Origin of the sequence: Vibrio fluminensis, from assembly GCF_015278125.1 — a bacterium.
Lineage (GTDB): Bacteria > Pseudomonadota > Gammaproteobacteria > Enterobacterales > Vibrionaceae > Vibrio > Vibrio fluminensis.
This window is the reverse complement of the sequence record NZ_JADILO010000034.1, coordinates 1-57671: the sequence shown is the minus strand read 5'-3', so window position 1 is coordinate 57671 and position 57671 is coordinate 1. Positions and strand designations below refer to the sequence as shown.

Below are 57671 nucleotides of genomic sequence, written 5' to 3'. Positions count from 1 at the left end.
TAGCGTATTGTTAGAGTATAGCTGAAGGTGTTTTTTGCTTAAAAAGCAAAGTGTTAAATATGTGCCAAGAAATAAATGAGATTTTTTCTCATTTAGGTGTTGACGAGTTAAATGAGAATCATTATTATTAATCTCGTCTTAGGGAATGAGGAAAGTTCACAAGGACGTTGATTTACCAGATTCAACCGATTGGATTTAGTGATGAAACAGAATTTAACGGACTTACACAAGTTCTTTTTGACACGACATTGCTCACATTGCTTCCAGTGTAATTTATAGCTTTATGGCAAAGCGACATGTTCCAACATGAAAAGCTTTGACTCTTTTTTGCTAGGCGACATCGAAAGATGTCGCTTTTTTTATGCGTTTAATTTGCCTTTGAGCAAAAGGGCACCAGCACTCTTTTCCACAGTCAAGGATCGTTTTCAGATCGCTAAAAAAAGGATCGATCTTTTGATTTTTTCTTTATATACAATGTTTTATATTTTAATTTCATTAAAGTGTGACATTCGTCAATGTCGGTGGATAATTATTATAAACAGAGTTATCCACAGGTGACCACATCATGTGGTGGCTTATTCAACAAATCTCGCTAGAGACATCACAGAGTTTGCATAGCATCGCCGACCTAGTCGTGGCATCCTAAGCAGATCTAATTTGCATTCTCTTTGGAAACTATAAGACTATGGCTCGCATTCCAGATAATCCACTGATTCTGATCGACGGTTCTTCTTACCTCTATCGTGCATTCCATGCCTACCCGGGCACGATGAGTAATGGTGAAATTCCAACTAACGCTGTTTACGGTGTGGTAAATATGTTGCGCAGCATGATGCGACAGTTTGCTTCAGATCGTATTGCTGTTGTGTTTGATGCTAAAGGTAAGACTTTCCGTGATGATATGTATCCGGAATACAAAGCGAATCGCCCACCAATGCCGGATGATCTGCGTTGCCAAATTGAGCCACTGCACAATGTGATCCGTGCTATGGGGCTGCCATTGATCTCGATCTCGGGCGTTGAAGCGGATGACGTGATCGGCACGTTAGCTTCTCAAGCATCTCAGCAAGGCATTCCAGTGTTGATCAGTACTGGGGATAAAGATATGGCTCAGCTGGTGGATGAGAATGTTACTTTGATCAATACCATGACCAATGTGGTGTTGGATCGTGAAGGTGTGATTGAAAAATTTGGTATCCCGCCAGAGCTGATCATCGATTACCTCGCGTTGATGGGCGATAAAGTCGATAACATTCCAGGCGTACCGGGTGTGGGTGACAAAACCGCGACTGCATTGCTACAAGGCATTGGTGGTTTAGATAAGTTATTTGAAAACCTAGATGATATTGCACCACTGGGTTTCCGTGGTTCGAAAACCATGGCGAAGAAGTTGGTCGACAATAAAGACAATGCACGACTGTCTTACGAACTAGCGACAATTAAACTTGATGTTGAGATGGAGTTTAAACCGCAAGAGTTAGTAAAAGCAGAGCCAAATAAAGATGAGCTGATTAAACTATTTGGTCAGCTGGTGTTTAAGTCTTGGCTCAATGAGCTACTCGAAGGCGGCAGCGGTGTGGTTGAGGTAGATGAGAAATCTGGCGCAATTGCCGCTAGCACAACGACGAGCACGCAAGTAGAGATCAACACCGCTGCGGTAACTATCGATCGTAGCCAATATCAAACCATTCTGGACAAAGAGACCTTTGCTGAGTGGTTAGAGAAGTTGAAAGCGACAGACGTGTTTGCCTTTGATACCGAAACCGACAGCTTAGATTACATGGTGGCGAACCTCGTTGGTTTGTCATTTGCGGTGGAAGAGGGCGTTGCGGCTTATGTGCCGGTTGCGCACGATTATTTGGATGCGCCTGAACAGCTTGATCGCGATTGGGTGTTAGCGCAGTTAAAACCAATTCTTGAAGACGAGAATCAAGCCAAAGTCGGTCAAAACCTTAAGTACGATGCGAGCGTGCTGGCACGTTATGATATTGAGATGCGCGGCATCAAATACGACACCATGTTGGCGTCTTACGTTTACAACAGTGTAGGCGGCAAGCATGATATGGATAGCCTAGCACTACGTTTTCTTCAGCACAGCTGCATTTCTTTTGAGCAAATTGCTGGCAAAGGCAAAAATCAGCTGACGTTTAATCAAATTGATCTCGAACAGGCTGCCCCTTACGCTGCCGAAGATGCTGACGTGACTCTGCGTCTGCACAATCGTCTTAATGAGCACTTGCTACAAGACGAAAAGTTAAATGCCATTTATCAGCAGATTGAAGTGCCACTTGTACCCGTGCTTTCACGTATTGAACGCACCGGCGTACTGATCGACGACATGATGTTGGCGGCCCAATCTCAAGAGATTGCGGTACGTTTAGATGAGCTAGAACAAAGAGCGTATGAGTTAGCTGAGCAAGAGTTCAATATGAACTCACCGAAGCAACTGCAAGCGATTTTGTTTGAAAAAATGGGTCTGCCAGTGGTGAAGAAGACACCGTCAGGTACACCGTCGACCAATGAAGAAGTACTGCAAGAGCTGGCTTTGGACTACCCATTACCAAAATTGATTTTGGAATACCGTGGGTTAGCTAAACTGAAATCAACCTACACAGATAAGCTGCCGAAGATGATTAACCCTGAAACGGGTCGCGTGCATACTTCTTATCATCAAGCGGTGACGGCGACAGGACGTCTATCATCGACCGATCCAAACTTGCAGAATATTCCTATTCGTAACGAAGAAGGTCGTCGTATTCGCCAAGCTTTTGTGGCACCGCACGGCTACAAAATTATGGCGGTCGACTACTCACAAATCGAATTGCGTATTATGGCGCACCTCTCTGGTGACCAAGCACTATTGGATGCTTTCCGTGAAGGCAAAGATATTCACGCGGCAACGGCGGCAGAAATCATGGGCACCACGATTGAGAACGTCACCTCAGAGCAGCGTCGTCGTGCTAAAGCAGTTAACTTCGGTCTAATTTACGGCATGAGTGCATTTGGTCTGGCGAAGCAACTTGGTATTCCTCGCGGTGAAGCACAAGAGTACATGAACAAGTACTTTGAACGTTACCCTGGTGTGATGCAGTACATGGAAGACACTCGCAGTTCTGCGGCAGAAAAAGGTTATGTTGAGACGATTTACGGTCGTCGTTTGCATCTACCTGAGATCCAATCGCGTAATGGTATGCGTCGTAAAGCGGCTGAGCGAGCGGCAATTAACGCTCCAATGCAAGGTACTGCGGCTGACATCATCAAAAAAGCGATGCTGTTGGTTGATGAGTGGATCGAAAAAGAAGGCGATGGTCGTGTGAAATTGCTGATGCAGGTGCACGATGAATTGGTATTTGAAGTTCAAGAGTCAGCTTTAGCCGAAATTGAAACAAAAGTACAAAAACTGATGGAATCTGCCGCTCAGTTAAAAGTGCCTCTTATTGCTGAAGCTGGTCATGGTGATAACTGGGAACAGGCTCACTAGACAAAAAATGAACAATATTTAACATTTATCATGAGCCAGCGCACAAATGCTGGCTTTTTTTTATCATTAAAAAAGCTAGGCAGCAAAAGGGCTTTGTGTTGTTTTAACTAAAAATGCTGAAAAAAACTTACAAAATGACTTTGAATTTCTGACCAATTGTTGTACATTATTCGACGTAGGGTACAGAGGTAAGATGTTCTATCTTTCAGACCTTTTGTTTCACGTTATTGGATTAGGCTGATTCAGCCGCCCCAGCCAGTGTTTGGCTGGGGCGTTTTTTCTTGTGGCAAAGAAAATTTCTCTACACACTTCCAAACTGTTCCACCGCACACTATTTTTCCTCTCTTAGTTAATTTTTCTCAGCACTGTTACGCGACAGAAACGTCTGATTACAAAAAGCTGTAATATTCCTTCATCACACTTTTGTTATTTCGTATAAAAAATAAATCGGCATAATTTAACTAATTGAAATGAAAGAATTTGCTCTATCCCTTAACCAGTAAGGTTTGCTGCTTGATGAAGGTTTTTTAAGTGGGATTTAGCTAGGGGTTGAAAATGACAGTGAGTTGCGGAAAGCTAGCAACATAACTATAACAATTTACAATTCTCTCCCGTTGCCCCATTGTTGATTGGGGCTTTTTCTTTGTCTGTAGATGCTTTGTTGGGGGATAAAAAAAGCCCCGCGAAATGCGAGGCTATCAATTGCGGTTCGGTTTATTCGCCGTCGTTATCCGATGCATTTTCAGCATCGAAATCTTCATCAATTAGATCGGCAAATGCAGGCGCAAACCATTCATCTAGTTTGTTGCGCAGTACATCAACACCTAAGCCTTTCAGTGACGAGAACGGGTCTACTTGCACTGTACCGCCAAAGCCTTTGGCATCTTCACGGATCTTCAGTACTGCAGCTTTACGCGCACCACTTTTCAGCTTATCTGCTTTAGTTAGCAGAACTTGCACTGGAATGCCGCTATCTACTGCCCAGAAGATCAACTGTTGGTCGAGGTCTTTCATTGGATGACGAATATCCATTAGTACCACTAAGCCTTTTAGACATTGGCGCTTTTGTAAATATTCACCCAGCGATTTTTGCCACTTTTTCTTCATCTCAAGCGGTACTTGAGCAAAGCCGTATCCAGGTAAGTCGACGATATGACAACCATCCGTCACCTTAAATAGGTTGATCAGCTGGGTACGACCAGGTGTTTTACTGGTTTTAGCGAGGCTCTTTTGGTTGGTCAAACGGTTAAGAGAGCTCGATTTCCCGGCATTAGAGCGTCCAGCGAACGCAATTTCAATGCCCTCATCTTCTGGCAAGTGGCGAATATCAGGCGCACTTGTGATGAAATGGGTGTTTTGGTAATTAATTTTTACGCTCACTGTTAACTCCATCTCGACTTTGTGTAGTCAATTGATTACTTTTTTGTGAAATTGTGTAAAATAACCGTACTCGGCATGAGGTCGCCTATTGTACCATGAGTGGCAATGCAGAGTGGTACTGGAAGCTTGATAATTATAATGGAATGTCATGAAGAAATTAGTGCTAATTGTGAGTCTTTTGGCCAGCTGCTCCGTATGGGCCCAAGGCAGCATAGAAGCTGGTAAAGCAAAATCTCAAACTTGTGTTGCGTGTCATGGAGCGGATGGCAACAGTTTACTTGGAATGTACCCTTCACTGGCCGGTCAGCATGCGAAGTATATTGAGAAGCAGCTGAAAGACCTAAAACTCGGAATGACGAGTGGCGGTAAACAAGGTCGTTATGACCCTGTAATGAGTGGTATGGCGATGCCACTGAATGAGCAAGATATGGCGGATCTCGCTGCTTATTATGCTTCATTACCGCTTGCTCATAACACCACACCAGAAAACGTGGTCGAGCAGGGCAAGAACCTTTACGCCGCAGGTGATGCTGAGCGCGGTATCGCTGCTTGTATTGCTTGTCATGGCCCTCGTGGTAATGGTACAGAGCTATCTGGATTCCCTAAAATTTCAGGTCAGCATGCAGATTACATCAAGCTGCAGCTAGAGAAATTCAGAGACGGTAACCGCAATAATGATATGAACGCGATGATGCGTGATGTTGCGAAGAAACTAACCGATGAGGATATCGACGTACTGTCTAAGTATGTGGGTGGTCTTCACTAAACGCTTATCTTCCAGTAAGACTCTCAAAGCCATGTCGAACGACATGGCTTTTTGTTTGCCTCCAATTTATTTGATCAATGTCACACACGTAATTTTGTCGCGTTTGACGATCTTGCTCAGCGTTTTGTAAGACATTTGCCATTCATTACTCAGCTAAATGAGTGAGCTGGTATAAAATAACCTTTAAATACATGATGTTGTGGTTTTGTGTTTTATTTGACCACAGTTTTTTAGTTTGACCTGTTGTCTGAAAAGGCTCAGAGAGTAAAGTATCTCCATCAACACGATGTTGAGCAGGATAAAAGACTAGGATGGTCTCCATGGATGCAAGTCAGGATGACTTGGCAGATGGAAAAGGATTTAAAGGTAAGCAGGATGTTTGCCTTAATAAGGATGGTTAACTCGTCTGATGGTACAGACAGGGGAAAGGATCAGGCTTAGGAAGAGCTCAGCTACAGGAAGTAATGGAACGCCAAAATTCATTAGGATGATGACAAACAACACCTTTTTGGCAAGGAAAGCTCGAAAAACAAATGGAAATTTGGAGTGCAATTTTTGCACAACCCAGTTTAGCCATCATGGCATTTAGAAAGCGATAGTCAATCTATCGCTTTTTTTATATCTATTTTTACCGATTTGATGATTTATTGCACAATAATACTCCACTCTAAGAGCAGTTTCTGGTATGTTTCGCATCCCCTGTAAGAAGGATGTATCAATGCACAACTGCCCGCTTTGTCAAAGCAATCAAACTCACCATTACTTTGAAGATAAGCACCGCCAGTATTCAGAGTGCTCACGCTGCGCATTGGTGTTTGTTAACCCAAACCAGCGTCTTGATGCAAAGACAGAGAAAGCTCACTATGATCTTCATGAGAATGATCCTAGTGACGAAGGCTATCGCCGTTTTCTATCGCGTATGGCGGATCCGATTTGCCAGCGAGTCGTACCTAATTCTCAAGGGTTAGATTTTGGCTGTGGTCCTGGTCCAACGTTATCATTAATGCTGGAAGAGCAGGGACACGCTATGAAGTTATATGACATCTACTATCACCCAGACAGTGCGGTGTTGGATGAGCAATATGACTTCGTGACTGCTACAGAAGTGATCGAACACTTATACCATCCTGACATGGTGTGGCAGCAATGGTTAAATTTAGTTAAGCCCGGTGGCTGGCTTGGTATTATGACCAAGATGGTGATCGATGTTGAAGCGTTTGCACCATGGCATTATAAAAACGATCTTACTCATGTGATCTTTTTTAGCCGTGCGACGTTTGAGTACTTGGCTGAGCGGGATAAGCTCGAACTTGAATTTATTGGAAAAGATGTAATTTTACTGAGGAAAACCCAGTAATGAGTCGTAGTAAGAAAGCTAGATCAGGCGGTAACACAGACGTTATCGTAGTTCGTAACCGTACCCAATCAGATGTTGAAGGACGTCTGCGCAAACGCGATAAAAAGCGTAAAGGCTTAAAGACTGGTAGCCGCAACTCAGAAGCGAAATCAAGCAAAGAGTTCACTAATGGTCAAAAGCGCGATCCACGTTTAGGCAGCAAAAAACCAATTCCATTGATTGTTGAAGCTGTTAAGAAGCCAACTAAAGTTGAGCGTCGTCTAAGCGCAGAGAAAGAGCTTGAAATGCTGGAGAATGATGCGCAATTGAACGTGTTGCTTGACCGTATCGATGAAGGCGAGAAGCTTGGCGCTGGTCTACAGAAATACGTAGATGAGAAACTAGCGCGTATTGAAGCATTGATGAAGCAACTAGGTATCTATGAAGATGACCTAGAAGCCGATGATTACTCGGAAGAAGAGTTCTTCGAAGATGAGACATATTCTGTTGCAAATAATGCAGAGAAAAAATCGTCATCTGATGATGATCTGTTGTCTCAATTTGAGTCACTAGATATCAATCAATACAAATAGGATAACGGTAAGATATGAATGTAACCTTGTTAGCCATTGCTGGTGGAATTATTGTTCTCGGCTTAGCGTCATACGCAGGTTACCTTCTTCTTCAACTGAAGAAGCAAAAGGAGTTGCAGCTTAGGCATCAGCAACTGGCGATTGAAAAGCGCAACGCGAATATTTTTGAAAACGTAAACACACTGTGTTTAGCGGGAATTCAAGGTCAGTGTGATCTGGCTGAGATCAGTATTCGTGTTTACTGCATTATGGACTACGTTCAAGGCGATGATCGCGTCGACTTTGACAAAGAGTTTCCAGCGACAGCTGAGCTATATCATGTTGTAAAAGACATGGCTCGCGGTGAAGATCGCCAAGCACTGAGCAAGAAAGAGCGCATGCAGGAAAACTTAACCCGCCATAAAGCAGAGTCGCGTCTACAGGATGCGATTGTTGAAGAGTTGAAAGTGCTGAAAGAGAAAGTGCAGCCACTGAATAATCAAATCAACATCCAAATGCTTTAGGCAGCATCGCCTTCTCTGATAAGTCTCAGGGAACGATAGCCGATCGCTAAGTCGGATAACTAAGCCTGATAACCGAGCGTCGATCACTTACACTTAATCGTGAGTGATCGATTTATCAGTTCTGTAATCAGTTCTGAGTATTTGTACTCAAAAAACGGTATGCCTTGGTACGTCAACTAGACACCTATGGCAAAATACTCCGTTATTGTAACCATGACCTTTCAGTCAAAGAATGGAAAGAGCACCATGTCGCAACAAGTCGTAGCAAGCCAACAAATCGAGTGGGATCAAACAGTTCTGGATAAGTATAACTATTCCGGTCCACGTTACACATCTTACCCAACTGCATTAGAGTTCCATGAAGCCTTTACGGTTGCGGACTTTGATATGGCGTGCACGGCATACCCAGAGCGACCATTGTCTCTTTATATCCACATTCCTTTTTGTCACAAGCTTTGCTACTACTGTGGTTGTAATAAAGTCATTACGCGCCATGCGCACAAGGCGGATGAATACCTTGATGCGTTGGAGTTAGAAATCCGCACTCGAGCAAGTTTGCTGCAAGAGCGTCGTGTGACACAGCTTCACTTTGGTGGTGGTACGCCAACCTTCCTAAACAAAGCGCAAATTAGCCGTATTATGGCGATTTTGCGTGGTGAGTTTGATTTTGAAGTTACCGCTGAAATCAGCATTGAAGTTGACCCACGTGAAATTGAACTGGATGTGCTTGATCACCTTCGTGAAGAAGGGTTTAACCGCCTGAGTATTGGTGTGCAAGACTTCAATAAAGAAGTTCAGAAGCTAGTTAACCGTGAACAAGATGAAGCGTTCATTGTTGCGATGGTTAAACGTGCGAAAGAGTTAGGTTTCCGTTCAACGAACTTAGACTTAATCTACGGCCTACCAAAACAGACTCAAGAATCCTTTGCTGAAACATTGAAGCAAGTGTTGGAGATGCAACCGGGTCGCCTATCGGTATTCAACTACGCACACATGCCGCAGCTATTTGCTGCACAGCGTAAGATTAAAGATGAAGATCTGCCGCAAGCGACTGAAAAAATGGCAATCCTACAGCAAACCATTGGCACGTTAACCGGAGCGGGTTATCAGTTTATCGGTATGGACCACTTTGCTCTGCCTGATGATGAATTGGCGGTTGCTCAGCGAAATGGCATTCTGCACCGTAACTTCCAAGGCTACACCACTCAAGGTGAGTGTGACCTAATGGGCTTTGGTGTCTCGGCTATTTCGATGATTGGTGATGCGTACGCGCAAAACCAGAAAGAGCTTAAAAAGTACTACGCGCAAGTGAATGAACAACGCCACGCATTGTGGAAAGGCGTATCACTGGATAGCGATGATCTGATTCGCCGCGAAGTCATCAAGCAACTGATTTGTAACTTCAAACTGGATAAAGTATTTATCGAGCGCGAATTTAAGCTCAATTTTAATCAATACTTTGCGCAAGATTTAGAGCTTTTACAGACCTTTATCAATGATGGGTTAGTGGAAGTGGATGAGAGCGAAATCCGTGTGACTCTGCGTGGTCGCCTACTGATTCGTAATATCTGTATGTGTTTTGATAAATACCTACGTGATCGCGCTCGTCAGCAGCAGTTTTCTCGCGTTATCTAAGCGATAGTATTAGTGAATTTGAATTGAAAGCCACGCCTAGCGTGGCTTTTTTACGTTTGGGCATGGCTTAAAGAGTAATGTATTTCTCTTGTGCCACTTTCCACAACGCTTTAATTAGTGGGTTATCAAGTTGTGAGCGTTTGCAGCACACGCCAAGCTCAAAAGGTGCAATAGGCGCGACTTTTAAGCGTTCAATTTTATCTCTTACTGGGCTGTTATTGATGACCACATCTGGCGCAATGCCTACACCGCAGCCGAGCGCGACCATGCTTACAATCGCTTCATGTCCGGATACCTGCGCATAAATATTCGGTTTGATCTTCATCGTCTTAAACCAAGTGTTGGCGCGTTCACGGGCAGTCCCGGCTTCGGGCACGATAAATGGAATTGAATTCCAGTTGGGTTTGTCGCTTTGCAGCTCTTGAGCGAAATTACTCACACCAGCGGGGGCTATAACGGAGAGAGGAATCTCGCTGATGGTTTCAAACTCAATTCGTGATGGCAGTTGCTCTGGCATCGCTGAAATAGCGATATCTGCTTCGTCATTGAGTATTTTCTCAATCGCTTGAGCGGGGTCACCTGTTGAGAGTTTGAACTCAATAAAAGGGTGTTGCAGGCGAAACTCAGACAGCAGTTCCGGTAAATGGCTATAGCTGGCAGTCACTGAGCAAAAGAGATGAATTTCACCTTTCAGTTCGCTATCAGAATCAGCAAACAACGCATGGTAGTTTTGCCACTCACCTAAGATATTCAGTGCGACAGGCAGGAGTTTCTTGCCTGCGGGTGTGAGTTCAACGCTGCGGTTATCACGCAGAAACAATCCTTGTCCGGTTTCTTGCTCAAGTTTTTGAATTTGGCGACTGAGCGCCGAAGGGCTAATGTGCATCGCTTCGGCAGTTTTGGCGAAGCTTTTACTCTCACATAAATGAATAAAGAGTTGCAGGCTCTTAATGTTCATAGCTTGTCACATCCATGTTGCATTTTTTGCAATAACTAATTGTGAATATATCACTTTAAGCAACTTTTTGTCTGTTTTAGTATCAGGTTATTCGGTAAGCAAAATTACCGACCTCATGGACATTATTCTTAAAGGAGAGCCCTACAATGGCTAACTATTTCAATACCCTAAACTTGCGTGAGCAATTGGACCAACTAGGTCGTTGTCGTTTTATGGATCGTAGTGAGTTTGCAACAGAAGCAGATTACCTAAAAGGTAAGAAGGTTGTCATTGTAGGTTGTGGTGCTCAAGGTCTAAACCAAGGTCTGAACATGCGTGATTCAGGTCTAGACGTTGCATACGCATTGCGCCAAGCGGCGATTGATGAGCAGCGTCAGTCATACAAAAATGCCAAAGAGAATGGGTTTGAAGTCGCCAGCTACGAAGCGCTAATTCCTCAAGCAGACCTAGTGGTAAACCTAACGCCAGATAAGCAGCATACCAACGTAGTTGAAACGGTAATGCCACTGATGAAACAAGGCGCTGCACTGGGTTACTCACATGGCTTCAACATTGTTGAAGAAGGCATGCAAATCCGTAAAGACCTAACCGTTGTAATGGTGGCGCCTAAGTGTCCTGGTACGGAAGTACGTGAAGAGTACAAGCGTGGCTTTGGTGTACCAACGCTAATCGCGGTTCACCCAGAGAACGATCCGCAAGGAGAAGGTTGGGATATCGCGAAAGCATGGGCAGCAGCAACAGGTGGTCACCGTGCAGGTTGCCTAGAGTCATCATTCGTCGCAGAAGTGAAGTCTGACCTAATGGGTGAGCAAACTATTCTGTGTGGCATGCTACAAGCGGGTTCTATCGTATGTTACGAGAAGATGGTTGCTGATGGTATCGACCCAGGCTACGCAGGTAAACTATTGCAATTCGGTTGGGAAACAGTAACTGAAGCATTGAAGTTTGGTGGCATCACTCACATGATGGATCGCCTATCAAACCCTGCGAAAATCAAAGCGTTTGACCTATCTGAAGAGCTAAAAGATCTAATGCGTCCGCTATACAACAAGCACATGGATGACATCATTCAAGGTGAGTTCTCAAGCACTATGATGGCTGACTGGGCGAATGATGATGTGAATCTATTAGGCTGGCGTGCAGAAACGGGTGAAACCGCCTTTGAAAACTACCCATCGACTGACGTTCAAATCTCAGAGCAAGAGTACTTCGATAACGGTATTCTAATGATCGCTATGGTTCGTGCAGGGGTAGAGCTGGCATTTGAAGCGATGACAGCATCAGGCATCATCGATGAGTCTGCATACTACGAATCACTACACGAACTACCGCTAATCGCCAACACAGTAGCACGTAAGCGTCTATACGAAATGAACGTAGTAATCTCAGATACGGCAGAATATGGTAACTACCTATTCGCTAACGTAGCGACACCGCTACTGCGTGAGAAGTTCATGCCTTCAGTAAATACAGATGTGATTGGTAAAGGTCTGCAAGTTGAGTCAAACCAAGTTGATAACCAGCGTCTAATTGAAGTGAACGAAGCGATTCGTAACCACCCAGTTGAGTACATTGGTGAAGAGCTGCGCGGGTATATGACTGATATGAAGCACATCGCCGTGGGCGGCTAATTTCTTTGCTCTAGAGCTGAATCTCTTTGTCGGGAATGCTCATTTGCAGGTGCAAACTGTGCGTTCCCTTCGCGAGCTTAAGCGCTATAGCTTTGAAATAAATCGGGGGGATAACCTCGTTGTCTGATGTGCGCATTTACTCACGTAAACTGTGCGCATCATCCTAGAATTTATCGCCCTATCCCTGCGAGATGGCTTTATTTGTACTAGGTTTAAAGAACTCTGTTAGGCAGAGTCATAAAATACAAAGTACAGACACAACATTAATGCTTCTCGCTTCTCGCTTCTCGCTTCTCGCTTCTCGCTTCTCGCTTCTCGCTTCTCGCTTCTCGCTTCTCGCTTCTCGCTTCTCGCTTCTCGCTTCTCGCTTCTCGCTTCTCGCTTCTCGCTTCTCGCTTATTTATCCGCAAGCTTCGCTTCTAGATCCGCCAGTTTCTTTTCCATTTCGGTAAGTTTTTGGCGAGTGCGCAGTAGAACTTGAGTTTGTACATCAAACTCTTCGCGGCTTACTACGTCTAGCTTGTTAAGCTGACCTTGGATTACTTGACGAACTTTCTGATCAACGTCTGCACCTAGGTCTTTCACTGGTTGCGGCATTGACTCATGAATTTGCTTAGCGATTTGCTCTAATTTCTTTGGGTCAAACATGGTGTGAACACTCCTGTATCTTTGGCGTCATTTTATGTAATTGATACGCAAATGTCGCTAGTTGTAGGGCAAAAAAGCGACTTTTGCGCTTGGCTTATCACCATTGCAGCATCAAATTGTTGGAAATAAAAAAGGTCACCGAGGTGACCTTTTAAGAGTGAATGTTGCGACTAATGATTAGCTTTTCTTGGCGAGTTCACGACAAGCCGCTTTCGCTTCGTCAACTCTGGCTAACTTTTCTAAGTCTTTATCTTCAACAAACACAGGCAGTGGCTTATGTTTCTCTGCTAGGTAGCTGTAAATCACTGGCAGTACAAACAGTGTAAACAGCGTACCAATCGCAAGACCCGCTACGATTACGATACCGATACTAAAGCGCTGTGCAGCACCCGCACCGGTGGCATACATCAGTGGGATTAGACCCGCAATCATTGCCGCGGTCGTCATCAGGATAGGGCGTAGACGAACTTTCGCCGCTTCCATCACTGCATCCATCTTGCTGAGTTTGTTATGCAGCTGCTCTTCTTTGGCTACCTCACAAATCAAGATACCGTGCTTGGTGATAAGACCGACTAACGTGATCAGACCTACTTGAGAGTAGATGTTCATCGTTGCCGCACCCCAAGCCAGAGCAATCAATGCGCCACAGATCGCCAGCGGTACTGATACCATGATGACGATTGGGTCTTTGATTGACTCAAACTGAATCGCCAGTACCAAGAAGATGATCGCCAAAGCGAGACCGAAGGTGGCATACAGCGCACTACCTTCCGTTACGTATTGGCGCGCTTCACCCATATAGTCGTGGTTGTAGCCACTTGGTAGAGTATTCGCTGCGACATCTTCAAACCATGTGATGGCATCACCCATTGCAGTGCCTGGTGCAGGTACCGCACCAACCGTTGCTGAGTTTAGCTGGTTGAAGTGTGGTAGTGAGCGAGGCTCTGCGATGACATCAATAGTAATTAAGCTACCTAGAGGTACCGCTTTGCCATCAGCTGCGCGCACGTAGTAGTTATTCATTGACTCTGGGTTCAGACGCCACTTACGTTCAACCTGAGGGATCACTTCGTATGAGCGACCATTTAGGTCGATGCGGTTAACGTAGCCATCGGCCATCATGGTACTGAGCGTAATACCGATGTCCTGCATCGTCACGCCGTAAGCACCGGCTTTGTCTTTGTCGATGTTGATTTTCATCGTTGCTGAATCGTAGTTTAGATCCAGATCCGAGTAGACAAACATCGGGCTAGACTTCACTTGCGTTAACACTTCAGTAGCAATCGCAAACAAGCTTTCAAAGGCATTGGGCGTGGTAATCACGAACTGCAATGGTAGACCTGAACCTGCACCTGGCAGTTCTGGCATCTGGAATGCCGTTACCGCCATTCCCGGTACGTTAGCAACTAGACCACCAACACGGTTCGCCACTTCTGCTTGGCTCGCTTCACGCTCGCTCCACGGTACCATTGAGGCAATACCAAATGCTTGGTTTGAGTTAGGCACACCAGTAAACACCTGAGCAAACGCCACTTCTGGCTGATCAGACAGAATCTTGTTTACGTCGTTCATGGTGTTTTGCATGTAGTCCAAGTTCGCATTTGATGGGGCAGTACCCATCAACATCACTACGCCTTTGTCTTCGGAAGGGGCAAGTTCGCTTGGAATAAACTTAAACAGCACTGGGAGTGTGGCAAACACGATAACTGCGAACGCGAGTACCACTGGACGGTGGTCCATAACGGCTCTGAGCATCTTCGCATAGCGTTCGGTCATGCCATCAAGAATATGATGCACTTTTTGTTCAAACTTGCTTGGCTCTTCATTGGCTTTGAGCATTTTTGAACACATCATTGGCGACAGGGTAAGTGCCACGATACCCGAGACAAAAACCGCACCCGCCAAGGTGAGAGCAAACTCTTTAAATAGCGAACCTGTAATACCACCCATGAGTGCGATCGGCGCGTATACTGCACCGAGCGTTAATGTCATTGCAATAACCGGTACCGCAATTTCACGTGTACCAATAATCGCGGCGCGGAAAGGCGATTCCCCCAGTTTGATGTGACGGTCAACGTTCTCAAGTACTACGATCGCGTCATCCACCACCAGACCGATCGCCAGTACCATCGCCAGTAGGGTCATCAAGTTCCAAGAGAAGCCCATTGCCTGCATCACCATTGCTACACCGATCAGTGAAAGCGGAATAGTAACGATAGGAATGATTACCGCACGGAAAGAACCCAAGAACAGCGTGATAACAACCAGTACGATCACCGCCGCTTCAAGGATGGTTTTCACCACTTCATGAATGGATTCGTTAATCGCGATAGTTGAGTCATACATCACGTTCATTTTGATCGTGCTAGGTAAGTTACGCTCAAGTTGAGGTAGCAGTTCTAACACATCGGCAGCAATGTTGATGGGGTTAGCACTTGGTGCGGCGTTAATTGCAGCGACCACTGCCTCTTGGCCATTGGCACTCGCGCGGTAAACGTCATGGCTTTTCGCCAGAGTGACTTTGGCGATATCACCAAGGCGAATAACCTCACCTTCGTCAGACTTCACTACCAAGTTGGATAGTTCTTCGACGTTGGAGACTTGAGTATCCGCGCTACCGTTGTAGAGCACGAACTCACCGACTGCTTGACCGGTTGCGGACTGATAGTTGTTGGCGTTAAGCACGCTCATCACATCTGTCGCGGTCATCTTGATCGCTGCCATCTTAGCTGGGTCTAACCAAATACGTAGTGCGTATTTCATGCCACCATAAAGGTCGATCTTCGATACGCCGTTAACCGTAAATAGCTGCGGGTTGATTACACGCTCTAGATAGTCAGTGATTTGGCTGGAATTAAGCTCGTCACTGGTAAAGCCGATGTACAGTACCGCGGTAGTCGAACCGGTCGACATGGTGACCGTTGGATCTTCTGCTTCTTTTGGTAGCTGCGAACGAACCGAGTTGGTTTTAGCCAGAATGTCCGATAAGGCGGCGTTCGGGTCGGTATTGAGCTTCATATTGACTGTGATGGTCGATTTACCCAACACAGATTGTGAAGTCATGTAATCAATATTATCTGCCTGCGCGACGGCTTGCTCCAAAGGCTGTGTTATAAAGCCTTGAATAAGGTCGGCACTGGCGCCGTAGTAACTGGTGGATACCGTCACTACTGTGTTCGTCATTTCAGGGTATTCGCGAACCTGCATCTTGAAGACCGCTTGCATACCAAGCAAGGCAATCAAGAAACTGATCGATACCGCTAAAACTGGACGTTTAATAAAAACATCAGTAAAGCGCATGAATCCTCCAATTACAGCATTGGTGTTTCAGCTGGTGGTGTGGTTGCGTCACTTTCCACGACGCGAACTTTCGCACCATTACTTAAACGTACTTGACCTGTGGTCACGACCACATCACCGGGCTTAACGCCTTCAAGAATATGGGCGATATCAGCCACACGCTCACCAACTTTTACTACGTGTTGTTGTACACGTTTCTCACCATCTTCTTCTGTCACGATGTAAACATTGTCACCGTATAAGGTGTAGGTGATGGCAGTTTGTGGCAGAGTCACTTGGTCAACGAGTTTAGGTAGGATGATGTTGGCACGGGCGAACATGCCACTGCGCAATTTACCATCGCTGTTAGGGATATCCGCTTGTACTTGGATAAGACCGCTTTGTACGTTAACTGCAGGCTCAATCGCTGAAATAGAACCTTTGAACGGTTTTTCTGGGTAAGCATCCACGTAGATTTCTACTTCTTGCTTAAGTTGGATACGCGAGATATCGGTTTGTGGCACGGTAAAGCGCAGGCGCATTACGGTGGTGTCTTCTAGACGGACGATATCGCTGCCAGCTTGTAGATACTGACCAAGATAAACATTACGAATACCCACTTCACCAGCAAATGGCGCTTTGATTTCGCGGCGGTCAATCGAGGCTTTTAGGCTCTCAATTTCAGCTTGTAGAGAAAAGTAGTTAGCGCCAGCTTCGTCGTAAGCCTCTTTAGAGATAGAGCCTTTTTTGTACAGACCTTGGTAGCGCTTATATTTGGCTTGCGCTGCTGGCAATTTTGCCTGAGCACTTTTTAAATTGGCTTTTTCTACTTCAGAATCAAGAGTGATAAGTAACTGACCTTCTTCAACCTTGGTTCCCGACTCAAAACTGATTTTATCAATTACACCACTGGTTTCATTGGCGACGGTGACACCTTGGTTAGGTTCGATAAAACCGATCGCTTCGATAACAGGTACCCAATCGACAGGTTTTACTTGCGTCACCGTCACAGGAAACTCTGGCTCAGGTCGGTTAGCGAGATATTCAGCTATTTTTTGTTGCTTGAATAGATTGAAACCAATCACGCTACCAAACAGTAGCAAGACGATGACAATCATAAAGAAAGTCCACTTTTTCATTCTTGTTAGAACTCCAAGTTAATGATTAATTACTGCGTCCCAGCTGGCATTGATGGCGGCTTCAATTGCCTCATCATCCAGATGGTAAAACCCCCACGCATGTTTACGAGCAAGCGCTACACACGCCTCAAATGTCAAACCAGACAAAACTTCATTAGCAATCGGCTTAAAAACCTTTTGTGCTTTGCCATCTTCGAATAACTTTTGCACTTGATGAAACATCAGCTTTTCTTGTGCACGAATCTCTATATCGGTAGTGCAAGGTAGTGAGTCATATTGCACTCGGTTACTTAGGGCGTTTTTGTTAGACACTGCTAAGTTCCAAGTGTTTAACCACATGGTGCGATAACGATCTTTAAGAGGCTCATCCCCGACGACCCCAGCTTGTACAGCATCGGCAATACGCTGGGTGACATTGAGCCGCACCTCGGCAAGAAGGTGCTCCTTATCAGAAAAGTAACAATAGATAGTTCCTGCAGCGACGCCAGCTTGTTTGGCGACTTTCTGCATGGATAAGCCATGAAATCCTGACTCCGCGAGAATCGCTTCTGCGGCATCCAGAATTTGCTGCTTTTTATCTACACTGAGTTTTTTGGTCATTTAATGAGACCGCTAATGAATGAACGTTCATTCATTATAGACCAAATTACAAACAGAAGTTCAATAAAGTATTGCATTAATTCAGTAAAAATCTTGTTGATGGCTTTAAGTGCGAGAGTGGCAATCGCACCTTGTGGGCACTTTACTTAAATATTAGCAATCGTCGTGTTGCACCATTATTATAGGCGCCATTAATTTTTCTGGATGAGACCATCATGAAGCTGAACCCCGGACAAGACCAAGCGGTTAAGTATGTGTCAGGCCCTTGCCTAGTATTGGCAGGTGCGGGCTCTGGTAAAACGCGAGTGATCACTAACAAAATTGCTTACTTGGTTCAGCAGTGTGGCTATAAAGCGCGCAATATCGCAGCGGTGACCTTTACCAATAAAGCGGCACGTGAGATGAAAGAGCGTGTTGGGCAGACATTAGGTAAACAAGAATCGAAAGGGTTGATGGTCTCAACTTTCCACACGCTTGGTCTGAATATTATTAAGCGTGAGCATAAGCATCTCGGTTTGAAGTCGGGTTTTTCTCTGTTTGATGACCAAGACCAGTTAGCACTTTTAAAAGAGCTGACTGAGAAACAGTTAGATGGTGACAAAGATCTGCTGCGTCAATTAATGAGTGCCATTTCGAACTGGAAAAATGACATGCTGTCACCAGACGAAGCCAAAGCGCGCGCCCAAGGAGAACAGCAGCAGTTATTTGCTTTCTGTTTTGAGATGTACCAAAAGCAGATGCGTGCCTATAACGCATTGGACTTTGATGATTTAATTTTGATGCCAGTATTGCTGTTGCGTGGTAACACAGAAGTGCGTGAGCGTTGGCAAAATAAAATTCGTTATCTGTTGGTGGACGAATACCAAGATACCAATACCAGTCAGTATGAGTTGGTGCGTTTGCTGGTGGGCGAGCGCGCACGCTTTACGGTGGTAGGTGATGATGATCAGTCAATCTATTCATGGCGTGGGGCAAAACCACAAAACCTGGTGTTGCTTGGTGAAGATTACCCAAGTCTTAAGCTGATTAAGCTGGAGCAGAACTATCGTTCGACCAATCGTATTTTGCGTTGCGCCAACATTCTGATTGCCAATAACCCGCATGTGTATGAGAAATCTCTGTTCTCGGAGCTGCCGGATGGCGAGCAACTCAAAGTATTGATGGCGAAAAATGAAGAACACGAAGCAGAGCGTGTTACGGGTGAGATCATTGCGCACAAATTTTTGAATCGCACTGACTATCGACACTATGCGATTTTATATCGTGGTAATCACCAATCGCGTTTGATCGAAAAATCCTTGATGCAAAACCGTGTGCCATACAAGTTATCTGGCGGCACGTCGTTTTTTGCTCGCGCTGAAATCAAAGACATCATGGCTTACCTAAAAGTCTTGGTGAACCCGGATGATGACAACGCTTTCCTACGTATCGTGAATACGCCAAAGCGTGAGATCGGACCGGTCACGTTAGAGAAGTTAGGTAGCTACGCTAACATGCGCGGCAAGAGCTTGTTTGAGGCAAGCTTTGAGTTAGGTCTAGAGCATCATCTCTCTGGACGAGGGTTGGAGAACCTGCGCCGTTTTACCACCTGGCTGGTGGCCATTTCTGACCAAGCCGAGCGTGGTGATACGGTGGAAGCGGTGCGCTCTCTTGTACGTGATATCAATTACGAAGATTGGCTGTATGAAACCTCTTCAAGCCCGAAAGCGGCTGAGATGAGGATGAAGAACGTCTCCGACCTCTATTCTTGGATAGTGTCAGACTTAGAAGGTGATAACTACGATCAAGAAGAGAAGACACTGCGTGAAGTGGTTCAACGTCTCACATTGCGTGACATGATGGAACGTGGCGAAGAAGATGAAGATAGCGACGCGGTGCAGTTAATGACTTTGCATGCATCAAAAGGTCTCGAGTTTCCGTACGTTTATTTAATTGGTACCGAAGAAGGCATTTTGCCACACCAAACTAGTATTGATGAAGACAACGTTGAAGAAGAACGCCGTTTGATGTACGTGGGCATTACTCGCGCGCAGAAAGAGCTAACATTCACTATGTGTCGTGAACGTCGTCAGTATGGTGAACTGATTAAGCCAACTCAGAGTCGTTTTCTCGATGAGTTGCCATTTGATGATGTGGAATGGGAACAAACCAAGAAGCCAGTGACACAAGAAGAGCGCATGGCGAAAGGACAGGCGCATATTGCTAATTTACGCGCGATGTTTAAGAAGTAACGTTGTGTAGAGCAAGAATCAAAAAAGGCTTGGGTTTCCCAAGCCTTTTGCTTTTTATCGCAGTGGTCTTACAGACCTTCAATCATATGGTCGATCGCGGCGATGATTTCATCGTCTGAACAATCCATACAAGAGCCTTTGGCTGGCATGGCATTAAAGCCGTTGATTGCGTGGTCGTTTAGAACACTACGTCCTTGAGCAATACGTGGCGACCAATCACCAGCATCACCTGTTTTTGGTGCGCCGCTAACGCCAGTCGAGTGACAAGCCGTACAGAAAGTGCCATAAACCGTCGCACCATCGCGAGGACCGGTTGGCACAACAGCTACAGGCTCACTGCCTGCAAGGTAAACATCACCAACAGGTTTAATTCTTTCTGCAATCGCATCATATTGTTCTTGGCTAACGTTTGCTGCAAAAGTAGCGCTAGAAAATGTTGCTGCAGCGACCAAAGCGGTTAATATTTTTCGAGACATATCCATTAAACTCACTATACATTCCTGAGGGTAAGTTCGTGCTTACCTTTTAATTAGAGTTTCATTTGACAAACAGGCGACTTGAGCTGTTAAATCAATGTAAACAGTGGGTGATTATATCTCGATAAGTTGTTGCAATAAACAATAACTTCCCAACGAGCGGGGTTACATCACACGCTGAACTGAGTTTTATTTGACCTTGGTTGCTGAAAAAGGCAGCAAACGATAAAAAAAGTAAAAAAAGTACTAGACGCAATAGTGTGATATCCGTATTATTCCTCTCCGCCGATGGGGCATGCGCCCGTAGCTCAGCTGGATAGAGCGTTGGCCTCCGGAGCCAAAGGTCGAAGGTTCGAATCCTTTCGGGCGCGCCATAAGCCTGGAGGAAAATCGGTGAAATACAATGGTGGCTATAGCTCAGTTGGTAGAGTCCCGGATTGTGATTCCGGTTGTCGCGGGTTCAAATCCCGTTAGCCACCCCATTTTCCCTTTCGAAAATGGTTTAGGTAGCGTAAGCTTCCATTCTCTTAGAGATAAAACATAAGTCGGTGAATCGTGTTACTTGTAGCGCATCTCGGCTCTTGGAATAAGCGGACCAGAGGGTTGACCCTCAACGCAAACCAAGTAAAAAAATAACTTGTCGGTGAATAGCGCAGCTTGGTAGCGCATCTGGTTTGGGACCAGAGGGTCGGGGGTTCGAATCCCTCTTCACCGACCACTATTTAGTTTAACGTTCTTGGACGGTAAACATAACAATTTGATGGTGGCTATAGCTCAGTTGGTAGAGTCCCGGATTGTGATTCCGGTTGTCGCGGGTTCAAATCCCGTTAGCCACCCCATTCTTTTCTAAAGAATACATGCTCGGTGAATAGCGCAGCTTGGTAGCGCATCTGGTTTGGGACCAGAGGGTCGGGGGTTCGAATCCCTCTTCACCGACCACCATTCAAGGCCTCGTCAGAAATGACGGGGCCTTTTTGCATTTACAGCATAAAGCTAAGTCTGCACATGCTGAGTCGGGGTCTGGAGTGCCAGTCCTCGGGAACCCGAATGTATCAAATCCTTCTTCACCGACCACTATACGAAGCCCTAGACTGGGCGTCCTGTCCTTACAAGTCATCAAGATCTACTGCTTTAAATGGGGTACTGAAAATTATTGGTTCAGCGACTCCTAACTGTAAAACCGCATCTTTAGCTAGCTTTTCATTTTTGCTCGGAATAAAAACATCAGAAGCTTTCGTTTTTATCTCTCTTTATCACCTTTTTATTACTCCATTAATTATCACTTTTAATGGTCGAATGGACTTTTAATTAGCTAGATACTGGTCTTTAGGGCTGTATTTTTATTTGTTACCCATTTATTGGCCTAATTTAATCCATTTTCATGGGGTTTTTGTTTTTAATTTGTTAAATACACCAATTGACTAATTAGTCACTATTGCTGCGTTAATTGTCACGATAGTATTGGCAGGTAAGGGTGTTTCATATTCTCGATAAATAGTTATGCATTGTGGGTGTTATATGTTGCTTAAAATATGAGCAAACACAACTTTTTATACTGCCTTTGTTGCAATTGTGTGAAATGTTTGCCAAATTGAAAGGCTTGTAAGTGCCAGAACATCATACTGGTATTTGAATGGATTCAATTTTTCAGACAGGGCAGGGAGCTGCCGAAGCAGTAGAGGTCTGGTAATGTCACTTTTAGAAGTTAAAAATCTTCGTATTGAGTATCCCTCACGCCATGGGGTACATGCCGCTGTAAAATCGTTGTCGTTTAATATTGAACGTGGTGAGATTGTTGGCGTAGTTGGTGAATCGGGGGCGGGTAAGTCCACTGTTGGTAATGCGGTTATCGATCTGCTGAGTCCTCCAGGAACTATTGCTGGTGGTGAAGTATTTCTTGATGGTGAAAAAATCTCAGGTCTCTCGCCGCAGAAAATGCGTCAAGTTCGTGGTTCTAAGATCGGTTTTATTTTTCAAGATCCGATGACCTCACTCAATCCTTTGTTTACTGTTGAGCAGCAATTGAAAGAGACAATTCATGCCAATATGAATGTGTCTGATGAAGAAGCTTATCAGCGCTCATTGTCGTTGATGCAGCAGGTGGGAATCCCACAACCTGAAAACCGCCTTAAACAGTACCCGCATCAATTTTCTGGTGGCATGCGTCAGCGTGTGGTTATCGCCATTGCACTCGCAGGTGAACCAGATCTAATTATTGCTGATGAACCGACGACAGCACTAGATGTATCGATTCAAGACCAAATCCTTAGTCTTATACGTGAGTTGTGTGTAAAGAATAATGTGGGTTGTATGTTGGTGACCCACGACATGGGTGTAGTTTCCAATGTGACAGATCGAGTGGCGGTAATGTATCGCGGGGATTTGGTTGAATTTGGTCCAACCGCAAAAGTGTTGGGCGATCCTGATCATTCTTATACTCGAAGTCTAATTTCGGCGGTGCCGCGTTCTGATGTCAAATTGAAGCGTTTTCCTCTAGTGAGTTACATTGAAGAAGCGAGTGAGATGCAGCCGCTTGATATTAAGAATCACTGGTTAGGGCAAAGCCAAGATCAGCGTGACTACACCGGTGCATTGCTTGAAGTTGAAAATGTTAACCTACGTTTTGTCACTAAAGATTCGTTATTTGAAAGTCGTCGAGAATATGTGCAAGCGTCAAACAATGTCAGCTTTGAAGTGCGAGAAGGTGAGACCTTTGGTCTCGTCGGTGAGTCGGGCTCTGGCAAGTCGACGATTGCTCGCGTAATCGCGGGTCTGTATCAGCCTAACTCAGGACGAGTGACCTTTGAAGGCATTGACCTCACTGCTTTGACTTCAGAGAAAGAGCGTCGCCCAATGCGTCGTCAAATGCAGATGGTGTTTCAAAACCCATATACATCGATGAATCCACGCATGAAAGTGTTCGATATCATCGCAGAACCGATTCGATTTCATAAACTTACGCGCAATGAAACAGAAACGCGACAGATCGTTAACGATCTTTTGGATCATGTTGGTTTGGGCGTTATGGCGGGAGTTAAGTACCCGCACGAGTTCTCTGGCGGTCAGCGCCAACGTATTTCGATAGCGCGTGCTCTAGCAACACGCCCACGTCTTTTGATTTGTGATGAGCCGACGTCAGCATTAGACGTGTCGGTACAAGCGCAAATTCTCAATCTACTCAAAGACCTGCAAGACGAATTAAATCTCACCATGTTGTTTATTAGTCATGACTTACCGGTGATTCGCCAGATGTGTGATCGCGTGGGAGTGATGCAGATGGGAACGCTGTTAGAAGTTGCGCCAACTGAGCAATTGTTTAATCACCCACAGCATGAGTACAGCAAGCAATTGATTTCCTTAATGCCAGAATTTACTGGTTTAAGAGAAGAAGTAAAAACGGCATAAGTCGTGTGTAAGCAGAGTATTGTTCATCAACGCTCTGGTTACTTGATAGATGCAAACACAACACAACGAGGGATTGAAATCCCGCATAAGGAGTTATGCAATGAAAACCATGAAGAGCAAAATCGCAGTCGCATTGATGGCTGCAGGCTTGAGCTTAAGTGCAGCCGCAGCTGATATTACAGTGGCTTATGACGCGGATCCGGTATCTCTTGATCCGCATGAGCAGCTATCAGGCGGTACTCTGCAAATGTCGCACATGGTATTTGACCCACTAGTTCGCTTTACCCAAGAGATGAAGTTTGAGCCGCGCTTGGCAGAGTCTTGGGAGCGTGTTGATAACGAGACAATGCGTTTCAATCTTCGTAAAGGGGTGAAGTTCCACTCGGGAAATGAACTGACAGCGGAAGATGTGGTTTGGACTTTCAACCGTTTGAAGAGCTCTCCAGACTTTAAAGGTATTTTTGGTCCGCTAGTGTCACTAACCAAAGTGGATGATTACACGGTAGAAGTTAAGACAGATGGTACCTACCCACTGATTGAAAACGTGGCAACCTACATCTTCCCTATGGACAGCAAGTTCTACACCGGTAAGACCGAAGATGGTAAAGATAAAGCAGAGCTAGTGAAGCACGGTAACTCGTTTGCATCGACTAACGTTTCTGGTACTGGTCCATTTGTGATCACTTCACGTGAGCAAGGCGTTAAGGTTGAATTTGAGCGTTTTGCGGATTACTGGGATAAGGATGCCGGTAACGTCGATAAGATTACATTAGTGCCAATCAAAGAAGACGCGACGCGCGTTGCGGCATTGCTTTCTGGTGATGTGGATATGATTGCTCCAGTTTCTCCAAATGATTACAAACGTATCAAGAGTGCAGACAGTGTTGATCTGTATACGATGCCGGGTACTCGCGTTATCACGTTCCAAATGAACCAAAACAGTAACCCTGCGCTGAAAGACGTCCGTGTTCGTCAAGCGATTACTTACGCAATCAACAACGAAGGTATCGTTAAAAAAATCATGAAGGGCGCAGCAACGGCGGCGGCTCAGCAGAGTCCAGTTGGTTATGCGGGTTACAACGAAGATCTGAAACCACGTTATGACTTGAAAAAAGCTAAGCAGCTGATGAAAGAAGCGGGTTATGAAGATGGCTTTACGCTTACGATGATGGCGCCAAACAACCGCTATGTGAACGATGACAAGATCGCACAAGCTTCGGCGGCAATGCTGTCGAAAATTGGCATCAAGGTTGACCTAAAAACTATGCCGAAAGCACAGTACTGGCCTGAATTTGATAAGTGTGCCGCTGACATGTTGATGATTGGCTGGCACCCAGATACGGAAGATTCAGGTAACTTTACTGAGTTCCTAGCAATGACGCGTAACGCTGAAACAGGCAAAGGTCAGTACAACTGTGGTTACTACTCAAATGCCGAAGTGGATAAGCTAGTTGAAGCATCGAATACGGAAACGGATCTGGTAAAACGTGGAGAGATGCTAAAACAAGTTGAAGCGACGCTCTATGATGAAGCGGCGTTTGTACCACTACACTGGCAAGATCCATCATGGGCAGCGAAAAGTAATGTGGATATTCAACCAATCATTAATGGTATGAACTTCCCATACTTTGGCGACTTAGTGGTTAAGTAAGCGTTGTGCAGTAATTTTGCTTAACGAGTTTGGCTAAGCTGTTTGATAGCTCTTATGGTTAGCCATTCTTGTCAGCTTTGAGGTACCTAGCTTTACTCAGTCGAGCTAGGTACCGAATTCTAGACTGATTATCTAATTGGCACAGGAGTGCGATTAGATTTCTATGGAAAGTTAAAGGGGCAAGGAATGTTTTCGTTTCTGGTCAAGCGCCTGTTTCAGGCACTGATAGTGATGTTTGTGATCAGTTTAGTGGCGTTTGCCATTCAAGATAACTTGGGTGATCCGCTACGTGAGCTTGTTGGTCAATCGGTTTCCGAATCCGAACGCCAAGCCTTACGTGACGAGCTCGGCTTGAACGATCCCTTCATTACAAAATACACCCGCTTTGTCGGTGATGCACTTCAAGGCGATTTAGGCACTTCTTATTTTTTCAAGCGTCCAGCAGCAGAAGTCATTCTGGATAAGTTAGTACCCACTCTCGAGTTAGTGTTTGGTGCGACGTTAATTATTATTGTTTTTTCTATTCCTTTAGGCGTTTACTCAGCGATTCATCCGAAAAGTGTATTTACCAAAATCATTATGGCGATGAGTAGTGTTGGTATTTCGATCCCGGTGTTCTTAACCGCGATTATGTTGATGTATGTCTTTTCTATTGAGCTCGGCTGGTTACCCTCCTATGGGCGAGGTGATACGGCCAATGTTCTTGGTTGGGAGTCAGGCTTTTTTACCCTCGATGGTCTCTCTCATTTAATACTGCCTTGTATCTCTTTGGCTTCGATTATGTTGCCGTTGTTTATTCGTCTGGTTCGCTCTGAAATGCTTGAGGTTTTGAGCTCGGAATACATTAAATTCGCGAAAGCAAAAGGGCTTAATCTGAAGAAGATTTACTACCAGCACGCATTGAAGAACACCATGTTACCGGTACTCACGGTGGGCGGTGTTCAAATCGGTACTATGGTGGCATATACCATTTTGACCGAAACGGTCTTCCAATGGCCGGGAATGGGCTTTTTGTTCCTCGAGGCGATCAACCGTGTTGATACACCGTTGATTACTGCTTATGTCATTTTTGTCGGGTTAATTTTCGTGGTCACCAATACTATCGTCGACCTTTTATATGGACTAATTAACCCAACAGTGGACCTAACAGGAAAAGGAGCATAACCATGGAACAAACAGTGACGGCTCCTTCTCGTTGGGAGCGATTTAAACAGTCAGATTTTCTGTACTATTTCTTACGTGACAAAGTGGCGATGTTTAGCTTCGCCGTGTTTATGATGTTTTTGGTACTCGCACTGGCGGCACCGATTATTTCACCGACTGACCCATACGATCTTAGCTCAATTGATATAATGGACTCAGAGCTACCACCGTCATGGATGGAAGAGGGGGATGAACGCTTCTTACTCGGTACGGATGAACAAGGGCGCGATATTCTTTCGACGATTCTTTATGGCTCACGTCTATCGCTGACTATTGGTTTTTTAGCGGTAGGTTTGCAGCTAATTTTAGGTATCGTGATTGGCTTATCTGCGGGTTACTTTGGCGGACGTATTGATAGTTTCTTGATGCGTTTTGCTGATGTACAGCTGTCTTTCTCTACTATGATGGTTGCGATTATTGTCTCCGCGATATTTAAAGCGAGCTTTGGCAGTGAGTTTTATAGTCAATATGCTGTTGTGATGCTGGTGGTGATTATTGGTATTGCCGAGTGGCCTCAGTATGCACGAACTATCCGAGCTTCGGTTTTGGCTGAGAAGAAGAAAGAGTACGTGGAAGCGGCTCGCGTAATGGGCTTTAAAGCGCCTCGCATTATGTTTCGCCATATTCTGCCAAATTGTTTATCGCCAATTTTGGTTATTTCAACGGTTCAGGTGGCAAATGCGATTATGTCTGAGGCGGCACTTTCTTTCCTCGGCTTGGGCTTGCCAGTCGATCAGCCATCACTGGGTGCGCTAATTAGCATTGGTTTTAACTACATCTTCTCTGGTGCATGGTGGATAACTGCCTTCCCAGGTATTGTGTTAGTGACGCTAGTTCTAGTGATTAACCTGTTAGGTGATTGGCTACGTGATGTATTTAACCCAAAACTTTATAAAGGTTAATGACTAACCATGATGAAAAAAACCGCGTTAATTCGCGGTTTTTTAATGCCTGTATTTTGCGTTTTAAATATGAAATCTTTGTTTTTGCCCGCTCTCATCAAAAATAGATGAAAATTGTTGTCTGAGATTCAGTTCGTCAATCTGTGCGATAGCACGAAAAGAGAGAAGTAGGTAGCAAGTGAAACCAGGAAAAATAGGTATAGCAAGAATCGTCGATGCGACAGGGTATTCGATAAAGGGACTTGGAGCGGCATGGAAACACGAAGCGGCGTTTCGTCAAGAGGTGGCTCTACTCGCTATTTTATCGATTGTGGCTTACTGCTTACCCGTCGGTGTGGTTGAGCGAGTACTGATGATTGGTAGTGTTGCCATTGTTGTTATCGTAGAGCTACTAAACTCTGCTATAGAGGCAGTGGTTGATAGAGTGGGTTCTGAGTGGCATGAACTCAGTGGTCGGGCTAAAGATATTGGTTCCGCGGCCGTGTTGGTGGCTCTGTTACTTGCACTGTTCACTTGGGGCTCGATTATTGTGGAGCAACTAGTATGATGCAATCTCGTCGTCGTTTTTCATTATCTTATCTATCGATTACCGCTCTGCTGGCGCTCTATTTTGCTTTGGTGCTCAACTTGCCAATTTATAAAGAGCTGGAACATATTTTTAGCCAAATGGAGACGGTGCACCTTGGTTTTATTATTTCGATCCCCTTTTTCTTCTGGGCAGCACTAAACTTTATTTTTAACCTGTTTAGCTGGCCGTATTTCACCAAACCTTTTTTTATCTTATTACTGGTTTCATCTGCTTTGGTGAGCTATGCCGGGTTTAATTACGGCACTATTTTTGATGCAGATATGATCACTAATATTATGCAAACCGATAGCGGCGAAGCGAACGCTTACTTGAGCACTTATTCGGTAGTATGGTTTGTCGCCTTAGGTCTTTTGCCAGCGCTCTTATTAGCGGTGGTTCCGATACGGTCACAATCTTGGCTGAAATTGTTGGGCTTTAAGTTCGCATCTATGGCGACCTCATTGTTGGTCATTGTACTGATTGCTGGCCTTTACTATCAGGATTATGCATCCGTTGGGCGTAATAATAGCTATTTGAAGCATGTTATCGTGCCCACTCAGTTTGTTGGCGCGACGGTTAAGTACATCAACAAAACCTATTTTTATACCCCTGTTCCATATAAAGAATTGGGAGTGGATGCTCATCAATCCACTGAAGCGTTAGCAATGGCGAAGACTAAGCCGACTTTATTGGTGCTGGTGGTTGGTGAAACCGCGCGCTCACAGAATTATCAGCTCAATGGTTACCCGCGTGAAACCAACCCTTACACAGAAAAATTAGATGTTGTCTCATTTCAAGATGTACGCTCATGCGGCACGGCAACGGCGGTTTCTCTGCCTTGTATGTTCTCTCTATTAACTCATGATAACTATGATCATGATGTGGCGGTGAACCAAGACAATGCGATTGATATTCTTAAGCGTGCTGACATTGGTATGGTATGGGAAGATGACGATGGTGGGGACAAGACGGTCGCCAAGCACATTGAGCGTCAAATGATGAATCGTCATCGCGTTGATGCGACCTGTGATGGCAATACTTGTTATGACATGGTGCTGTTGGAAAATTTTGAACAGAATGTGGAGAAGCTTTCAGGTAACCGCATGATCGCGCTGCACTTAATTGGCAGTCATGGTCCAACTTATTACAAGCGTTATCCTAAAGAGATGGCATTCTTCCAGCCTGATTGCCCAAGAGCGGATATTGAAAACTGCAGTGAGGAGCAAATTCGCAATAGCTATGACAATACGATTCGCTATACCGATTATGTATTAAGTCAGTTGATTGAGCGATTAACCAAACTGGAGGATAAGTACAATACCGCGCTAATTTACCTTTCAGATCATGGTGAGTCGTTAGGGGAAGATGGATTATTTTTGCATGGTGCTCCGTATGCAATTGCCCCTGACTATCAAAAAACCGTGCCCCTAATCGTTTGGATGTCACCAGGATTTCAAACCACAAAAAACATTGATATCGATTGTTTAAAACAGCAGGCTAAGCTGACGGAGACCCATTCACATGACAATTTATTTCACTCCTTATTGGGCGTGATGGACGTGAGTAGTAAGGTTTATCAGCCAAAACTCGATATTTTTGCTAGTTGCCGTATAAAAAATTAGTCGTTTAGCTTTTAAACAGTGATCGAAGCCTAAGAATTAGAACGGTGAGATTTCCTAAACTAAGAGTCGTTTTATTTACGGCTCTTTTTTTGCATTCACATTTTCTCAACGCTAATGATTTTACAATATAGTGACACGTGTTTTGCTGGTATAAGTGTCACTGGTGGGGGGAGTATGGTTTTTAAAAGGAACGTTTCTTATACAAGTTACTCTAATATGAGTAGTTTTCTTTTGCCCAAGAATCCGCGCCAACTTAATAACAACAAAGGTCGAATAACCAATATGGATATTAATTTGCTACCGAAATCTGCTGTACGCGCCAACTTACTGACGATGCTGGTGTTAGGTAGTGCTTACTTTGCTTTGCCTGTGAACGCTCAAGAGGTGCTATGTGATGCGACTCAAGCATCAACTCATGAGTTGCCCTTGTTAACCTCTTCTTGTCCAATAGGTAAGGGTTTATGGGGAAAACAGCAGCCGAGAGGGAGTGAATCAACTTTCTGGATTCAATGTGGCGTGTTGTCCAAACCCTTGTCTCTTGATGAAGCTAAAGTGATTTATCAGCATATTTCTACTGATGTTTGGGGGAAAATTGAAGGTAAAAACGCACGTTGTTTGATAGGCCCATATCAAGATTTTGCGACAGCGAGTAAAGAACTTCAGGCTGTCAAAAAACTAAAATCCTATGAGCAGGCATTTATTCGTGAAGTCGTAAAGGGAGCGCCTGCGGTCAAAAAGACGAATAAGACTCAAGCCGTAGAGCACACGCCAGTTGAGAAGACCGCGCCAGCGCGTCAAACAACCACTTTGATTCCACCTGTCAAACCTCAGAAGGTTACGGCGGTAAAAGCGACACCAGTACTTACACCGACTACGGAAAACAAGTTAGAGATATCGATTCGTCGCGAAATAAAGATTGGTGACTTATCTTTTAAAGTGCCTTATCTACCATTCGGTGATGATCAATTTTATATGGAATATGATAAACCGTGGACAAGACTCAATTTTGCTAAAGCGAGTCAGGTGTGTCATGCATTGAACATGGAAGTGCCAAGTAGAGAGCAATGGCAAACATTGTTGGATGCCGATGTAATGCAAAGTAATCAATGGCCAATGTATCTGCCATATTGGGGAGCAGAAAACTCAGCCTTGTTTACTAGTGGCAAGATGACAACGACATCAGGTAAGTCACTATTGAATGTAATGTGTGTAGGCTAGTTGTCTAAATTGCGCTTATAAAAAAGCCATGCACATTGAAATGGAGCATGGCTAATGTTGTTGATTAACTCAGCGATTAACGCATCGTAACGAATTCTTCTGAACCCGTTGGGTGGATAGCCACAACTGAGTCGAAATCTGCTTTGGTTGCGCCCATCTTCATCGCAACGCCAAAGCCTTGGATCATCTCATCGACTGCAAAGCCAATGCCGTGTAGACCGACAACTTTTTCATCTTCGCCAGCACACACAAGTTTCATTTTGCATGGTTGGCGGTGTTGGGTTACTGCTGTGTACATAGCGGTAAAGCCAGAAGTGTAAACCTTAACGTTCTCTTCGCCGTATTGAGTGATAGCTTCAGGTTCTGTTAGACCAATTGTGCCAATTGGCGGATGGCTAAATACCACTGTTGGAACGAGCGCGTAGTCCATCTTCGCATTTGGTTTATTGTTGAATAGACGCTCAGAAAGCTGACGACCCGCTTTAACCGCAACCGGTGTTAGTTCAATGCCGCCTTCCATGATGTCACCAACACAGTAGATACCAGCTACGTTAGTTGCTTGGTACTCATCTACTTTGATGTAGCCGCGTTCGTTGATTGCTACACCAGTCGCACTCAGGTTGATCGCATCGGTAGCAGGGTGACGACCGATAGCCCAAATGAGCTGGTCAACGTTTTGGCTCTCACCGTTTTCTAGGTGCAGTGTCAGGCTACCGTCCGCTTCTTTCACTACTTCTTTTGGTACAGAGTGTGTATGCAGAGTTGGGCCTTCTGCGTTCATCACTTCTACCAATGTTTCGATGATCATTGGATCAAAACTACGTAGTGGTGATTCTTTACGGCAGAATAGGTGTGTATCAGTGCCAAGTGCGCTCAGTACGCCAGCAATTTCAACTGCGATGTAACCTGCACCAACCACAGCAACACGTTTTGGTTGCTCTGCTAGGTCAAAGAAACCGTTTGAATCAATGCCGTATTCCGCGCCTGGAATGTTTGGAATAGTAGGGCGACCACCGACGGCGATAAGGATATGATCAGCGGTGTATAGTTCGCCATCAACCTCAACCGTTTTCTCATCAACGAACTTAGCAAAGCCTTTGATTACGTTTACTTTGTTGTTGCCAAGCACACGGTCGTAAGATTGGTGGATGCGACCAATGTAAGCCTGACGGTTTTCGACTAATTTGCTCCAGTCGAAGCCTTTAACGTCGACATCAAAACCATAATCTGGTGCGTATAGGTTCATCGCTTCTGCGATTTGCGCGCCATGCCACATCACTTTTTTAGGTACACAACCTACGTTTACACATGTACCACCTAGGTCTTTTGCTTCAATCAGAGCAACCTTAGCGCCATACATTGCTGCACGGTTTGCTGATGCGATGCCGCCGCTGCCGCCACCAATACAGATATAGTCAAAATGAGTCGCCATTACTTTCTCCAAGAGCTTATTAATTTTGTCTGACAATAGTTACATTGGGGTGGGTAGTTGCTAACTCAACATCACCATATCTATTGCCATCGATCCTATGTTGCTATCATAAATCGAATCTAGCAATTTGCTAAATGGGAAAAAGTGATATTGCTTATGACAAATAGCGATGAGAGTCATATAAAGAGGAATAAGCGGATAAAAAAACGCAGCGAGAAGAATCGCTGCGTTCTAAAGGTGATGGGATTATTCCGGCACAATCCAGTCGACTTTCCAGTGACCTGTTACCGGTGCAATCGCTTCTTGCAGGAATGGCAAGATTTCTTGCATTTGGCTCTCTAGTTTCCAAGGCGGGTTAATTACAATCATGCCGGATGCAGTCATGCCGCGCTCGTTGGTATCTGGAGAGACACCGAGTTCAATTTGTAGGATCTTGCGAATACCAAGCCCTTCTAAGCCTTCAATCATATCTTCGATATCACAGCGATTTACCACTGGGTACCAAATTGCGTAAATGCCCGTCGCCCAGCGTTTATGACTTTGATAAATCGCTTGAACCACATCGCGATACTCTTTCGCGAGTTCATATGGTGGATCAATCAGCACTAAACCGCGGCGCTCTTGCGGTGGCAAGCTCGCTTTTAAGCGTTTAAAACCATCTTCTTTGTAGATGCTGACTTGGTGATCGCGTTCGAATTCTTGCTCAAGTAATGGATGATCGCTTGGATGAAGTTCAGTGAGCACCATGCGGTCTTGTGGACGAATTTGCGCACGAGCAACACGTGGTGAGCCAGGGTAGTAACGCAGAGCATCACCGTTGTTAAGCGTCTTAATCGAGTCAATGTAGCTTTTGATATCTTCAGGAATATTTGGGGTATCCCAAATACGAGCAACACCTTGTTTGTATTCACCGGTTTTCTCTGACCATTCGTGGGTTAAGTCATAGCGACCCACACCAGAATGGGTGTCGTGGTAAACAAAAGGCTTATCTTTTTGCTTTAGGGCATCAAGGATAAGGCTTTGCACAATGTGCTTTACGACATCGGCATGGTTGCCAGCGTGAAAACTGTGACGATAACTCAGCAAGGGACACTCTCGAAACGGTCTTTTGACCATGATCTTAGGATTAACAATTGCGCTTAGTATATACCTAAGTGAGGGTTAGGGGCAGTATTGGCGAATCGGCCTAAGCCGGTTTTTTGCTTAGCCAGCGCCGTTATTTCGCTTGGCTTGTGAGCATAATCATCGAGATGACTATTGAAAATCACTTAACTTACCTATATTTAACATAGACGTGATTATTAAATTTCAAACGAACTCGTCAGTTCGCTTTGTGCAAACATAAGGAATGCATTATGTCTAATCCGCTTCTTACCTTTACCGACTTACCGCCTTTCTCTCAGATCAAACCTGAGCATATCAAGCCTGCAGTCGAGCAAGCGATTAGCGATTGCCGTGACAAAATTGAGCAAGTAATGGCAGACGCTAGTGAGCCAACTTGGGAGTCTGTTGTTGCGCCAATTGAAGAGATGGATGATCGCCTAAGCCGCATTTGGTCACCAGTGAGCCATATGAACTCAGTGATGAACAGCGATGAGTTGCGCGAAGCGTACGAAAGCTGCCTACCAATTTTATCTGAGTATGGTACTTGGGTTGGTCAGCACAAAGGTTTGTTTGATGTTTACAAAGCGATTAAGAGTAGCGATGCCTTTGCCACACTAAGCCAAGCGCAGCAAAAAACCATTACCGATTCACTGCGTGACTTTGAATTATCGGGTATTGGTTTACCAGCTGAAGAGCAACGTCGTTACGGCGAGATCAGCAAACGTATGTCTGAGCTCGGCTCGCAATTCTCAAACAACGTGCTCGATGCAACCATGGGTTGGACTAAGCACATCACAGACGAGAAAGAGTTAGCGGGTATGCCAGAGTCTGCACTTGCAGCAGCCCAAGCTGCCGCACAGGCAAAAGAGCTCGATGGTTATCTACTGACGTTAGATATCCCATCTTACCTACCCGTGATGACTTACTGTGATAACCAAGCGCTGCGCCAAGAGTTGTACGAAGCGTACGTAACGCGCGCATCTGATCGCGGTCCAAACGCCGGTAAATGGGACAACAGTGAAATCATCGCAGAGAAGCTTAAACTGCGTTACGAAATTGCACGTATGCTTGGCTTTGGCACTTACAGTGAAAAATCACTTGCAACCAAAATGGCGGAAACGCCAGAGCAGGTTCTTGGCTTCCTCAATGACTTAGCCACCAAAGCAAAACCGCAAGGTGAGCGTGAAGTGGAAGAGTTGCGTCAATTTGCTCAAAGTGAATTTGGTGTCTCTGAGCTCAACCTTTGGGATATTGCTTATTACAGCGAAAAACAGAAGCAGCACTTGTTCCAAATTTCTGATGAAGAGCTGCGCCCTTACTTCCCAGAGCAGAAAGCCGTGAGTGGTCTATTTGAAGTATTGAACCGCGTCTTCGGCATGACAGTGACTGAGCGTCAAGGGGTCGATACTTGGCATGAGTCAGTGCGTTTCTTCGATATCTTTGATAGTGAGAAGACACTGCGTGGTAGCTTCTATCTTGATTTGTACGCGCGCGAGCACAAACGTGGCGGTGCATGGATGGATGACTGTCGTGGTCGCCGTATCACACTGGATGGTGAGCTACAGACGCCAGTGGCGTACCTAACTTGTAACTTCAATAAACCAGTCGGTGATAAGCCAGCGCTCTTTACTCATGATGAGTTAGTGACGCTATTCCACGAATTTGGTCATGGTATCCACCATATGCTAACGCAAGTGAATACCGGCGCGGTGTCAGGTATCAATGGTGTGCCATGGGATGCGGTAGAGCTACCAAGTCAGTTCCTAGAAAACTGGTGCTGGGAAGAAGAAGCGCTAGCGTTTATCTCTGGTCACTATGAGACCGGTGAGCCACTACCAAAAGAGATGCTCGATAAAATGCTCGCGGCGAAGAACTTCCAATCTGCGATGTTTATTCTGCGTCAGCTAGAGTTTGGCTTGTTTGATTTCACGCTACACACAGAATATGACCCAGAAGTCGGCCCTCGCGTGCTAGAAACGTTAGCCGAGGTGAAGTCGAAAGTCGCCGTACTACCAGGTCTAGAGTGGAACCGTTTCTCGCACAGCTTTAGCCATATTTTTGCAGGTGGTTACAGCGCAGGTTACTACAGCTACCTATGGGCTGAAGTGCTTTCTTCAGATGCGTTCTCACGCTTTGAAGAGGAAGGTATCTTTAACAAAGAGACTGGACAAAGCTTCCTCAATAACATCCTAGAGATGGGCGGTAGTGAAGAGCCGATGGAGCTGTTTAAGCGTTTCCGTGGCAGAGAGCCGGAGATTGATGCTTTGTTACGCCACTCAGGTATCCTAGCCTAACCCTGCCTATTTGGCGCTGTAGCGTTGTTGTCCTACGCTCGCAAACCTCATCACATAGTTTGTCTATGTTCAGAGGCTTTGCTCCTTGGACGCCTAGCTACAACGCCAACTAGTTTGGCTTGGCAATTGGTTTGCCAAGTCAGTGTGAAGCAGTTTCACTTCTAGTCACTGTTCTTAAAAGAATAGTTTTCTATGCTCCTAGATAGCGAAACTTTGCTGCCTAGCAGAAACTCTCAACTGCTTTGAGAATTGTCAGGTTTAGTGAGGCTTTGCTCCTTGGACGCCTAGCTACAACGCCAACTAGTTTGGCTTGGTAATTGGTTTGCCAAGTCAGTGTGAAGCAGTTTCACTTCTAGTCACTGTTTTTAAAGGAATGGTTAAGTTTAGTGAGGCTTTGCTTCTTGGACGCCTAGCTACAACGCCAATTAGTTTGGCTGAGTGTTGAATTAGATTGATTAGAAATATTAAAGCCTTCCGGTTGGAAGGCTTTTTGCGTTTAGGAGCGATGCGTTGGTGGTTAGGCAATCAGTTTTGTAGCTTGGATTTAATCAGCTTATCGAGGGATATTGGACCGGGTCCCCAAACGATGACGATTAAGATCATTAAGCCCCATAGCTGGTGGTCATAGAAGCCTTTTTCCCACAGTAATGGGTAAGAGACCACCGCGATAATATTGAAGACAAACAAGATGGCTGCCATTGGGCGAGTGAGTAAGCCGAATGCGAGAAATACGGGCAGGATAAGCTCGGCGGCAGTCCCCATATACGCGGCTAATTCCCAAGGCAATAGTGGCACTTGGTATTCCAACTCAAAGAGGTAGAGGGTGCTATCCCATGAGCTGATTTTGATTAAGCCGGAATTGAAAAACACCCAAGCGACCCACAAACGGCAAAACAATAACAGGAGTGGAACGAACACGCATTGCAATTTGCCGATCAGATCATCATAGGTCTCAAGCATGGTTTTGGTGGTCATGGTGTTCTCCTTAACTTGGGTTTGATTGTTGGGATAAGGAAAATCCAGCAATCAAATTGAGCTCAATCAGTTGATTGAGGGCAGTGAGATAAACGGGGTCGATTTCTTGTAAGGTGAGCCCTTTAGCGATGCTGGTAAGCAGTTGATAGACCTCTTCTTCAACCGCAAGATTCCAGGATTCTCCTGCTTGATTGCAAGCACATACACCTTGTTGTGGACGTTGAATATCCAGCTTGGCAAGCTCATCTGGATTGTGGTAAATCGCTTGGTAGAGAGCAAAAGTGGCATAGGTGCTAGTAAATAACACGACATCTGGATGGAGCTGAAAACGAATTTGACCATGCTGCTCGACAGGTAATGTGGCAAGTTGGTCGAGAGTGTGGCTGCCGAGCGGTTGGCGCGAAAATCTTTGTTGTGTTAAATCCAATCCCCATTCAAAACGAGCCACGTCTCCGATATAAGGAGCGGCTTGGATCACCGTAGGAAAAGTGTTGAGTGACTGGTCAAAATGTTCGCCATAATGGGTAACATCGCCACTGGTCAAAGGGTAATTAAGCACATGGTGGCGCGCGATTTGCGCGAAGCACTCTTCTCCCAAGAGAGCCTTCACCATAGGATACGTTGCCTCCAAAACTTCACTTAAGCTCATCACGAAGTTATTGCGGTAGATCTGCATGCGCTCGTCTGCAGTAAAGTGGTCACTGATAATTTGGCACTCTTCACCTTTCGCTTGGTAGTGTAAGGCGCTAGCGAATTGATGTTGCAGCTCAGCAAGCTTCATAGCGCCTCCTTGAATGACTCTTTTGTCTCACAACCAATTAGGATTTGGCTCGCTTTACGTGCCTCGCCGAGCAATACCTCTGGCGTTGGAATATCTAAATCCCACTCAATGAGTGTGTGTCGTGGACCATTGTGGTGAATCCAATTTTGAAATAGTTGCCAAACCTCATCACTGACAGGGCGGCTGTGGGTATCAATCCAAATCTCGCCTTTTTCTAGTTGTTTAACGGTAAAACCTGCCAAATGAATTTCATCGACAGCATGGCTTGGAATGCCGCTGAGGTAAGTTTCGCAGCTAAAGCCATGATTGAAGGAGGAGACATAAATATTGTTAAAATCGAGCAGCAATCGGCAATCGGTTCTGTGTTGCACTTCAGCGAGAAACTCCCATTCAGTAATGGTGGAGTGGGCGAATTTTACGTAGCTCGATGGGTTCTCGACTAGCAGTGGGCGCTTAAGTGCGTCTTGCACTTCCAGTACATTGCGACAAAACACGCTTAAGGCTTCCTCCGTATAGGGTAGAGGCAGTAGGTCGTTAAAATAGTGCCCGCCATTTTCACTCCAACTTAAATGATCAGAGATTAAGATAGGTTCAATTTCATCGACTAAATGACATAGCTGTTTAATGTGCAGCGGATTCACTCGTTCTACGCTACCCAGTGATAAACCAATACCATGACAGCTTATTTGGTAATGATTGCGGATTTGGCGCAGTTGCTGGCGAGCAATGGAATCTGGCTTAAAATAGTTTTCACTGTGGATCTCGAGCCAAGAGAGTTGCGCAGGCTCAGTTAAAAAATAGTCGATATGTGGTGAGCGTAATCCAACTCCGATTGATGGGTGAAAGTATGTCGTCGTCACGGTTGATCCCTAGCAAAAATGGCATGAAAGAGATGACGCGCCGTTGAGCTCAGCGCGTCATACAAGACTTAAGCTGACTCTGTGCTACCACCAACCAGTTTTTCACATAGACCTTTCGGAACCACCACAAATGCATCTTTCTGACCATCTTCTTTAGCGGTACCAGCACATGAGCTGGTTTTGGTTGCGCAGTCATTTTTACCGGCTTTAGATACGCCATAGCATTTCTCTTTTTCAGCAGCGACCGCTGGTGCTGCCGTAAGCGTACCCATAGCCAGTAGACCCGTGATTGCAGCAGTTACAGCTAGATTAGACTTTTTCATAGTAGATTCCTCAGACTGATTTCCTTGATTAAATTTGGCAGACTGTTCAACAGTTTGCTCACTTAATAGGATAGAAAAGCCGCCAGAAAACTTTCATAAAATTTATTTTTGCTAGCCAAATGATGCAAAATTGTTATCTAATTGTTTGATGGGAAAGCAATAAAAAAATGGAAAAAAATTCTCGGTTTTCTGCATATATCACCTAGCTGTTTAGGTTATAATCAACTTTTATGTATAAATAACCAGTAGCTTAGCCATGATGGATCCCTCTTTACTTCTCGACGGTCTAAACGATAAACAGCGTCAAGCCGTTGCAGCTCCAATTGAAAACCTGCTTGTTCTTGCTGGAGCAGGGAGTGGTAAAACTCGTGTGCTTGTTCACCGAATTGCTTGGCTGATGTCTGTTGAGCAAGCGTCGCCTTTCTCGATTATGTCGGTAACCTTTACCAATAAAGCCGCAGCAGAAATGCGCGGGCGTATCGAAGAGTTGATGATGGGCAGTGCATCGGGGATGTGGAATGGTACTTTCCATGGCATCTGTCATCGCATTCTGCGCGCACACTACTTAGACGCTAAGCTACCGGAAGATTTCCAAATTATTGATAGTGATGATCAGCAGCGTTTGCTCAAGCGTTTGATCAAAGCGCAAAACCTGGATGAAAAGCAGTGGCCACCTCGCCAAGTTTGCTGGTGGATTAACGGCAAGAAAGATGAAGGTCTGCGTCCGCAGCACATTGATGCCTATCACGATCCTGTGACCAAGACCTATTTGCAGCTCTATAGCGCTTATCAAGAAGCGTGTGATCGTGCAGGTTTAGTCGACTTCGCGGAGATATTGCTACGAACTCACGAGTTATTGCGTGATAAGACGGCAATTCGTGAACACTACCAAGCGCGCTTTAAGCATATTTTGGTCGACGAATTTCAAGATACCAACAATATCCAATACGCTTGGCTACGCATGATGGCAGGTCCAGATACGCGCGTGATGATCGTTGGTGATGATGACCAATCTATCTACGGTTGGCGCGGGGCGAAAATTGAGAATATTGAAAAATTCACCCTTGAGTTTCCAAGTGTAAATACCATTCGTTTGGAGCAAAACTACCGTTCGACTAAAACCATTCTAGAAGCCTCGAATACTCTGATCGCCAATAACACTGAGCGTATGGGTAAAGAGCTGTGGACTGACGGCAATGTTGGCGAGCCAATTTCTGTCTATTCTGCTTATAACGAATTGGATGAAGCGCGTTTTGCGGTTGGTAAAGTTAAAGAATGGCAAGACAAAGGCGGAGCACTGAACGATACGGCCATGTTGTACCGTAATAACGCCCAGTCACGTGTGCTGGAAGAAGCTTTGCTGCAAGCGGGCCTACCGTACCGAATTTATGGTGGGATGCGATTCTTCGAACGCCAAGAAATTCGTGACGCATTAGGTTATATGCGTTTGATTAATAACCGTGATAATGACGCGGCGTTTGAGCGTATTGTGAATACACCAACGCGCGGCTTGGGTGACAAAACTTTAGAGACGGTCCGTTTTGCAGCGCGCGATCGTGGTTGTACTTTATGGGAAGCCAGTATCGCTCTAATTGATGAGCAAGTGCTGACAGGCCGTGCTGCTGGTGCGCTAAGCCGCTTTATTGAGTTGATCAACGCACTCGAAGATGACACTTGTGAAATGCCAATGCATCAACAAACTGACCATGTGATTAAATACTCGGGCTTGTTCGCAATGTACGAGCAAGAGAAGGGTGAAAAATCTAAGGCGCGTATTGAGAACTTGGAAGAATTGGTGACTGCAACGCGCCAGTTCGAAAAACCTGAAGAAGCGGATGAGATGAGTGAACTCACTGCTTTCTTGACTCATGCTGCATTAGAAGCGGGTGAAGGTCAGGCGGATGAGTTCGAAGATGCGGTGCAGCTAATGACGCTACACAGTGCAAAAGGTCTAGAGTTCCCAATGGTGTTTATGGTTGGCGTCGAAGAGGGGATGTTCCCAAGCCAAATGTCTGCGGAAGAGGCAGGTCGTTTGGAAGAGGAGCGCCGTCTTTGCTACGTAGGCATGACTCGTGCAATGGAAAAACTCTACATCACTTACGCTGAGATGCGCCGTTTGTATGGCCAAGATAAGTATCACAAACCATCGCGCTTTATCAAAGAGTTGCCAGAAAGCTGCTTAGATGAAGTACGTATGAAAGCGCAAGTGAGCCGCCCTACGAGCTCTGGCCGCTTTAGCCAAACTGTGGTGAAAGAGAGCTTCAACGAAACAGGATTTAGTCTAGGCTCTCGTGTACTACACCCTAAATTTGGTGAAGGTACCATCATTAATTTTGAAGGCAGTGGTCCACAAAGCCGTGTGCAAGTCGCCTTTAATGGTGAAGGCATTAAGTGGCTAGTCACCGCTTACGCGCGATTAGAAAAACTCTAATCAGCAGACATGATTGAATTAAAAAGGCGTGCATTGGCACGCTTTTTTAGTATTTGGCCTATGGGTGTCTAAAAGCTCAAAAAGCTGTACATCAAGTAATGAGTATTAATTAAGTTGTTGTTATTAAATGATTTAATATGATCGATTTTAACTGATCTAATTCGCTTGTCATGAGCAAAAAACTTTTTAGCTGTACAGATTTAGCTGATCATATTGAGCAATGGTTTGTGGCAAAAGATGGCTATTCCGAATAGGGAGCTTGAGTAGTGCTCTACTGTAAAATTCGATGTGCTGCCTACTAATTTATTTGTAGGTAATTTTGTCGATTATTCTCGTCTTAGAACGTGACACTTCAAAGTAGAGGAAGTTTTAGTTAGGCGATAAATAAGCGAATCCCCTGAGCAATACCGTACCTACCAATCTATTTGCAGCTGATGCTAGGCGGCAATTGAACGACATCCCTGAGCATAGTTTGCTATGTGATGGGAGGAGAGAAAGCAGCCAACAACGCAGCAGCAAGAAATAGGCAGGTAGAAGAAAAAGAAAAACCCCGAGGGCAAAAGCCCATCGGGGTTATAGTCTTACTCGCAGCAATCCGGCTACTAAAAGTGCTCCATGCATCAAATCCATGATAGTGTGCTGTAGTCCTTCAGCATAATCCTTTCGTCGCCGTCCTAGCGGTGTCCTTGACCTTATCCTGGTCTGCTAACAATCCTCGTTAGCTCTCATCACTTGGTCCCTGAGCGGTGTCCATGACATCATCCTGATGTTCAGTCCTTGCCTCGTCCAGAGGTGTCCATTTCCCATCCTTAGTAGCAACCATCCTAGTCACTATTGCGTCCGTTCAATGTCCAATTTGCTTTCCATGCCCGACTATTCATCCTGAATAACCGTCTCTTCTTCCTGAAGACTACCTAATCCGTGGTAATTTCCTGTTCCGTGTCAGTATCCTTCCGACAGGACTAATATTACGTTTTTCTCGCATCAGAACAATCTCTGCAAACGCATATTCTTTGTTAACATCTGATTGAGATTAAATTAAATCGTTATTTAACAATGGCTTATTGTTTTATTTGTCATTTTATCTGAGCGACAATACGAAATATCCGCATCCTTTTGTAAGAGATCTCGCACAAGGATGCGGGCTGATCGATGACCGACTATCCGATTAGCAATGTGGTGATATCTGCTATAGAGCTAAATAAAATAGTAAAACCAATCACTGAGAACATAATTCCGCATGCGCCATCGATATATTTTGCTGCATTTTGCATTTTCTTTTGCAGTCGAGAGCTGGAAAGTAGCCAAGCAAGTAGAGAAAACCAGACCAATGACAATCCCCACAAAATCACCAGTGCGATGCCTTTTCCACCCCAAGACATACCCACAGGCACTAAGCTCGACATTAGACTGACAAAAAACACCAACGCTTTAGGATTGAGAATGTTAGTGGCAAAGCCGCGAGAGAAAGCTTGGCGCTTGCTGGCTAACAAGTAGTGCCCAGATGTTGCGAGCTCGTTTGATTGGTTTTGTGGAGCATTTCGGCTTTGCCATAAACCGTGTAAGGCCCCAAAACCTAAGTAAAGCAAATAGCTACCACCAAGCAATTGCACAATCGCGAACAATCCAGGGTGCTGCTGTACCAGGTAGCTGACCCCCGTCAGGCTAAATATTGAATGCAGTAGAATGCCAAACGAGAGGCCAAGTGCGATGTACAGTCCGGTTTGACGACCATAGCGTGTGGTGTTCTGTACCACTAAAGCAAAGTCAGGACCGGGACTCATTAAGGCGATCCAGTGAACCGACGCCAAGGTAGCAAGAATAGTAATTTCGTTCATAACAACATTTCTACATCAGCAACGTGGGTTGCTGTTTGATTAGGTAAATAGAGATGGGGTTATTATCGGGCGTTACAGTAAGCAAAGCTTGTAAATTATGATCACTGATTTTGCGAGATACTAAGGAGCGACTTGTTTTGGGGTGACACCAAAATTGGTTTTGAATGCTTTCGTAAAGTGGGCGTGGTCGTAGAAACCAACGTGGTGAGCGACCTGAGTGGCACTTTGACCTTCACGCAACAGTTTCATCGCGTATTCGAGACGCAGGCGAGTTAGCCATGCGTATGGCGTCATACCCATTTGAGCTTTAAAGTGGCGTTGGAACTGAGTTGGGGTCAGTTCGCATAGAGTCGCTAATTGTTCGAGCCTAATTGGTTGGTCGATATGGTGCCAAATAAACTCTTTGAGAATCTCGCTTGATTGAGTACCTAATTTTTGTACTTGCGGAGGCTGACCATAGCCGTAGTGTTTGAAAAGCTGCTCAAACCCTTCCAGTGGTAGGCAGTCTTTCGCAAGTTGGCTTAGGTTATCGTTAGCAAGTAATTGGTGCAGTTGGTAAAGCTGTTTGAATATAGCCGGTTCGCTGAGCACGGATTGGCGGAAGGTTACAACCTGCTCGCTTGCTTTATCATTCGCCAGCTCTGAGAGCCAGTGTGGATCAAGTGAAAAAACTTTGGTTTGGTAGCCACTGTCCAATACCGAGTGACCATCATGTAGCTCATCAGGCTGCATGATTACCACTTGTCCTTGCCCGACGTGATGGGTAGTGCCTTGATGATGAAACTTTTGTTCGCCCTGAGTTATCAAACCAATATGGAAGTCGAGATGATAGTGGCGCTGAAAGCTAAAATGCTGATAGCGCGCATCAATCAAATTGATCGACTCACTGATGGTATTGCGATAATTGGCGTGTTCCATAATAAAAAAGCTTGGTGAAATTATCACCAAGCTTATCGTTGAAGGTTTGCTTTGTCTTGTAAAAAACGATCAGACGCTAGCGATGATTCATACTGTTTTGTGCTTGAGCTGCTTTCTTGTTGCGACGACTATTGCGTAAACCGTCAAAACTAAATACCACCAAAGCGCCCCAGATAAAGACGAAAGTTAACGCTTTATCCAGTGAGAATGCCTCGCCATATACCGCGACAGCAAGCAGGAACATTAAGCTTGGACCGATGTATTGGAAAAAGCCGAGAGTAGAGAGCTTTAAGCGAGTTGCGGCACCCGTAAAACACAGCAATGGTAAGGTCGTGATGACGCCCGCAGCGATAAGCAGCAGATTAAGGCTCATTGTGTTTTGGGTAAAGTCGGAGGTGGCTGAATTGGCAATCCACAATACATAGATCAGCGCGGCAGGTAGCAGTACCAAAGTCTCAATAAACAATCCTGTTTGCGCATTGACGCTCACTTTCTTGCGCAGTAGCCCGTAAAAGCCAAAAGTACAGGCAAGGGCAATCGCGACTAATGGTACAGAGCCAAAAGCGATCAGTTGAATTAGCACCCCGGTTGCAGCAAGGGCAACGGCAACCCACTGCAGTTTTCGCAAGCGCTCACCGAGAAATAACATCCCCAATAACACGTTGATCAGTGGGTTAATATAATAGCCCAAGCTGGCATCCAACATATGGTTAGCGTTGACCGCCCAAATGAAAATAAGCCAGTTAACCCCAATTAGAATCGCGGATGTGGTTAAATAAATTAGCTTGCGTTTGTCGCAAAAAATGTCTCGAACCGATCGCCAATGGCGACCAAAATGGAGTAACGCGGCAAGCAAAAAAAACGACCAAATGACACGATGGCTTAGGATTTCTAGCGCTGGGACAGCACCTAAGGCTTTGAAGTATATCGGTGCAATTCCCCACATGGTGTAGGCACTGATAGCCAGTAAAACGCCTTGGCGCGATCGTTGTTGTTCTTCTTCTGTTGTCATACAAAGATCACTGTTTGAATAAGATAGGAACGGATTTGCCAGTATAAGATCCGGTTAAGAATTCTCCTAACATTTGCAGTTTAATTCGCCATCATTCCCCACTACAATGTGCCCCCAACCTCATTATGAGAAAACAGAGAGATTCAATGACCTCAACATTGCTTGCCCAATCTGACGAACAGTCGCTTATCACTGCACAAAATGTGCTTGAGCAAGTGTTCGGCTATCAAAAATTTCGTAGTGGGCAAGAGCAGGTGATTGAATTAGCCATCGAAGGGCGAGACAGTTTAGTTATCATGCCTACCGGTGGCGGTAAATCGCTTTGTTATCAAATTCCGGCACTGGTACGCAGCGGACTGACTTTAGTTATTTCACCATTGATTTCACTGATGAAAGACCAAGTCGATCAGCTAAAAGCCAATGGTGTTGCGGCAGAATGTATTAATTCGACGATGTCGCGAGAAGAGCTGATTTCTGTCTATAACCGCATGCACAGTGGCAATCTTAAGTTGGTGTACGTTTCGCCTGAGCGTGTGTTGATGCGCGATTTTATTGAGCGTCTAGAGAGCTTGCCGTTGAGCATGATAGCCGTGGATGAAGCGCACTGTATTTCTCAGTGGGGTCATGATTTTCGCCCAGAATATGCCGCGCTAGGGCAGTTGAAGCAGTATTTTCCGCACGTACCATTTATGGCACTGACTGCAACCGCGGATGATGCAACGCGCAAAGACATCATAAGCCGTCTGCAACTGACTCAGCCGCACGAGTATTTGGGCAGTTTTGACCGCCCGAATATTCGTTACACTCAGCTTGAAAAGCACAAACCTGTTTCGCAAATTATTCGCTATCTTGATACGCAAAAAGGCAATTGCGGCATCATCTATTGTGGTAGTCGCAAGAAAGTTGAGATGTTGACCGAGAAACTGTGCAACAACCACATTCGTGCAGCCAGCTACCACGCGGGTATGGATACCGATGAACGGGCATATGTTCAAGATGCGTTTCAGCGTGATGATATTCAGATTGTGGTTGCGACTGTCGCTTTCGGTATGGGTATCAACAAACCCAACGTGCGTTTTGTGGTGCATTTTGATATCCCACGTAACATCGAATCCTACTACCAAGAGACGGGGCGTGCGGGTCGTGATGGCTTACCCGCTGAAGCGATAATGTTGTATGACCCAGCCGATATTGGCTGGCTGCGTCGCATGTTAGATGAAAAAGATGACGGTCCACAAAAGCAAGTGGAAGCACATAAGCTCAATGCCATGAGTGCATTTGCCGAGGCGCAAACTTGTCGTCGCCAAGTGTTGTTGAACTACTTTGGTGAATATCGAGAGAAACCTTGCGGTAACTGCGATATATGTCTAGATCCGCCTAAGCATTTCGACGCCACCCAAGAAGCACAAAAAGCCCTCTCTTGTGTGTACCGCGTCAATCAAAGCTTTGGTATTGGTTACGTAGTCGAAGTACTACGTGGAATGCAGAACATCCGCATTCGTGAGCATGGGCACGATAAAATCTCCACCTATGGCTTGGGGCGTGATCATAGCCATGATTATTGGGTGAGTATTTTCCGCCAGTTGATCCACAAAGGGATGCTGTTTCAAAACATCACGCGTAATTCGACATTGCAACTAACCGAAGAGGCGCGTCCTCTGCTGCGTGGTGAGATGAGTTTAGAGTTAGCCGTGCCACGATTAGATACAGCAGTCAGAGCAGCGAAATCCGACAAGCTGACTAGTAAGAACTACGATAAGAAGCTATTTGCTAAATTGCGTAAGCTGCGTAAGTCGATTGCTGATGAAGATGGCTTACCACCGTACGTGGTATTCAGTGATGCGACCTTGATTGATATGGCGGAAATTTTGCCTACTTCGTACGGTGAAATGTTAGCCGTTAATGGTGTCGGTCAGCGTAAGTTAGAGAAATATGCTGACCCATTCTTAGATCTTATTCAGGAGCATATTACTCACCATGGTTAAGCAAACGGATTTTGGCTTGATGGAGTATCAAGCGGAGCAGGGAAGAATCATCGTGCGTGCGCCAAGTTTTGATTTTGACTCTTTTCCCTCCTTGGGTGAACGCTTGCTGACAACGTTGTCGGCGACCGTTGTTGAGAAACAGTGCGATGCAGATATTCACTCTTGGTTGATTGATTTTGAAGGCTGCCAGTTGTTCCTTAAAGCGGAACATTACAGTGAAAGTGTTTGGATCGAATCGCTAGCTGGAGTGTCGAACCAAGAAGAACTCGATTATTTGGCGGGTTTATTTAGCACTGGATTTGACCTGATCTAATTAAGATTATCTGGGTGATTAAAAACCATCTTGCAGCGCAACTTGGTTAATGTATAATCGCCCGCCTTGCTTGTTGACGCTCGATTAGGCGCAAGAGCAGTTTTATTTAACACTATTGGTAAGAGTTCACTTGAGAGATTTCTTTAACGAAAGACTTAAGTTAATTCGATTTGGGTTCCCTCACCCCCAAACCAAACTAAAAAGGTATCGCATGAGTAACTTTACCCCTGCGCAGCAGCGCAACGCCCTTATCTATCTAGCTTTGTTTCACTTGATCATCATTGCATCAAGTAACTACCTAGTTCAGCTTCCGTTTACCATCATGGGTTTTCACACCACATGGGGTGCATTCACTTTCCCATTTATTTTCTTGGCAACTGACCTCACCGTACGTATTTTTGGTGCTCAGTTGGCACGTAAAATCATTTTCTTGGTGATGCTTCCAGCCCTAGCTGTATCGTATGGCTTATCGGTGTTGTTCTTTGAAGGGCAGTTCCAAGGTTTTGCACACTTAGGTGAATTCAACTTGTTTGTGGCGCGTATTGCCGCGGCAAGCTTTATGGCTTATCTACTTGGTCAGATTATGGATGTGCACGTCTTCAACCGTCTGCGTCAAATGAAGCAGTGGTGGGTTGCACCAACGTGTTCAACACTGTTTGGTAATGCGCTCGACACCATCGCTTTCTTCGCGATTGCCTTCTACCAAAGCCCAGATCCATTTATGGCTGAGCATTGGACAGAAATTGCTTTAGTTGATTACTGTTTTAAACTGGTGATCAGTTTGGGTCTATTTGTACCTATGTACGGTGTGTTATTAAACTACTTAGTTAAGAAGCTAACCGCATCTAACCCAGAATTTAAAATCGTTGGTGCGAATAACTAAGTCAGCGAAGCAGTGAGCCAAATTGGTGTGAGGATTAAAAAAGCCCGAGTTTGAAACTCGGGCTTTTTATTTGTTCCGCTATTTATTGGCTGACAATGGCCAATGGCCAGCCGATATCACTTTGTCGGTTGGCTTCAATTTCCAGCTCGGCAGCAGTCAATGGGTTTTTCGCCAACCATGCTGCAGAGATAGTGAGCTTAAGCTTATCGCCTTCGCTTTGCAGCGAGACTTGTGGCTCTAAGTCCGGGTTGCGGCGGTGGGTCAGTAATACCGCTAAGCGTAGCAAGCGCAATACACGTTTGGCACTGGTGCCAGCAATAGCGTGTTGCTCAGGTAGAGAACTTAATTGTTCACGGTAACGACGCGCTAATTCAGCGAGTAAGTGTTTTTGTGCACGGGTATAACCGGGTAAATCGAGATGGCGCAGTAAATAAGCACTGTGTTCGCCACCTTTTTTGAAGTCGATGGTGAGTCCGATTTCATGCAATTTCGCCGCAGTTTCCAGTAGTACTTTCGCTTGTGACTCTGGCAGCCAATCTTCTTGGCATTGGTCGAGTAAACGTGTGGCTAGCGCTGCCACCTGTTCACCATAAAGGGTATCGATTTGGTAACGAGTTTGCACGCTAGTAATGGTGCGAGCGCGAATATCATCTTGCTTTAACTCATCCACCATTTCATAGACTAAACCTTCACGCAGTGCGCCACCGGCCAGTGTCATCGAATCAATGTCGAGTAATTCGAAGATAGCAATTAAGATCGAGAGACCACTCGGGAACACCAAAGCGCGCTCAAGGGTAAGTCCTTCAATCTCAAGTTCTTCTAAATGGTCAGCTAGCATCGCCTGTTTTTGCAGACGTTTAAGCTTGGCGTGAGTAATGACTTCATCCATACCTTGTGCCAGCATGATTTCTTGCAAGGCTTGCACTGTACCGGATGCGCCAACACAGACATCCCAACCGAGCGTCGTGTATTGCTCTAGAATAGGTTGCAGTGTTTCTTTGGCTGCATTAATAGCTTGGTTAAAGTTAGAAACATTGAGTTGGCGGTCTTTAAAATGGCGTTCTAGCCAGGTGACACAACCCATTTTTAAACTGGTGAGCGCTTTGGCTTCAAAGCCTTCACCAATAATCAGTTCTGTACTTGCGCCGCCAATATCGACCACTAAACGACGACCGCTACCCCCTGAAGTGTGCGCCACTCCTTTATAGATAGTGGCAGCTTCTTCTTCGCCGCATATAACATCGATATTGTGACCAAGTATTTGGTTGGCTTTTGCCAAGAAAACATCCACATTGGTGGCCGTGCGCAACGTTGCGGTGCCGACAATGCGAATGTTTTCTTTTGGGATATCTTGCAGTCGTTCTGCAAATAGGCTCAAGCAGTCCCACCCCCTTTGCATGGCTTCTTGGCTCAACGCATTGTTTTCGTTTAACCCAGCAGCAAGGCGCACCTTGCGCTTGATTTTGGCCATGGTTTGAACGCTGCCATCAATGTGACGCACAACGAGCATATGAAAACTGTTCGACCCAAGGTCGATAGCAGCGTAAAGCGGAGAGGGAACAACTTGGCTCATAAACGACTTAAGAATCCTTTTGCTGACGTGGACGAGAGCGATTTGGTTTACGGTTACCAGAACGTGAACCACCAGTATTGGTGCGACGTTGTTGCTGGTTGCGCGTACGTAGACGAATCGGCGCAGGTAAATCCTGAATCAGTGCCGAAGAGTCATAATCTGAAACTGGAATCGCATGTTCAATATATTCTTCGATTCCTGGTAGATTAATCGCGTATTGCTCACAAGCAAAGCTAATTGAATGACCGCTTGCACCCGCACGGCCGGTACGACCGATACGGTGTACGTAGTCTTCACAATCGTCAGGTAAATCGTAGTTAAATACGTGTGTTACTTGAGGAATGTGTAAACCACGAGCGGCAACGTCAGTTGCTACAAGAAGGTCAACTTCGCCACGAGTGAATTGCTCTAGGATACGCTCACGTTTTTTCTGCGGTACATCACCAGTTAGTAGACCAACGCGGTGTTTGTCTGCTGCAAGGTGACCCCAAATCGATTCACAAACGTGTTTGGTGTTAGCAAAAATGATCGCGCGATCTGGCCACTCTTCTTCGATAATCGTTTGCAATAGTGCCATCTTATCTTCGTTAGAAGGGTAGAACAGTTCTTCTTGAATGCGGTGACCTGTTTTTTGTTCAGGTTCAACCACAACCGATTCTGGCTCGTTCATGTGTTCGAACGCTAGCTCTTGTACGCGGTACGAAAGCGTTGCAGAGAACAACATGTTCAAACGATCTTTTGGTTCAGGCATGCGACGGAACAAGAAACGAATGTCTTTAATAAAGCCAAGGTCAAACATACGGTCCGCTTCATCCAGAACCACAGCTTGAATATGGTTCAGATTAAATACGCGCTGTTTGTGGAAGTCGATAATACGACCGGTGGTACCGATCAAAATATCAACGCCTTGTTCTAGCTTCGCTAGTTGTTTGTCGTAGCTCTCGCCACCATAAGCCAATGCAGCTTTGATACCTGTGCTAGCAATCAGCGGTTCAGCATCATTAAAGATCTGGATCGCTAATTCACGCGTCGGTGCCATAATAATGGCTCGCGGCTGTGTTGGTTTACGGCCTTCCATTTCTGGCGTGGTCAGTAAGTGGTTAAAAGTAGCAGTAAGGAACGCTAGCGTCTTACCAGTACCCGTTTGGGCCTGGCCTGCGATGTCACGGCCGGTGAGCAGTACCGGCAGCGCCTGAGCTTGGATAGGGGTACAAAATTCGAACCCTTTTTGCTCCAAACCCTTTGTAACTTGAGGGTGTAACCCCAAATCGGCGAACTTTTGCTCTGTGATGTGCGTCTTCTTCATTGCTATAGAATATCAGCTTAAGCTTGCAATACGAAAGTAAATACATTCCAATAGGGCATCTCAATACTGGTTATCATCCAACCAGTTCCGAAAAACACAGTGGAGTGGAAGATGAGTGATAAAATTTTGCAGCTTACTGATGACGGTTTTGATAACGACGTAATCAATGCTGCAGGCCCAGTTCTTGTTGATTTTTGGGCAGAGTGGTGTGGTCCTTGTAAAATGATCGCGCCGATTCTTGATGAAATCGCAGAAGAGTACGAAGGCAAACTCACTATCGGCAAATTGAATATCGACCAAAACGCAGGTACTCCACCTAAATTTGGTATCCGTGGTATTCCAACGCTACTGCTTTTTAAAGATGGTAGCGTGGCAGCAACTAAAGTTGGTGCGCTGTCTAAAACTCAGTTAAAAGAGTTCTTGGACGCAAACCTATAAGACTCGCTGTAAAAATAAGACCGTACATTTGATCAATGTACGGTTTTGTTTTTGAACGGCAACAAAAGATAGACTAGGCTAGTATTTAGTGCTAATTTATCGCACGTTAATTAAACAGAATTCTCTTCTTGGTCGATCCTGAGACCATATTCCATCAAACTTAAAACAACAGATCCTATTTTGACTAAACAAGCATCTACCACAATGAATCTTACAGAACTGAAGAACAGACCTGTTTCTGATCTTGTTAAACTTGGCGAAAGCTTAGGTTTAGAAAACCTAGCGCGTCTAAGAAAGCAAGACATCATCTTCGCAATCCTGAAAGCTCACGCGAAAAGCGGTGAAGACATTTTTGGCGACGGCGTACTGGAAATTCTTCAAGACGGTTTTGGTTTCCTTCGTAGTGCCGACAGTTCTTACCTAGCTGGTCCTGACGATATTTACGTTTCTCCAAGCCAAATTCGTCGTTTCAATTTACGCACTGGTGACTCTATTGCGGGTAAAATTCGTCCACCAAAAGATGGTGAACGCTACTTTGCTCTATTAAAAGTCAACACTGTTAATGCCGACAAGCCAGATAACGCACGTAATAAGATCCTGTTTGAAAACCTAACGCCGCTTCATGCAAATGAGCGTATGGTGATGGAACGTGGTAACGGTTCTACCGAGGATATCACGGCTCGTGTATTAGACCTTGCATCTCCAATTGGTAAAGGTCAGCGTGGTTTGATTGTAGCTCCGCCAAAAGCGGGTAAAACAATGTTGCTACAAAACATTGCGCAAAGTATCGCTTACAACCACCCAGAGTGTGAGTTGATGGTACTTCTAATCGACGAACGTCCAGAAGAAGTGACTGAGATGCAACGCCTAGTAAAAGGTGAAGTAATTGCATCAACATTCGATGAGCCAGCTTCGCGTCACGTACAAGTGGCAGAAATGGTAATCGAGAAAGCGAAACGTCTAGTTGAGCACAAGAAAGATGTAGTTATCTTGCTTGACTCAATCACTCGTCTAGCGCGTGCATACAACACCGTAGTACCTTCATCAGGTAAAGTACTAACTGGTGGTGTAGATGCAAACGCACTACATCGTCCAAAGCGTTTCTTCGGTGCGGCTCGTAACGTAGAAGAAGGTGGTAGCTTAACAATCATCGCAACAGCACTTGTAGATACAGGTTCTAAGATGGACGAAGTAATCTACGAAGAGTTTAAAGGTACAGGTAACATGGAACTGCACCTAAACCGTAAGATTGCTGAAAAACGTGTATTCCCAGCGATTGATTTCAACCGCTCAGGTACTCGTCGTGAAGAGCTATTGACTAAAACGGACGAGCTACAAAAGATGTGGATCCTACGTAAGATTGTCCATCCAATGGGTGAAATCGATGCAATGGAATTCCTAATCGATAAGCTAGCAATGACCAAAACTAACGATGAATTTTTTGATGCAATGCGTCGTCAGTAATTAAATCAATGCGATAACGCCACTGTTTTTAACGGTGGCGTTTTTGTTTGCATTCTCTGAGTTGTCACTGCACAATGAAGACGAATGTTACAAGGAGGTTAACATGCAACAAGGAATGTTGTCGTCGCTTCTCCTGTCCCTCTTTTTGGCGCTAGGAGTGCCCCAAGCTATGGCGACTCAGATGACCCCTGAACGGGTTGAGTTGTGGCGTCAAAGCGATCATATGCAGGCAAAGGTTGCCGAGTTTTTGCAATATGTCATGGAAGATGATGTCGATACGCTTAACTTCTCTCTTGAGCGACTCGCGTTTCCGCAGCAGGAAGTCGCGCGTTATCTTTTGCTACAAAAACTCGAACAGCAAGAGATTATCTTAACGGCGAAGATGGCTCTTTTTGTTGAAAAGCAAAAAGCCATGATCCCTACCTATCAAGTCTTAGAGCGCGGCGATGGTTATGAATTTACCATACCAGCTTTTAACTACCCTGCGATTGCCAGTCGTCTACTCAAACGTTGGCGTCAAGATCAGTCTACTTTAGATTTTGTCATGCAAGCAGAGAGACAAGAACTCGACCTGCACCAATGGTTAATCGCGGGCTCGGATTATCAAACGCAAACTCGTGAAAAGCTGTTGATGCGTGAGCTCGATAGTTTATCCCCTGAAGCCCTTAACGCCTTAACCTCCCAACTTACTGATAAAGCGGTGATTGAGTGGTTGCCGCCAGCAGAAGTAATGGTTCGTCTTGCTCAAGTGAGCGAAGATCCTGCCGTGTATAAATTGGTGTGGTTAATGAAGGCAAATCATCACAGTGAAAACGAACTAATACGCTTAGGTAGTGTTGCCGATGAGTTCTCTATTCAACAGATAATGCAGGCCGCCAGTAATCCAAGCTTGGATGAGCTAGCGATTAAGCAGTTAGTCGGTATCAAACCGATGAGCAGTGACGTTGAAGAGTTTTTAATCGCGAGAATGGGCAGTAATGATGATGCGCCTTTCGTTGCACGCCAACTCGCAGAGCAAGGCTACTCAAACTGGCTTGCTGAATTAGCAAGTAGTGACAAACGCGTTAAGAGCCGTCATTTGTTGAATGTCATCAGCCAATAGCACTCTCAAATACCCACAATGAAAAGAGGGATCGTCGATCTCTCTTTTTTGATATACTGCCTGTAGTTTAACCAGTCAGCAGAAGAGCTATGAGTTTTAAGGACTTACGCGATTTTATTCACCTGTTAGAGCAACAAGGCAAATTAAAACGCATTACTCACCCCATCGATCCTCATTACGAAATGACGGAAATCAGTGATCGCACGCTTCGTGCGGGCGGCCCCGCGCTGTTATTCGAAAACCCAATTGGCTACGATTATCCGGTGTTAACCAATCTGTTTGGTACTGCAGAGCGAGTGGCAATGGGTATGGGACGCAGTGAAGTTAAAGAGTTGCGTGAGGTTGGTAAGTTACTGGCGTATCTAAAAGAGCCTGAACCACCAAAAGGTTTCAAAGACGCACTTGAGAAACTTCCGCTGTTCAAGCAAGTTCTGCACATGCCTGCCAAACGTCTGCGCAATGCCCCTTGTCAGGAAATTGTCTGGCAAGGCGACGATGTTGATCTTGATAAAATACCGGTGATGAGCTGTTGGCAAGATGATGTCGCACCTTTGCTGACCTGGGGCTTAACCGTAACCAAAGGTCCAAATAAAAAGCGCCAAAATTTAGGTATCTATCGTCAACAGAAGTTGGGCAAGAATAAAATCATCATGCGTTGGTTGGCTCACCGAGGTGGTGCGCTCGATTTGCGTGACTGGATGGAGACCAATCCAGGTCAACCATTCCCGGTGTCCGTCGCTTTTGGTGCTGATCCAGCAACGATTCTTGGTGCGGTTACGCCAGTACCCGATACTTTGTCCGAATATGCGTTTGCTGGTTTACTGCGCGGCAGTCGTACTGAAGTGGTGAAATCCGTCAGTAATGATCTTGAAGTACCAGCGAGTGCGGAGATTGTACTGGAAGGTTATATCGACCCGAATGAATTTGCCGATGAAGGTCCTTACGGCGACCATACTGGTTACTACAACGAAAAAGAAAAGCATCACGTTTTCACTATTACGCATATCACGATGCGGAATAAGCCTATTTATCACAGTACCTATACTGGTCGTCCGCCTGATGAGCCTGCAGTATTGGGGGTGGCGTTAAACGAAGTGTTTGTGCCGATATTGCAAAAGCAATTTCCTGAGATTGAAGATTTCTATTTGCCGCCAGAAGGCTGCTCTTATCGTATGGCCGTCGTGACAATGAAGAAACAATACCCGGGTCATGCTAAACGCGTGATGATGGGGGTATGGTCTTTCTTACGTCAGTTCATGTACACCAAGTACGTCATTGTGTGTGATGAATCGGTGGATGCGCGAGATTGGCGCGCAGTGACAAAAGCGATGACGGAACATATGGATCCGGTGCGCGATACCTTGATGATCGAGAACACACCAATCGATTCGCTGGATTTCGCTTCACCTGTGGTGGGCTTAGGTTCGAAAATGGGCTTAGATGCCACGATTAAGTGGGATGCAGAGTTAGCGCTGACACGTAATGAACCGAAAGCGCCATTCACCAATCCAGTTGAGAAAATTGCTGAACTGAAACGGACCATTCCACAGCTATTAGATATCTACCTTCCTGAAGGTGCTATCTCTGGACAGATGGTTCTGCTTTCTATTGATAAGCAAGCGATAGGGCAAGGTCGCCAAGCAATAGAGGCAGTGTGGTCTGGTTTAGAAGAAGTCGTTGACCCTAAGTTTGTGATTGTATGCGACGATGACGTCAATATTCGTGACTGGAATGATGTAATCTGGGCAGTCACCACACGAATGGATCCCGCGCGCGATAGTCTTCTATATACTGAGGCAAAATCAGGCATAAGTCGTATGGCTTGGGATGCAACCAATAAACTGGGCGATGAGAAACTCAGAGAGTGGGGGATTCCGATTAAGAAGGATCCTGAATTGGTCGCGAAAATAGATGCTATTTGGCATCAATTGGGAATCGAATGACACACAAGGTTACTTTGCTCCCAAGTCAGGTAGAATTTGAAGTCCCACAAGGGCAAACGGTGTTGGAAGCTGCGCTCAACAATAATATTGGTTTTCCACATCGTTGTCAGGTCGGAGCATGTGCAATGTGCATGTGTAAAAAAGTATCAGGTGAGGTTAGCTATGACCTTGAACCTATGCTTACCGAAAAAGAACAACAACAAGGCTGGATATTTCCCTGTCTGGCACATACAGAAAGTCATTTAGTCCTTACTTTTGAAGAGTAAGCGAGAGGAACCCATGAGTATTCAATGTAAAGTAAAGTCAATTGAGTCGTTAGCATCTAATACTTACCGTATTTTGCTTCACCCTGAAAATCCAGTGCCTTTTAAAGCGGGCCAATACCTGATGGTTGTAATGGGTGAAAAAGATAAGCGCCCATTTTCTATTGCGAGTAGCCCTTGTCGTCATGAAGGCGAACTTGAGCTTCACATTGGCGCGGCAGAACAGAACGCTTATGCGCTTGAGGTCGTTGAAGCAATGAAGTCAGCATTGGCGCAAGACACTTCAATTACTATTGATGCACCTCATGGTGAGGCTTGGGTAAGAGAAGAGAGTGATAACCCTCTTCTACTTATTGCCGGTGGTACCGGTTTTAGCTATGTTCGTTCGATTCTTGATCACTGTATTGCGCAAAATAAAGTGAATCCGATTTACTTATATTGGGGCGCTCGCGATATTAGCCAGCTATACGCAAAAGTAGAGTTAAAAGAAATTGCGGCTAAATACAGTAACGTTCACTTTGTGCCAGTAGTAGAAGAGGCTGCTGCGGATTGGCAAGGTAAACTTGGTAATGTGCTAGAGGCGGTGAATCAAGATTTTCCAACACTAGAGCATTACGATATTTATATTGCAGGTCGTTTCGAAATGGCAGGAGCGGCACGCGAACAGTTTACTCAAAATAAACAAGCAAAAAGTGACAGAATGTTCGCTGATGCCTATGCTTTCATATAGTAAAAGCTAGCAATCATTGATTTAAAGAGGGCAAAATGCCCTCTTTTTCGTCGTTTTGATGGTAATTTAAACGAACAGGCGCTTTTTCTGTTTTTTTTGCAAAAAAGGGTTGCCATTAAAATCCAGTTCCCTATAATGCGCATCCACTGACAGGGAAGACGCCATAAGGCTTCAGCGATAGTCAGAGAGGTGAAAGCTTCTGAGAAAATAAATTGAAAAAAGTGTTTGACTCTTTCAATTATCTCGTTAGAATGCACCTCCGCTTTGAGATAAAGTTTCAAGGCGAAGCTCTTTAACAATATAAACCTATCAATCTGTGTGGGCACTCGTTGATGATAATCCAATTAGATACTTCGGTATCAAATTMGATTTCAATGAACTGAGTGACCAATTGATACTTCGGTATCAGCACAGTCAATTCATTATCGTTCTGTTGGAACGATAATAGCTTTAAAATTACTTCTTACTTTCGGGTAAG

General features: G+C 45.1%; 45 protein-coding genes and 5 tRNA genes. 32 read left to right on the top strand and 18 right to left on the bottom strand.

Going from position 1 to position 57671, the window contains the following annotated elements; genetic code table 11:
- Positions 1–685: 685 nt before the first annotated feature.
- Together polA and spfP are read left to right on the top strand one after the other, a co-directional pair.
- Positions 686–3481, top strand: coding sequence for a DNA polymerase I (gene polA, locus IRQ95_RS18420; protein WP_194438636.1), 2796 nt, complete (start codon positions 686–688; stop codon positions 3479–3481).
- Between the two features lie 193 nt (positions 3482–3674).
- Entirely contained in the window at positions 3675–3722 is a 48-nt protein-coding gene (gene spfP, locus IRQ95_RS22480) for a small protein SpfP (protein ID WP_438356636.1), read from the top strand.
- A gap of 473 nt (positions 3723–4195) precedes the next feature.
- On the opposite strand, the gene yihA is transcribed toward spfP, so the two are convergent.
- On the bottom strand, positions 4196–4861 hold the full coding sequence (gene yihA, locus IRQ95_RS18415; protein ID WP_194438634.1) for a ribosome biogenesis GTP-binding protein YihA/YsxC: 666 nt from the start codon (positions 4859–4861) through the stop codon (positions 4196–4198).
- 148 nt (positions 4862–5009) lie between these two features.
- Here yihA and IRQ95_RS18410 point away from each other — a divergent pair, with 148 nt between their 5' ends.
- The 5 genes from IRQ95_RS18410 to hemN all read left to right on the top strand — a co-directional run bounded on the left by IRQ95_RS18410 (position 5010) and on the right by hemN (position 9694).
- Complete coding sequence (locus IRQ95_RS18410) at positions 5010–5627, top strand: c-type cytochrome (protein ID WP_075647719.1); 618 nt, start codon at positions 5010–5012, stop codon at positions 5625–5627.
- A gap of 718 nt (positions 5628–6345) precedes the next feature.
- Entirely contained in the window at positions 6346–6984 is a 639-nt protein-coding gene (locus tag IRQ95_RS18405; protein WP_194438632.1) for a class I SAM-dependent methyltransferase, read from the top strand.
- Positions 6984–7556 (top strand): Der GTPase-activating protein YihI, encoded by a 573-nt coding sequence (gene yihI / locus IRQ95_RS18400; RefSeq protein ID WP_194438630.1) that lies wholly within the window; start codon positions 6984–6986, stop codon positions 7554–7556. Before IRQ95_RS18405 ends, yihI begins: the two co-directional genes overlap by 1 nt.
- Positions 7557–7570: 14 nt before the next feature.
- Entirely contained in the window at positions 7571–8059 is a 489-nt protein-coding gene (locus IRQ95_RS18395) for a DUF2489 domain-containing protein (protein WP_194438628.1), read from the top strand.
- 246 nt (positions 8060–8305) lie between these two features.
- Positions 8306–9694 (top strand): oxygen-independent coproporphyrinogen III oxidase, encoded by a 1389-nt coding sequence (gene hemN / locus IRQ95_RS18390; protein WP_194438626.1) that lies wholly within the window; start codon positions 8306–8308, stop codon positions 9692–9694.
- Positions 9695–9761: 67 nt separating this feature from the next.
- Here the strand turns inward: hemN and ilvY are convergent, their stop codons facing one another.
- Complete coding sequence (ilvY, locus tag IRQ95_RS18385) at positions 9762–10652, bottom strand: HTH-type transcriptional activator IlvY (protein ID WP_194438624.1); 891 nt, start codon at positions 10650–10652, stop codon at positions 9762–9764.
- Between the two features lie 146 nt (positions 10653–10798).
- Here ilvY and ilvC point away from each other — a divergent pair, with 146 nt between their 5' ends.
- Positions 10799–12283, top strand: coding sequence for a ketol-acid reductoisomerase (gene ilvC, locus IRQ95_RS18380; RefSeq protein WP_194438622.1), 1485 nt, complete (start codon positions 10799–10801; stop codon positions 12281–12283).
- A gap of 396 nt (positions 12284–12679) precedes the next feature.
- Here ilvC and ubiK read toward each other — a convergent pair whose 3' ends face one another.
- The 4 genes from ubiK to IRQ95_RS18360 form a co-directional block, all read right to left on the bottom strand.
- A complete protein-coding gene (ubiK, locus tag IRQ95_RS18375; protein ID WP_075647726.1) occupies positions 12680–12931 on the bottom strand; it encodes a ubiquinone biosynthesis accessory factor UbiK in 252 nt (83 codons plus the stop codon).
- A gap of 177 nt (positions 12932–13108) precedes the next feature.
- Positions 13109–16231 carry a multidrug efflux RND transporter permease subunit gene (locus IRQ95_RS18370; RefSeq protein WP_194438620.1) on the bottom strand — a complete coding sequence of 1041 codons (3123 nt, stop codon included), beginning with the start codon at positions 16229–16231 and terminating at the stop codon, positions 13109–13111.
- Positions 16232–16242: 11 nt separating this feature from the next.
- Entirely contained in the window at positions 16243–17349 is a 1107-nt protein-coding gene (locus IRQ95_RS18365; protein WP_194438618.1) for an efflux RND transporter periplasmic adaptor subunit, read from the bottom strand.
- An 18-nt stretch (positions 17350–17367) separates the two neighbouring features.
- Complete coding sequence (locus IRQ95_RS18360; RefSeq protein ID WP_075647729.1) at positions 17368–17949, bottom strand: TetR/AcrR family transcriptional regulator; 582 nt, start codon at positions 17947–17949, stop codon at positions 17368–17370.
- 215 nt (positions 17950–18164) lie between these two features.
- Here IRQ95_RS18360 and rep point away from each other — a divergent pair, with 215 nt between their 5' ends.
- Complete coding sequence (rep, locus tag IRQ95_RS18355; protein WP_194438616.1) at positions 18165–20180, top strand: DNA helicase Rep; 2016 nt, start codon at positions 18165–18167, stop codon at positions 20178–20180.
- 68 nt (positions 20181–20248) lie between these two features.
- Here the strand turns inward: rep and IRQ95_RS18350 are convergent, their stop codons facing one another.
- Positions 20249–20662 carry a c-type cytochrome gene (locus tag IRQ95_RS18350; RefSeq protein WP_194438614.1) on the bottom strand — a complete coding sequence of 138 codons (414 nt, stop codon included), beginning with the start codon at positions 20660–20662 and terminating at the stop codon, positions 20249–20251.
- A 291-nt stretch (positions 20663–20953) separates the two neighbouring features.
- Here IRQ95_RS18350 and IRQ95_RS18345 point away from each other — a divergent pair.
- The 12 genes from IRQ95_RS18345 (at position 20954) to IRQ95_RS18290 (ending at position 31225) form a co-directional block, all read left to right on the top strand.
- Positions 20954–21030: transfer RNA gene (locus IRQ95_RS18345), tRNA-Arg, on the top strand.
- Between the two features lie 32 nt (positions 21031–21062).
- Positions 21063–21138, top strand: a tRNA-His gene (locus IRQ95_RS18340).
- A gap of 159 nt (positions 21139–21297) precedes the next feature.
- Positions 21298–21374: transfer RNA gene (locus IRQ95_RS18335), tRNA-Pro, on the top strand.
- Between the two features lie 45 nt (positions 21375–21419).
- Positions 21420–21495: transfer RNA gene (locus tag IRQ95_RS18330), tRNA-His, on the top strand.
- A gap of 23 nt (positions 21496–21518) precedes the next feature.
- Positions 21519–21595 (top strand) — tRNA-Pro (locus tag IRQ95_RS18325).
- A gap of 750 nt (positions 21596–22345) precedes the next feature.
- Positions 22346–24061, top strand: a complete 1716-nt coding sequence (locus IRQ95_RS18320; RefSeq protein WP_194438612.1) for a dipeptide ABC transporter ATP-binding protein — start codon at positions 22346–22348, stop codon at positions 24059–24061.
- 100 nt (positions 24062–24161) lie between these two features.
- Positions 24162–25712 carry an ABC transporter substrate-binding protein gene (locus IRQ95_RS18315; RefSeq protein ID WP_194438610.1) on the top strand — a complete coding sequence of 517 codons (1551 nt, stop codon included), beginning with the start codon at positions 24162–24164 and terminating at the stop codon, positions 25710–25712.
- Between the two features lie 186 nt (positions 25713–25898).
- Positions 25899–26876: an ABC transporter permease gene (locus IRQ95_RS18310; RefSeq protein WP_194438608.1), complete on the top strand. Its 978-nt coding sequence runs from the start codon at positions 25899–25901 to the stop codon at positions 26874–26876.
- Between the two features lie 2 nt (positions 26877–26878).
- On the top strand, positions 26879–27817 hold the full coding sequence (locus IRQ95_RS18305; RefSeq protein WP_194438606.1) for an ABC transporter permease: 939 nt from the start codon (positions 26879–26881) through the stop codon (positions 27815–27817).
- 178 nt (positions 27818–27995) lie between these two features.
- A complete protein-coding gene (locus tag IRQ95_RS18300) occupies positions 27996–28364 on the top strand; it encodes a diacylglycerol kinase (RefSeq protein WP_194438604.1) in 369 nt (122 codons plus the stop codon).
- A complete protein-coding gene (locus IRQ95_RS18295) occupies positions 28361–30007 on the top strand; it encodes a phosphoethanolamine transferase (protein WP_194438602.1) in 1647 nt (548 codons plus the stop codon). The genes IRQ95_RS18300 and IRQ95_RS18295 overlap by 4 nt, the downstream gene beginning before the upstream one ends.
- A gap of 282 nt (positions 30008–30289) precedes the next feature.
- The gene (locus IRQ95_RS18290; protein WP_194438643.1) at positions 30290–31225 is read left to right on the top strand and encodes an SPOR domain-containing protein; all 936 of its coding nucleotides are present in this window, start codon (positions 30290–30292) and stop codon (positions 31223–31225) included.
- A 76-nt stretch (positions 31226–31301) separates the two neighbouring features.
- Here IRQ95_RS18290 and gorA read toward each other — a convergent pair whose 3' ends face one another.
- Together gorA and IRQ95_RS18280 are read right to left on the bottom strand one after the other, a co-directional pair.
- Positions 31302–32657 carry a glutathione-disulfide reductase gene (gorA, locus tag IRQ95_RS18285; protein ID WP_194438600.1) on the bottom strand — a complete coding sequence of 452 codons (1356 nt, stop codon included), beginning with the start codon at positions 32655–32657 and terminating at the stop codon, positions 31302–31304.
- A 246-nt stretch (positions 32658–32903) separates the two neighbouring features.
- On the bottom strand, positions 32904–33743 hold the full coding sequence (locus tag IRQ95_RS18280; protein WP_194438598.1) for a 23S rRNA (adenine(2030)-N(6))-methyltransferase RlmJ: 840 nt from the start codon (positions 33741–33743) through the stop codon (positions 32904–32906).
- 269 nt (positions 33744–34012) lie between these two features.
- Between IRQ95_RS18280 and prlC the strand changes: the two genes are divergently transcribed.
- Positions 34013–36055 carry an oligopeptidase A gene (gene prlC, locus IRQ95_RS18275; protein WP_194438596.1) on the top strand — a complete coding sequence of 681 codons (2043 nt, stop codon included), beginning with the start codon at positions 34013–34015 and terminating at the stop codon, positions 36053–36055.
- A 525-nt stretch (positions 36056–36580) separates the two neighbouring features.
- Here the strand turns inward: prlC and IRQ95_RS18270 are convergent.
- The 4 genes from IRQ95_RS18270 to IRQ95_RS18255 form a co-directional block, all read right to left on the bottom strand.
- Positions 36581–37030, bottom strand: coding sequence for a DoxX family protein (locus IRQ95_RS18270; RefSeq protein WP_123781017.1), 450 nt, complete (start codon positions 37028–37030; stop codon positions 36581–36583).
- A 10-nt stretch (positions 37031–37040) separates the two neighbouring features.
- Complete coding sequence (locus tag IRQ95_RS18265) at positions 37041–37811, bottom strand: HvfC/BufC N-terminal domain-containing protein (protein WP_194438595.1); 771 nt, start codon at positions 37809–37811, stop codon at positions 37041–37043.
- The gene (gene bufB / locus IRQ95_RS18260; protein WP_194438593.1) at positions 37808–38671 is read right to left on the bottom strand and encodes an MNIO family bufferin maturase; all 864 of its coding nucleotides are present in this window, start codon (positions 38669–38671) and stop codon (positions 37808–37810) included. Before bufB ends, IRQ95_RS18265 begins: the two co-directional genes overlap by 4 nt.
- Before the next feature lie 68 nt (positions 38672–38739).
- Positions 38740–38994 (bottom strand): BufA1 family periplasmic bufferin-type metallophore, encoded by a 255-nt coding sequence (locus IRQ95_RS18255; RefSeq protein ID WP_075647746.1) that lies wholly within the window; start codon positions 38992–38994, stop codon positions 38740–38742.
- A 256-nt stretch (positions 38995–39250) separates the two neighbouring features.
- On the opposite strand from IRQ95_RS18255, the gene uvrD reads away from it, so the two are divergent.
- On the top strand, positions 39251–41425 hold the full coding sequence (gene uvrD, locus IRQ95_RS18250; RefSeq protein WP_194438591.1) for a DNA helicase II: 2175 nt from the start codon (positions 39251–39253) through the stop codon (positions 41423–41425).
- A gap of 1160 nt (positions 41426–42585) precedes the next feature.
- Here uvrD and IRQ95_RS18245 read toward each other — a convergent pair.
- The 3 genes from IRQ95_RS18245 to rarD all read right to left on the bottom strand — a co-directional run bounded on the left by IRQ95_RS18245 (position 42586) and on the right by rarD (position 45193).
- Positions 42586–43263, bottom strand: coding sequence for a LysE family translocator (locus IRQ95_RS18245; protein WP_194438589.1), 678 nt, complete (start codon positions 43261–43263; stop codon positions 42586–42588).
- Positions 43264–43383: 120 nt separating this feature from the next.
- On the bottom strand, positions 43384–44181 hold the full coding sequence (locus IRQ95_RS18240) for a helix-turn-helix transcriptional regulator (protein ID WP_194438587.1): 798 nt from the start codon (positions 44179–44181) through the stop codon (positions 43384–43386).
- Between the two features lie 76 nt (positions 44182–44257).
- Entirely contained in the window at positions 44258–45193 is a 936-nt protein-coding gene (gene rarD, locus IRQ95_RS18235) for an EamA family transporter RarD (protein ID WP_194438584.1), read from the bottom strand.
- A gap of 146 nt (positions 45194–45339) precedes the next feature.
- Between rarD and recQ the strand changes: the two genes are divergently transcribed.
- From recQ to IRQ95_RS18220, 3 genes are all read left to right on the top strand, one after another.
- Positions 45340–47178 (top strand): ATP-dependent DNA helicase RecQ, encoded by a 1839-nt coding sequence (gene recQ / locus IRQ95_RS18230; protein ID WP_194438582.1) that lies wholly within the window; start codon positions 45340–45342, stop codon positions 47176–47178.
- A complete protein-coding gene (locus IRQ95_RS18225) occupies positions 47171–47491 on the top strand; it encodes a DUF3630 family protein (RefSeq protein ID WP_194438580.1) in 321 nt (106 codons plus the stop codon). Before recQ ends, IRQ95_RS18225 begins: the two co-directional genes overlap by 8 nt.
- A 211-nt stretch (positions 47492–47702) precedes the next feature.
- Positions 47703–48374 (top strand): 7-cyano-7-deazaguanine/7-aminomethyl-7-deazaguanine transporter, encoded by a 672-nt coding sequence (locus tag IRQ95_RS18220; protein WP_194438578.1) that lies wholly within the window; start codon positions 47703–47705, stop codon positions 48372–48374.
- An 82-nt stretch (positions 48375–48456) separates the two neighbouring features.
- Here the strand turns inward: IRQ95_RS18220 and gppA are convergent, their stop codons facing one another.
- Both gppA and rhlB read right to left on the bottom strand, forming a co-directional pair.
- The gene (gppA, locus tag IRQ95_RS18215; protein ID WP_194438576.1) at positions 48457–49947 is read right to left on the bottom strand and encodes a guanosine-5'-triphosphate,3'-diphosphate diphosphatase; all 1491 of its coding nucleotides are present in this window, start codon (positions 49945–49947) and stop codon (positions 48457–48459) included.
- Between the two features lie 7 nt (positions 49948–49954).
- Complete coding sequence (gene rhlB / locus IRQ95_RS18210) at positions 49955–51253, bottom strand: ATP-dependent RNA helicase RhlB (protein ID WP_194438574.1); 1299 nt, start codon at positions 51251–51253, stop codon at positions 49955–49957.
- A gap of 111 nt (positions 51254–51364) precedes the next feature.
- Here rhlB and trxA point away from each other — a divergent pair, with 111 nt between their 5' ends.
- The 6 genes from trxA to fre all read left to right on the top strand — a co-directional run bounded on the left by trxA (position 51365) and on the right by fre (position 57193).
- Positions 51365–51691: a thioredoxin TrxA gene (trxA, locus tag IRQ95_RS18205; RefSeq protein WP_075647756.1), complete on the top strand. Its 327-nt coding sequence runs from the start codon at positions 51365–51367 to the stop codon at positions 51689–51691.
- A 204-nt stretch (positions 51692–51895) separates the two neighbouring features.
- Positions 51896–53155 (top strand): transcription termination factor Rho, encoded by a 1260-nt coding sequence (rho, locus tag IRQ95_RS18200; RefSeq protein ID WP_194438571.1) that lies wholly within the window; start codon positions 51896–51898, stop codon positions 53153–53155.
- 103 nt (positions 53156–53258) lie between these two features.
- Entirely contained in the window at positions 53259–54257 is a 999-nt protein-coding gene (locus IRQ95_RS18195; RefSeq protein WP_194438569.1) for a hypothetical protein, read from the top strand.
- An 89-nt stretch (positions 54258–54346) separates the two neighbouring features.
- On the top strand, positions 54347–56200 hold the full coding sequence (gene ubiD / locus IRQ95_RS18190) for a 4-hydroxy-3-polyprenylbenzoate decarboxylase (RefSeq protein WP_194438568.1): 1854 nt from the start codon (positions 54347–54349) through the stop codon (positions 56198–56200).
- Positions 56197–56466, top strand: a complete 270-nt coding sequence (locus IRQ95_RS18185) for a 2Fe-2S iron-sulfur cluster-binding protein (protein WP_194438566.1) — start codon at positions 56197–56199, stop codon at positions 56464–56466. Before ubiD ends, IRQ95_RS18185 begins: the two co-directional genes overlap by 4 nt.
- A 13-nt stretch (positions 56467–56479) precedes the next feature.
- The gene (fre, locus tag IRQ95_RS18180; protein ID WP_194438564.1) at positions 56480–57193 is read left to right on the top strand and encodes an NAD(P)H-flavin reductase; all 714 of its coding nucleotides are present in this window, start codon (positions 56480–56482) and stop codon (positions 57191–57193) included.
- Positions 57194–57671 lie beyond the last annotated feature (478 nt).

Excerpts from the sequence above, each read along its gene's own strand:
- polA (WP_194438636.1), top strand. The coding sequence starts at position 686 with ATGGCTCGCATTCCAGATAATCCACTGATTCTGATCGACGGTTCTTCT.
- IRQ95_RS18410 (WP_075647719.1), top strand. The coding sequence starts at position 5,010 with ATGAAGAAATTAGTGCTAATTGTGAGTCTTTTGGCCAGCTGCTCCGTA.
- IRQ95_RS18405 (WP_194438632.1), top strand. The coding sequence starts at position 6,346 with ATGCACAACTGCCCGCTTTGTCAAAGCAATCAAACTCACCATTACTTT.
- yihI (WP_194438630.1), top strand. The coding sequence starts at position 6,984 with ATGAGTCGTAGTAAGAAAGCTAGATCAGGCGGTAACACAGACGTTATC.
- IRQ95_RS18395 (WP_194438628.1), top strand. The coding sequence starts at position 7,571 with ATGAATGTAACCTTGTTAGCCATTGCTGGTGGAATTATTGTTCTCGGC.
- hemN (WP_194438626.1), top strand. The coding sequence starts at position 8,306 with ATGTCGCAACAAGTCGTAGCAAGCCAACAAATCGAGTGGGATCAAACA.
- ilvY (WP_194438624.1), bottom strand. The coding sequence starts at position 10,652 with ATGAACATTAAGAGCCTGCAACTCTTTATTCATTTATGTGAGAGTAAA.
- ilvC (WP_194438622.1), top strand. The coding sequence starts at position 10,799 with ATGGCTAACTATTTCAATACCCTAAACTTGCGTGAGCAATTGGACCAA.
- ubiK (WP_075647726.1), bottom strand. The coding sequence starts at position 12,931 with ATGTTTGACCCAAAGAAATTAGAGCAAATCGCTAAGCAAATTCATGAG.
- IRQ95_RS18370 (WP_194438620.1), bottom strand. The coding sequence starts at position 16,231 with ATGCGCTTTACTGATGTTTTTATTAAACGTCCAGTTTTAGCGGTATCG.
- IRQ95_RS18365 (WP_194438618.1), bottom strand. The coding sequence starts at position 17,349 with ATGAAAAAGTGGACTTTCTTTATGATTGTCATCGTCTTGCTACTGTTT.
- IRQ95_RS18360 (WP_075647729.1), bottom strand. The coding sequence starts at position 17,949 with ATGACCAAAAAACTCAGTGTAGATAAAAAGCAGCAAATTCTGGATGCC.
- rep (WP_194438616.1), top strand. The coding sequence starts at position 18,165 with ATGAAGCTGAACCCCGGACAAGACCAAGCGGTTAAGTATGTGTCAGGC.
- IRQ95_RS18350 (WP_194438614.1), bottom strand. The coding sequence starts at position 20,662 with ATGGATATGTCTCGAAAAATATTAACCGCTTTGGTCGCTGCAGCAACA.
- IRQ95_RS18320 (WP_194438612.1), top strand. The coding sequence starts at position 22,346 with ATGTCACTTTTAGAAGTTAAAAATCTTCGTATTGAGTATCCCTCACGC.
- IRQ95_RS18315 (WP_194438610.1), top strand. The coding sequence starts at position 24,162 with ATGAAAACCATGAAGAGCAAAATCGCAGTCGCATTGATGGCTGCAGGC.
- IRQ95_RS18310 (WP_194438608.1), top strand. The coding sequence starts at position 25,899 with ATGTTTTCGTTTCTGGTCAAGCGCCTGTTTCAGGCACTGATAGTGATG.
- IRQ95_RS18305 (WP_194438606.1), top strand. The coding sequence starts at position 26,879 with ATGGAACAAACAGTGACGGCTCCTTCTCGTTGGGAGCGATTTAAACAG.
- IRQ95_RS18295 (WP_194438602.1), top strand. The coding sequence starts at position 28,361 with ATGATGCAATCTCGTCGTCGTTTTTCATTATCTTATCTATCGATTACC.
- IRQ95_RS18290 (WP_194438643.1), top strand. The coding sequence starts at position 30,290 with ATGGATATTAATTTGCTACCGAAATCTGCTGTACGCGCCAACTTACTG.
- gorA (WP_194438600.1), bottom strand. The coding sequence starts at position 32,657 with ATGGCGACTCATTTTGACTATATCTGTATTGGTGGCGGCAGCGGCGGC.
- prlC (WP_194438596.1), top strand. The coding sequence starts at position 34,013 with ATGTCTAATCCGCTTCTTACCTTTACCGACTTACCGCCTTTCTCTCAG.
- IRQ95_RS18270 (WP_123781017.1), bottom strand. The coding sequence starts at position 37,030 with ATGACCACCAAAACCATGCTTGAGACCTATGATGATCTGATCGGCAAA.
- IRQ95_RS18265 (WP_194438595.1), bottom strand. The coding sequence starts at position 37,811 with ATGAAGCTTGCTGAGCTGCAACATCAATTCGCTAGCGCCTTACACTAC.
- IRQ95_RS18255 (WP_075647746.1), bottom strand. The coding sequence starts at position 38,994 with ATGAAAAAGTCTAATCTAGCTGTAACTGCTGCAATCACGGGTCTACTG.
- uvrD (WP_194438591.1), top strand. The coding sequence starts at position 39,251 with ATGATGGATCCCTCTTTACTTCTCGACGGTCTAAACGATAAACAGCGT.
- IRQ95_RS18245 (WP_194438589.1), bottom strand. The coding sequence starts at position 43,263 with ATGAACGAAATTACTATTCTTGCTACCTTGGCGTCGGTTCACTGGATC.
- IRQ95_RS18240 (WP_194438587.1), bottom strand. The coding sequence starts at position 44,181 with ATGGAACACGCCAATTATCGCAATACCATCAGTGAGTCGATCAATTTG.
- rarD (WP_194438584.1), bottom strand. The coding sequence starts at position 45,193 with ATGACAACAGAAGAAGAACAACAACGATCGCGCCAAGGCGTTTTACTG.
- recQ (WP_194438582.1), top strand. The coding sequence starts at position 45,340 with ATGACCTCAACATTGCTTGCCCAATCTGACGAACAGTCGCTTATCACT.
- IRQ95_RS18225 (WP_194438580.1), top strand. The coding sequence starts at position 47,171 with ATGGTTAAGCAAACGGATTTTGGCTTGATGGAGTATCAAGCGGAGCAG.
- IRQ95_RS18220 (WP_194438578.1), top strand. The coding sequence starts at position 47,703 with ATGAGTAACTTTACCCCTGCGCAGCAGCGCAACGCCCTTATCTATCTA.
- gppA (WP_194438576.1), bottom strand. The coding sequence starts at position 49,947 with ATGAGCCAAGTTGTTCCCTCTCCGCTTTACGCTGCTATCGACCTTGGG.
- rhlB (WP_194438574.1), bottom strand. The coding sequence starts at position 51,253 with ATGAAGAAGACGCACATCACAGAGCAAAAGTTCGCCGATTTGGGGTTA.
- trxA (WP_075647756.1), top strand. The coding sequence starts at position 51,365 with ATGAGTGATAAAATTTTGCAGCTTACTGATGACGGTTTTGATAACGAC.
- rho (WP_194438571.1), top strand. The coding sequence starts at position 51,896 with ATGAATCTTACAGAACTGAAGAACAGACCTGTTTCTGATCTTGTTAAA.
- IRQ95_RS18195 (WP_194438569.1), top strand. The coding sequence starts at position 53,259 with ATGCAACAAGGAATGTTGTCGTCGCTTCTCCTGTCCCTCTTTTTGGCG.
- ubiD (WP_194438568.1), top strand. The coding sequence starts at position 54,347 with ATGAGTTTTAAGGACTTACGCGATTTTATTCACCTGTTAGAGCAACAA.
- IRQ95_RS18185 (WP_194438566.1), top strand. The coding sequence starts at position 56,197 with ATGACACACAAGGTTACTTTGCTCCCAAGTCAGGTAGAATTTGAAGTC.
- fre (WP_194438564.1), top strand. The coding sequence starts at position 56,480 with ATGAGTATTCAATGTAAAGTAAAGTCAATTGAGTCGTTAGCATCTAAT.